This is a genomic window from Ottowia cancrivicina (assembly GCF_029813755.1).
In the GTDB taxonomy this organism is placed as follows: domain Bacteria; phylum Pseudomonadota; class Gammaproteobacteria; order Burkholderiales; family Burkholderiaceae_C; genus Ottowia; species Ottowia massiliensis.
In genome coordinates, this window is record NZ_JARVII010000002.1 from 1 (window position 1) to 56,900 (window position 56,900).

Annotated in this window: 45 protein-coding genes, 2 tRNA genes and 4 pseudogenes (1 of these 51 running past the window's edge); 18 read left to right on the plus strand and 33 right to left on the minus strand. The window is 64.3% G+C overall.

The window, feature by feature from the left end; genetic code table 11:
* Nucleotides 1–242: 242 nt before the first annotated feature.
* Complete coding sequence (locus QB898_RS01260; RefSeq protein ID WP_279523491.1) at nt 243–1,358, plus strand: NAD(P)/FAD-dependent oxidoreductase; 1,116 nt, start codon at nt 243–245, stop codon at nt 1,356–1,358.
* On the opposite strand, the gene QB898_RS01265 is transcribed toward QB898_RS01260, so the two are convergent.
* From QB898_RS01265 to QB898_RS01300, 9 genes and pseudogenes are all read right to left on the minus strand, one after another.
* The gene (locus QB898_RS01265) at nt 1,353–1,844 is read right to left on the minus strand and encodes a CinA family protein (protein ID WP_428982712.1); all 492 of its coding nucleotides are present in this window, start codon (nt 1,842–1,844) and stop codon (nt 1,353–1,355) included. The two genes, QB898_RS01260 and QB898_RS01265, sit on opposite strands and share 6 nt — an antisense overlap.
* A 253-nt stretch (nt 1,845–2,097) precedes the next feature.
* Nucleotides 2,098–3,243: an FMN-dependent L-lactate dehydrogenase LldD gene (lldD, locus tag QB898_RS01270; RefSeq protein WP_279523492.1), complete on the minus strand. Its 1,146-nt coding sequence runs from the start codon at nt 3,241–3,243 to the stop codon at nt 2,098–2,100.
* Between the two features lie 35 nt (nt 3,244–3,278).
* The gene (gene lldP, locus QB898_RS01275) at nt 3,279–4,946 is read right to left on the minus strand and encodes an L-lactate permease (protein ID WP_279523493.1); all 1,668 of its coding nucleotides are present in this window, start codon (nt 4,944–4,946) and stop codon (nt 3,279–3,281) included.
* Nucleotides 4,947–5,254: 308 nt separating this feature from the next.
* The gene (gene tatC / locus QB898_RS01280; RefSeq protein ID WP_102283323.1) at nt 5,255–6,082 is read right to left on the minus strand and encodes a twin-arginine translocase subunit TatC; all 828 of its coding nucleotides are present in this window, start codon (nt 6,080–6,082) and stop codon (nt 5,255–5,257) included.
* 78 nt (nt 6,083–6,160) lie between these two features.
* A pseudogene (tatB, locus tag QB898_RS13370) lies at nt 6,161–6,301 on the minus strand (Sec-independent protein translocase protein TatB); the annotation flags it as partial.
* A 119-nt stretch (nt 6,302–6,420) separates the two neighbouring features.
* Nucleotides 6,421–6,655: pseudogene (tatB, locus tag QB898_RS13375) on the minus strand (Sec-independent protein translocase protein TatB); the annotation flags it as partial.
* Between the two features lie 38 nt (nt 6,656–6,693).
* Nucleotides 6,694–6,933: a Sec-independent protein translocase subunit TatA gene (gene tatA / locus QB898_RS01290; protein WP_050715476.1), complete on the minus strand. Its 240-nt coding sequence runs from the start codon at nt 6,931–6,933 to the stop codon at nt 6,694–6,696.
* A gap of 361 nt (nt 6,934–7,294) precedes the next feature.
* Nucleotides 7,295–8,176 carry a 4-hydroxybenzoate octaprenyltransferase gene (gene ubiA, locus QB898_RS01295; RefSeq protein ID WP_102283325.1) on the minus strand — a complete coding sequence of 294 codons (882 nt, stop codon included), beginning with the start codon at nt 8,174–8,176 and terminating at the stop codon, nt 7,295–7,297.
* Between the two features lie 139 nt (nt 8,177–8,315).
* Nucleotides 8,316–8,669: a hypothetical protein gene (locus tag QB898_RS01300; protein WP_279523495.1), complete on the minus strand. Its 354-nt coding sequence runs from the start codon at nt 8,667–8,669 to the stop codon at nt 8,316–8,318.
* On the opposite strand from QB898_RS01300, the gene QB898_RS01305 reads away from it, so the two are divergent.
* The 3 genes from QB898_RS01305 (at nt 8,668) to QB898_RS01315 (ending at nt 11,794) form a co-directional block, all read left to right on the plus strand.
* A complete protein-coding gene (locus QB898_RS01305; RefSeq protein ID WP_279523496.1) occupies nt 8,668–9,153 on the plus strand; it encodes a hypothetical protein in 486 nt (161 codons plus the stop codon). The two genes, QB898_RS01300 and QB898_RS01305, sit on opposite strands and share 2 nt — an antisense overlap.
* A 100-nt stretch (nt 9,154–9,253) precedes the next feature.
* Nucleotides 9,254–11,230: a DNA topoisomerase IV subunit B gene (locus QB898_RS01310; RefSeq protein WP_279523497.1), complete on the plus strand. Its 1,977-nt coding sequence runs from the start codon at nt 9,254–9,256 to the stop codon at nt 11,228–11,230.
* 312 nt (nt 11,231–11,542) lie between these two features.
* Nucleotides 11,543–11,794: a hypothetical protein gene (locus tag QB898_RS01315; protein ID WP_050716497.1), complete on the plus strand. Its 252-nt coding sequence runs from the start codon at nt 11,543–11,545 to the stop codon at nt 11,792–11,794.
* A gap of 76 nt (nt 11,795–11,870) precedes the next feature.
* On the opposite strand, the gene QB898_RS01320 is transcribed toward QB898_RS01315, so the two are convergent.
* On the minus strand, nt 11,871–12,470 hold the full coding sequence (locus QB898_RS01320; protein WP_102283328.1) for an SIS domain-containing protein: 600 nt from the start codon (nt 12,468–12,470) through the stop codon (nt 11,871–11,873).
* A gap of 192 nt (nt 12,471–12,662) precedes the next feature.
* Nucleotides 12,663–13,067 (minus strand): YraN family protein, encoded by a 405-nt coding sequence (locus QB898_RS01325; protein WP_279523631.1) that lies wholly within the window; start codon nt 13,065–13,067, stop codon nt 12,663–12,665.
* A gap of 55 nt (nt 13,068–13,122) precedes the next feature.
* On the opposite strand from QB898_RS01325, the gene rsmI reads away from it, so the two are divergent.
* On the plus strand, nt 13,123–14,082 hold the full coding sequence (rsmI, locus tag QB898_RS01330) for a 16S rRNA (cytidine(1402)-2'-O)-methyltransferase (protein WP_279523498.1): 960 nt from the start codon (nt 13,123–13,125) through the stop codon (nt 14,080–14,082).
* Between the two features lie 19 nt (nt 14,083–14,101).
* Here the strand turns inward: rsmI and QB898_RS01335 are convergent.
* A tRNA-Thr gene (locus QB898_RS01335) sits at nt 14,102–14,177 on the minus strand.
* Nucleotides 14,178–14,388: 211 nt separating this feature from the next.
* On the opposite strand from QB898_RS01335, the gene QB898_RS01340 reads away from it, so the two are divergent.
* The 4 genes from QB898_RS01340 to QB898_RS01355 all read left to right on the plus strand — a co-directional run bounded on the left by QB898_RS01340 (nt 14,389) and on the right by QB898_RS01355 (nt 19,988).
* Nucleotides 14,389–15,228, plus strand: coding sequence for a lytic transglycosylase domain-containing protein (locus QB898_RS01340; protein ID WP_279523499.1), 840 nt, complete (start codon nt 14,389–14,391; stop codon nt 15,226–15,228).
* 172 nt (nt 15,229–15,400) lie between these two features.
* A complete protein-coding gene (gene parC, locus QB898_RS01345; RefSeq protein WP_102283330.1) occupies nt 15,401–17,785 on the plus strand; it encodes a DNA topoisomerase IV subunit A in 2,385 nt (794 codons plus the stop codon).
* Between the two features lie 292 nt (nt 17,786–18,077).
* Nucleotides 18,078–19,004: a tRNA dihydrouridine synthase gene (locus QB898_RS01350; protein WP_279523500.1), complete on the plus strand. Its 927-nt coding sequence runs from the start codon at nt 18,078–18,080 to the stop codon at nt 19,002–19,004.
* 39 nt (nt 19,005–19,043) lie between these two features.
* The gene (locus QB898_RS01355) at nt 19,044–19,988 is read left to right on the plus strand and encodes a DUF808 domain-containing protein (RefSeq protein WP_279523501.1); all 945 of its coding nucleotides are present in this window, start codon (nt 19,044–19,046) and stop codon (nt 19,986–19,988) included.
* A 176-nt stretch (nt 19,989–20,164) separates the two neighbouring features.
* Here QB898_RS01355 and QB898_RS01360 read toward each other — a convergent pair whose 3' ends face one another.
* The 5 genes from QB898_RS01360 to QB898_RS01380 all read right to left on the minus strand — a co-directional run bounded on the left by QB898_RS01360 (nt 20,165) and on the right by QB898_RS01380 (nt 26,778).
* A complete protein-coding gene (locus QB898_RS01360) occupies nt 20,165–21,046 on the minus strand; it encodes a hypothetical protein (protein WP_279523502.1) in 882 nt (293 codons plus the stop codon).
* Nucleotides 21,047–21,049: 3 nt separating this feature from the next.
* A complete protein-coding gene (locus tag QB898_RS01365; RefSeq protein ID WP_279523503.1) occupies nt 21,050–21,610 on the minus strand; it encodes a hypothetical protein in 561 nt (186 codons plus the stop codon).
* Between the two features lie 434 nt (nt 21,611–22,044).
* The gene (locus QB898_RS01370) at nt 22,045–22,839 is read right to left on the minus strand and encodes a tlde1 domain-containing protein (protein ID WP_279523504.1); all 795 of its coding nucleotides are present in this window, start codon (nt 22,837–22,839) and stop codon (nt 22,045–22,047) included.
* Nucleotides 22,840–23,041: 202 nt separating this feature from the next.
* Nucleotides 23,042–23,506, minus strand: a complete 465-nt coding sequence (locus QB898_RS01375; RefSeq protein ID WP_102283337.1) for a macro domain-containing protein — start codon at nt 23,504–23,506, stop codon at nt 23,042–23,044.
* A 338-nt stretch (nt 23,507–23,844) separates the two neighbouring features.
* Nucleotides 23,845–26,778, minus strand: a complete 2,934-nt coding sequence (locus QB898_RS01380; protein ID WP_279523505.1) for a valine--tRNA ligase — start codon at nt 26,776–26,778, stop codon at nt 23,845–23,847.
* A gap of 158 nt (nt 26,779–26,936) precedes the next feature.
* On the opposite strand from QB898_RS01380, the gene QB898_RS01385 reads away from it, so the two are divergent.
* Nucleotides 26,937–28,445 carry a DEAD/DEAH box helicase gene (locus QB898_RS01385; protein ID WP_279523632.1) on the plus strand — a complete coding sequence of 503 codons (1,509 nt, stop codon included), beginning with the start codon at nt 26,937–26,939 and terminating at the stop codon, nt 28,443–28,445.
* Nucleotides 28,446–28,699: 254 nt separating this feature from the next.
* Here the strand turns inward: QB898_RS01385 and QB898_RS01390 are convergent, their stop codons facing one another.
* The 6 genes from QB898_RS01390 to QB898_RS01415 all read right to left on the minus strand — a co-directional run bounded on the left by QB898_RS01390 (nt 28,700) and on the right by QB898_RS01415 (nt 37,040).
* Entirely contained in the window at nt 28,700–30,922 is a 2,223-nt protein-coding gene (locus QB898_RS01390; RefSeq protein ID WP_279523506.1) for an O-linked N-acetylglucosamine transferase, SPINDLY family protein, read from the minus strand.
* Nucleotides 30,915–31,997 carry an FHA domain-containing protein gene (locus QB898_RS01395; protein ID WP_279523507.1) on the minus strand — a complete coding sequence of 361 codons (1,083 nt, stop codon included), beginning with the start codon at nt 31,995–31,997 and terminating at the stop codon, nt 30,915–30,917. Before QB898_RS01395 ends, QB898_RS01390 begins: the two co-directional genes overlap by 8 nt.
* Nucleotides 31,994–33,559, minus strand: coding sequence for a S1 family peptidase (locus QB898_RS01400; RefSeq protein ID WP_279523508.1), 1,566 nt, complete (start codon nt 33,557–33,559; stop codon nt 31,994–31,996). Before QB898_RS01400 ends, QB898_RS01395 begins: the two co-directional genes overlap by 4 nt.
* Nucleotides 33,560–33,714: 155 nt before the next feature.
* Complete coding sequence (ahpF, locus tag QB898_RS01405) at nt 33,715–35,286, minus strand: alkyl hydroperoxide reductase subunit F (protein ID WP_279523509.1); 1,572 nt, start codon at nt 35,284–35,286, stop codon at nt 33,715–33,717.
* Between the two features lie 262 nt (nt 35,287–35,548).
* Nucleotides 35,549–36,112, minus strand: a complete 564-nt coding sequence (ahpC, locus tag QB898_RS01410; RefSeq protein WP_050715461.1) for an alkyl hydroperoxide reductase subunit C — start codon at nt 36,110–36,112, stop codon at nt 35,549–35,551.
* Nucleotides 36,113–36,548: 436 nt separating this feature from the next.
* The gene (locus tag QB898_RS01415) at nt 36,549–37,040 is read right to left on the minus strand and encodes a c-type cytochrome (protein WP_050715460.1); all 492 of its coding nucleotides are present in this window, start codon (nt 37,038–37,040) and stop codon (nt 36,549–36,551) included.
* A 152-nt stretch (nt 37,041–37,192) separates the two neighbouring features.
* Here QB898_RS01415 and QB898_RS01420 point away from each other — a divergent pair, with 152 nt between their 5' ends.
* The 6 genes from QB898_RS01420 (at nt 37,193) to QB898_RS01445 (ending at nt 40,536) form a co-directional block, all read left to right on the plus strand.
* Complete coding sequence (locus QB898_RS01420) at nt 37,193–37,318, plus strand: hypothetical protein (protein ID WP_279523510.1); 126 nt, start codon at nt 37,193–37,195, stop codon at nt 37,316–37,318.
* A gap of 49 nt (nt 37,319–37,367) precedes the next feature.
* Nucleotides 37,368–38,225, plus strand: coding sequence for a 4-(cytidine 5'-diphospho)-2-C-methyl-D-erythritol kinase (ispE, locus tag QB898_RS01425; protein ID WP_279523511.1), 858 nt, complete (start codon nt 37,368–37,370; stop codon nt 38,223–38,225).
* Between the two features lie 22 nt (nt 38,226–38,247).
* Nucleotides 38,248–38,324 (plus strand) — tRNA-Gln (locus tag QB898_RS01430).
* 66 nt (nt 38,325–38,390) lie between these two features.
* Nucleotides 38,391–39,368: a ribose-phosphate pyrophosphokinase gene (locus tag QB898_RS01435; protein ID WP_050715458.1), complete on the plus strand. Its 978-nt coding sequence runs from the start codon at nt 38,391–38,393 to the stop codon at nt 39,366–39,368.
* Between the two features lie 98 nt (nt 39,369–39,466).
* On the plus strand, nt 39,467–40,093 hold the full coding sequence (locus tag QB898_RS01440) for a 50S ribosomal protein L25/general stress protein Ctc (RefSeq protein ID WP_279523512.1): 627 nt from the start codon (nt 39,467–39,469) through the stop codon (nt 40,091–40,093).
* A 293-nt stretch (nt 40,094–40,386) separates the two neighbouring features.
* Nucleotides 40,387–40,536, plus strand: coding sequence for a hypothetical protein (locus tag QB898_RS01445; protein ID WP_279523513.1), 150 nt, complete (start codon nt 40,387–40,389; stop codon nt 40,534–40,536).
* Nucleotides 40,537–40,976: 440 nt separating this feature from the next.
* Here QB898_RS01445 and QB898_RS01450 read toward each other — a convergent pair whose 3' ends face one another.
* From QB898_RS01450 to QB898_RS01460, 3 genes are all read right to left on the minus strand, one after another.
* Nucleotides 40,977–46,550 (minus strand): DNA repair ATPase, encoded by a 5,574-nt coding sequence (locus tag QB898_RS01450; protein WP_279523514.1) that lies wholly within the window; start codon nt 46,548–46,550, stop codon nt 40,977–40,979.
* A gap of 330 nt (nt 46,551–46,880) precedes the next feature.
* Nucleotides 46,881–47,843, minus strand: a complete 963-nt coding sequence (locus QB898_RS01455; RefSeq protein WP_279523515.1) for a porin — start codon at nt 47,841–47,843, stop codon at nt 46,881–46,883.
* Between the two features lie 137 nt (nt 47,844–47,980).
* Complete coding sequence (locus QB898_RS01460; RefSeq protein ID WP_279523516.1) at nt 47,981–48,766, minus strand: 3-oxoacyl-ACP reductase; 786 nt, start codon at nt 48,764–48,766, stop codon at nt 47,981–47,983.
* An 88-nt stretch (nt 48,767–48,854) separates the two neighbouring features.
* Here QB898_RS01460 and QB898_RS01465 point away from each other — a divergent pair, with 88 nt between their 5' ends.
* Complete coding sequence (locus QB898_RS01465; RefSeq protein WP_158241626.1) at nt 48,855–49,511, plus strand: DUF2726 domain-containing protein; 657 nt, start codon at nt 48,855–48,857, stop codon at nt 49,509–49,511.
* 42 nt (nt 49,512–49,553) lie between these two features.
* On the opposite strand, the gene QB898_RS01470 is transcribed toward QB898_RS01465, so the two are convergent.
* Complete coding sequence (locus tag QB898_RS01470; protein ID WP_279523517.1) at nt 49,554–49,703, minus strand: hypothetical protein; 150 nt, start codon at nt 49,701–49,703, stop codon at nt 49,554–49,556.
* 194 nt (nt 49,704–49,897) lie between these two features.
* Nucleotides 49,898–50,029, minus strand: a pseudogene (locus QB898_RS01475) (IS5/IS1182 family transposase); the annotation flags it as partial.
* Nucleotides 50,030–50,489: 460 nt separating this feature from the next.
* On the opposite strand from QB898_RS01475, the gene ypfJ reads away from it, so the two are divergent.
* On the plus strand, nt 50,490–51,356 hold the full coding sequence (gene ypfJ, locus QB898_RS01480) for a KPN_02809 family neutral zinc metallopeptidase (RefSeq protein ID WP_050715453.1): 867 nt from the start codon (nt 50,490–50,492) through the stop codon (nt 51,354–51,356).
* Nucleotides 51,357–52,122: 766 nt separating this feature from the next.
* Here ypfJ and QB898_RS01485 read toward each other — a convergent pair.
* The 5 genes and pseudogenes from QB898_RS01485 to QB898_RS01500 form a co-directional block, all read right to left on the minus strand.
* Nucleotides 52,123–52,833 (minus strand): hypothetical protein, encoded by a 711-nt coding sequence (locus QB898_RS01485; RefSeq protein WP_279523518.1) that lies wholly within the window; start codon nt 52,831–52,833, stop codon nt 52,123–52,125.
* A 161-nt stretch (nt 52,834–52,994) separates the two neighbouring features.
* Nucleotides 52,995–54,530, minus strand: a complete 1,536-nt coding sequence (locus QB898_RS01490) for a hypothetical protein (RefSeq protein ID WP_279523519.1) — start codon at nt 54,528–54,530, stop codon at nt 52,995–52,997.
* A 383-nt stretch (nt 54,531–54,913) separates the two neighbouring features.
* On the minus strand, nt 54,914–55,540 hold the full coding sequence (gene ampD, locus QB898_RS01495) for a 1,6-anhydro-N-acetylmuramyl-L-alanine amidase AmpD (RefSeq protein WP_279523520.1): 627 nt from the start codon (nt 55,538–55,540) through the stop codon (nt 54,914–54,916).
* Nucleotides 55,521–56,048 (minus strand): helix-turn-helix domain-containing protein, encoded by a 528-nt coding sequence (locus QB898_RS13380; RefSeq protein ID WP_199171019.1) that lies wholly within the window; start codon nt 56,046–56,048, stop codon nt 55,521–55,523. Before QB898_RS13380 ends, ampD begins: the two co-directional genes overlap by 20 nt.
* A 21-nt stretch (nt 56,049–56,069) precedes the next feature.
* Nucleotides 56,070–56,900: pseudogene (locus QB898_RS01500) on the minus strand (sigma-54-dependent transcriptional regulator) (its annotated part continues 579 nt past the right edge of the window); the annotation flags it as partial.

Genomic DNA, 56,900 nt, shown 5'->3' on the forward strand with positions numbered 1-56,900 from the left:
CTGCTTCTTTTTAAAGACCATCAAACCCCGGCTTTGTTCAGTCCCCTCAGCCGGATTCGCTGCGATCAGCGAAGCTATTAAGTATAGCACAAGTTTGAAGTAGTGCAGAACTTTTTGCTACTTCATTTGTGCTTCGCAACCAGCAGAACGGTTGCGACGAAAAGGCGAACTATACACAAGTTTTTTCGAGTTCGCAAGCGCACGCCTTCTTTTTGCGTCTCTCCAGCCGCTACACTGCCTGAATGACTGACATTCCTTCACGCAAACACTTGGTTTTGCTGGGCACGGGGCGCGCCAACATGAGCGTGCTCAAGAAGCTGGTGGCGCAAGGCATTGGCGGCTTGGCCGTCACATTGGTAGCGCCTCAGCTGAACTATCTGGATGAAGCCATGTTGGCGGGTCATCTCCTGGGCGAGAAGGCGTTGGAAGACTTTGTGATTCCGCTGAAACATCTGCTGGATGGCAGCGGTATTGGTTATGTGCCTGATCTTGTGCAGGCGCTGGATCCGCAGGCGCAGTGTCTTCATTTGGCCAGTGGCGAGATCCTGCCTTACGACGCGCTGTCTTTGAATGCAGAGCCTGAGTTGGATCGTGCGCGGCTGGACAAGCTGATGCCAGGCGTGCGCGCCAATGCCATGTTCGCCTATCCGCGCTACGTCTTCCTGGAACTATGGCCTCAATTATTGGCGCTGGCGCAAAAGCGTCCCTTGCAGATTGCGGTGATTGGGCACAACAAATTCAGCGTGGAACTGGCATTGGCCGCCGCTGAAATGCTGGCCGCGCCACACGGAAGCCGCGTTACGCTGCTCACCAATGGCGCGCCGGTGATGCAAGACGCGCCTCCAGCCTTGCGCAAATGCGCTTTGGCTCGGCTCAAGGCGCTGAACATCACGGTGTTGCACGAAGTGTGTGTTTCTTTTTCCGCCAAGAGCTTGCAACTGGAAAGCGGCGCGGCACTGGTGTGCGACGCGCCTTTGCTTGCCTTGGAGTCCGATACGCCCGCATGGCTGCAAGACAGTGGCGTCAAGCTGCTGGAAGATGGACAAGTCGCTCTGAACCGGCGGCTGCAAAGCGAAAGCCACAGTCAGATCTTCGTGGTGCCGTACGACGCTCCCACTGAAGCTGGCCCTGCGCTAGAAGCCAATTTGCACGCCACGCTGTTTGGCGGATCACTGAAAAATGTGCCTTTCGCGCCCAAGATTCGCACGATGCAAAGCGGCGCGCGGCGCGCCATCGTCACACTGGGACCGTGGGCGCTGGAAGGCAATTGGGCCTGGCGCTGGAAAAACGCCCGCGATCGCCAGCAACTGGCCGCCGTGGTGCAGCGTCCTGTTCTTTTCAGTGCGCCCCAGTCATGAAGACGGCTCCTGGCGCAGCCGATCCAGCACGCCTTGCAGCGCGTGCGTCACAGTGGCAGCGCGCACGGCATGCCGGCCGCCGCTGAAGTGGCAGCGCTGCGCAAAGCCCGCATCCTTCACCTGCCAGCCCAGCCACACGGTGCCCACCGGCTTTTCAAGGCTGCCGCCGCCCGGCCCGGCGATGCCTGTCACCGCCACGCTCACTTGCGCATGTGAATGCGCCAGCGCTCCGGCAGCCATCGCGCGCGCCACGGGTTCACTGACAGCGCCGTGCCGGGCAATCAGGCTGGCAGGCACGCCCAGCAATTCGCTCTTGGCGGCGTTGCTATAGGTCACAAAGCCTCGCTCGAACCACTCGCTGGAGCCGGCCATTTCCGTGCAAGCGCCTGCGATCAGGCCGCCCGTGCAGCTTTCCGCCGTAGCCAGCATCCAGCGGCGGGCGCGCAGTGCGTCAGCCAGCGCCATCAAGAGAAATTCCAAGAGCATGTTCACTATGAAAAAGATAGCTGCTTGCGCTGATTCCACTAGGACTTGCGGCGTTTTTGGCCCTGAACCGCAGCTGCTGGCAGACCCGGCAAGGGCCAACCCCGCTTTTCCGCTTCCGCCTGAACGGGCTGCCCGGCCCCTCGCCTGGCTGACGATATCTATCTGGCGCGCCAGAGCCAAGATGAGCGCGGCGGCGCGCAAGCAGGCCGCATCTGCGACGTTCTTGCGGGTGCTGTAGATGCGAAGCCTGCCTTCAGTCGCTTTCCGGCACGAGTGAGCTGGGCGTGATGTCGGCAATGGTGCGTGCGCCGGTGAGCGTCATGGCCACGCGCATTTCTTTTTCCATCAGCGTCAGCAGGTTTTCCACGCCCGCTTCGCCTGCGGCGGCCAGGGCGTAGATGTAGGCGCGGCCAATCATGGTGCAGTCAGCGCCCAGGGCCAGCATGCGCACCACATCCAGCCCGGTGCGGATGCCGCTGTCAACCAGAATTTTGATTTGGCCTTTGACGGCATCGGCAATGACGGGCAAGGCGCGGGCGGTGGAGAGCACGCCGTCCAGCTGGCGGCCGCCGTGGTTGGAGACGATGATGCCGTCTGCGCCAAAGCGCACGGCTTCGCGCGCGTCTTCGGGGTCCAAAATGCCTTTGACCACCATCGGCCCCGTCCAGAACTCCCGAATCCATTCCAGGTCTTTCCAGCAAATGGACGGGTCGAAGTTGGCGGTGAGGTAGCCGATGTAGTCTTCCAGCGCCACGGCGTGGCCCTTGTAGGTGGAGATGTTGCCCAGATCGTGCGGGCGGCCTTGCACGCCCACATCCCACGCCCACTGCGGGTGCAGCACGGCTTGCAGGTAGCGGCGCAAGGCGGCGTAGGGGCCGCTCATGCCCGAGTGCGCGTCGCGGTAGCGCGCGCCGGGCGTGGGCATGTCCACGGTGAAAACCAGCGTGGAGCAGCCGGCCGCCTTGGCGCGCTCCAGCACGTTTTTCATGAAGCCGCGATCCTTGAGCACGTAAAGCTGAAACCACATGGGCCGCCTGATGGCGGGCACCACTTCCTCAATCGGGCACACCGACACGCTGGACATGGTGAAGGGCACGCCCCTTTTCTCGGCTGCGCGGGCAGCCTGCACTTCGCCCCGGCGGGCATACATGCCCGTCAGCCCCACGGGCGAGAGCGCCACGGGCATGGAGAGTTTTTCACCGAACAGCTCGATGCCCAGCTCCAGGTTGGACATGTCTTTTTGCAGCACGCGCTGGCGCAAGGCCACGTGCGCCAGCTCGGCCACATTGCGCCCCAGCGTGTGCTCGGCATACGCGCCGCCGTCGATGTAGTGAAACAAAAAAGGCGGCAGGCGGCGGCGGGCCGCTTCGCGGTAGTCGGTGGTGGATGAAATGATCATGGTGTTTTTCCTCTTTCGGTTTCCGGCTTTCAAATTCAGTTTCCCGGAAGGGTCCAGGTCAATACATGGGCTTGCAGCGTAGTGAGAACGCCGATTACCGCCGCGAACATCAGGCTGTGCCTGACGGTGAAGCGAAACAGATCCGACTCCCTGCCCGCCAGGCCCACGGCCGCCGTGGCAATGGCAATGGACTGCGGCGAAATCATCTTGCCCGTCACGCCGCCCGTGGTGTTGGCCGCCACGGTCAGCACTTCAGGCAGGCCCAGCTGCTGCGCGGTGGTGGCCTGCAAAGCGCCAAACAAGGCGTTGGCCGATGTGTCGGAGCCGGTCAGAAACACGCCCACCCAGCCCAGAAAGGGCGAGAAAAAGGAAAACGCCTTGCCCGTATGCGCCAGCGCCAGCGCCAGCGTGGCCGACAGGCCCGAATAGTTGGCCACGAAGGCAAAGGCCAGCACCATGCCGATGGAGTAAATGGGCAAGCGCAGCTCGCGCAAGGTTTCGCCCGCCGTCTGCCAGGCCGCCGCCGGCTTGAGGCGCAGGAAGATGATGCTGATGACTGCCGCCAGCACGATGGCCGTGCCCACGGCGGAAAACCAGTTGAAGACATACACCGCGCCGTAGGCCGTGGGCACGGCCGCCACGGGCGGCATCTTCTGCACCAGCTGATCCAGCATGGGCACGGGAATTTTGATGACCCAGCCTTGCAGCGCGCCGCCAGCGGCAAACAGCGCCTTGAACGGCTCCAGGCTCCAGAGGGTGACCATCACCGTCAGAAAAATGAAAGGCGACCACGCCTTGATGATGGCCCCCGTGGTCAGCGGCGCCTGCGCGGCGCTTGCGCCCTGCGCCTGCCCGCCGCCTGCCCCGTTTTCAAAGCGGAAGATATAAGCGGGCTGCCACTTTTTCAGAAACACCGTCAGCGCCACCAGCGACACGATGGACGAAGTGATATTGGGCAGCTCCGGCCCGATGAGCCAGGCCGTCAGAAACTGCGTCACGGCAAACGAGCTGCCCGCCACCAGCACGGCCGGCCAGGTCTGTCGCACGCCGCGCCAGCCGTCCATGATGAACATCACCCACAGCAGCACCGGAATGATGATGAGCGAAAGCTGCGTGCCCGCCACCCGGCCTATGGACAGGGCGCTCAGCCCCGACACCTCGGCCGCCACCGTGATGGGAATGCCCATCGCGCCAAATGCCACCGGCGCCGTATTCGCAATCAGGCACAGCCCCGCCGCATACACCGGCTGAAAGCCCAGCCCCACCAGCAGCGCCGCCGTAATGGCCACCGGCGCGCCAAAGCCCGCCGCTCCTTCCAGAAACGCGCCCAGGCAAAAGCCCACCAAAATGAGCTGAAGCCGCTGGTCTTGCGTGATGGAGAGGATGGAGGCGCGGATGATGTCGAACTGCCCCGTCTTGACCGACACCTTGTAGAGAAACACCGCGCCAAAAATCACCCAGGCAATCGGCCACAGCCCGTAGAAAAAGCCATACACCGCCGCCGCCAGCGCCGAGGCCAGCGGCATTTGATAGAAAAACAGCGCCACGCCCAGCGCCAGCAGCACCACCGCCGTGCCGGCCACATAGCCTTTCATGCGCAAGCGGGTCAGCGCCAGAAAGAAAAAAATGATGGGAATGAGCGCGGCCAGGGCTGAAAGCCAGATATTGCCCGCCGCGTCGTAGTTCTGCTGCCAGGGTTGCATGGGCTGGATTCCTTGGGTAGAGCCTGAAAGAGACGCTTCCCGCAGGCTGAAAGCCAGCGCCCTGCATCAGAGCTGCCTGCGAGGCTGGCGGATTGTATCGACGGGTTTCAGCTCAGCCCCTGAACGCAAGCAGCTTGCAAACACACGCGCTGCCAGCGGCGCAACCAAGGCCGCATTCATGCTCCCGTATTCATAGCATGATGTCCTAGTGGAATCTGCGCAAGCGCGGTTTTCACAACCCTTGAATTTGCTCCTGTTTTTGACGCACACCGCTCGCTCCGATCTGCCCGGGGCAAGACGGAAGAGCCTCATTCCGGGGTTTGCGCAGGCAAGCGCTCTGCAGATTCGCCCGCGTCGGCGTTTTCCTCGCTCTTGGGCGCAATCAGGCGGGCCACCCACAGGCCCAGCTCGTAGAGCAGGCACATGGGCACGGCCAGGGCCAGCTGCGACACCACATCGGGCGGCGTGGCAATGGCGGCGATGATGAAAGACAGCACGATGAAATAGCGCCGGAAGCTGCGAATCTGCGCCACCGACACCACGCCCAGGCGCACCAGCACCACCACGACGATGGGCACCTCAAATGTCAGCCCGAAAGCCATGAACATGGTGAGCACAAAACTCAGATAGGCCTCGATGTCGGGCGCGGCCGTGATGCTGGCCGGCGCGAGCTTCTGAATGGTGGCGAACACCGTGCCAAACACCACGTAGTAGCAAAACGCCACGCCCGCAAAAAACAGCAGCGTGCTGGAAACCACCAGCGGCAGCACCAGCCGCTTTTCATGCGAATAAAGCCCCGGCGCGACAAAGGCCCAAGCCTGATACAGCACCACGGGCAGCGCCGCCAGAAAAGCCGTCATCAGCAAAATTTTCAGCGGCACCATGAAGGGCGAAATGACAGAGGTGGCGATCATCGTCGCGCCCTGCGGCAAGTGCGCCACCAGCGGCGCGGCCAGCCAGTCATACAGCGCCTTGGCGCCGGGGAAAAAGCCCAGAACGATGGCCACCGCAATTACCGCCAGAGCCGACTTGACCAGCCGGCTGCGCAGCTCCATCAGGTGCGCCACGAAGGGCTGCTCAGTGCCCGCCAGCTCGTCTTCTGGCGCATCAGGATCGGGTTTGTTGGCCTGGTTCATGAAAGCGAAGGCGGCATCAGGGCCGCCTCTTGAATCGGTTTGGACTGGTCGGACCGTCCGGCTGAATCGCCCGGTGCGTCACCGCTTTTTCGGGCGGTAGCGCACCATGCGCGCCGCGCCCGATTGCACTTGCCGCCGCACGCCCGCGCGCGCCTTGAACCATTGCGGCGTGGCGCTGCGCCGGAGGCGCCATTTCTTGCCGGGGTGCCGATACTGCGGCGGCGGCCAGGCGTCTTCTTCGTCGCTGCCGCCTGCGGCATGCGCGTCTGGCGCGTGGCCTGCCCCTTGCAGCGCGGCCTTCGTGCTGCGCCACTGGGCATCCATTTCGGCTTGCGCCTTGTGGATGGACTGCTCAACCTCACGGCCCGCCTGCTCGACGGACTCTTTCATCTTCTTGAGTTCTTCCAGGTCCATCGCGCGATTGACTTCGCTTTTCACGTCAGCCACATAGCGCTGCGCCCGCCCGAGCAGCGCGCCTACGGTGCGGGCCACGCGTGGCAGCTTTTCGGGGCCGATGACAACCAGCGCCACCGCACCAATGAGCGCCATTTTGGAAATGCCGAGGTCAAGCATGCTTGCAAATCAACAAGGCAACAGGGCCAAAGCGGCGGTCAGCTTTTTTCCTTGGCCTGCACGTCAATCGCGTCGGCGGACGCCTTGCTGGCGGCGTTGGTCACTTGCCCGGCGGCAGGCTGCTGCGCCTCGTCTGCCGAGGCTTCTTTCATGCCTTCCTTGAAGCCCTTGACGGCGCTGCCCAGATCGGTGCCAATGTTCTTGAGCTTTTTGGTGCCGAACACCATCACCACGATGAGCAGCACGATCAGCCAGTGCCAAATTGAAAAGGTACCCATAGCAAGTTTCTCCTTGAACTCAAGCGCCGGATTTTAGGTGGCCAGGTGGCAGCCAGGCTGCGGGCAGTCCGTGTGTCTCAAGATCTTTCCATCGCCTGACCGTGAGAGCGTGCCGGGCGTCAATCCGCCAACCAAGGCAGGCGTTTTGGATGACACCGCCCGCCCAGGCAAAAGCAGCAAAATCAGGAGCAAATATAAGGGGTTCAAAACACCAGCCAGCGCACGTTCTTCTAGGACCTCATGCTATGAATAAAAGAGCAAATATCCCGTTCATGACGGCTTGCTGTCTCGTTGCGTTCGCGCAGCCTGCGGCTTTTGCTCGTTCGCTTTTTGGGCTTTATGGCCGGGAGCGCGCTCGCGCTCAGGACGCCGGCCGGACGGCCAGCCCGACCGCCAGGCCCGCGAACAGCGTCAGGCCCAGCCAGTGGTTGGCGCTGAAGGCGCGAAAGCATCCGCCGCGCTCGCGGGCGCGAATCAGCGTGTAGTGCCAGGCCACTTGCGCCAGGGCCGCCGCCAGCGTCAGCGCTGTCACGGCGGGCGGCGCCGCCAGCGCCAGCGCCGCGCCCCAGATGGCCAGGTAGAGCAAGTAGAAAACCATGATGGCCGCCACGTCCCGCTGCCCCAGGGTGATGGCGGAGGTCTTGATGCCTATCTTCAGGTCATCGTCGCGGTCCACCATGGCGTATTCGGTGTCATACGCCAGCACCCAGCACAGGTTGCCCGCCATCAGCGCCCAGGCCAGCGGCGGCACCTGCCCTTGCGTGGCGGCATAGGCCATGGGAATGCCAAAGCCGAAGGCCACGCCCAGCACGGCCTGCGGCATGGCCACGAAACGCTTGGCGTAGGGGTAGGCCAGCGTGATGGCCAGCGCGCCGAAAGACCATCTGACCACGGCGGCGTTCGTCGTCAGCGCCAGCGCGAACGCCGCCAGCGCCAGCGCCGCGCCCACGGCCAGCGCCTCGCGTGCGCGCATGCGCCCGCTGGTCACGGGGCGCTGCGCCGTGCGCTTGACGTGCCGGTCAAACTCGCGGTCGGCCACGTCATTGACGCAGCAGCCCGCGCTGCGCATGAGGATGGTGCCCAGCGTGAACACCGCCAGCAGGTGCCAGCCCGGAAAGCCTCCCGCCGCCAGCCACAGCGCCCCGAGCGTGGGCCACAGCAGCAGCAGCCAGCCCGCAGGCCGGTTCCAGCGGATCAAGTCCAGATAAAGAGGCAGGCGGCGCAGCGCGGCAGGGGCGTTCATGGCAAGGGCGGGCGGGCAAGGGCGGGCAAAAGCATAGCGGCAAACGGCGGCGGCCAGGCAGGCCCGCCAGAGTCATGAAGCAATGGGCTTCATGATGCAGATTGAATTGGATATTCACCAATATCAGGCGGCGTGAATTTCATTTGCGGCGCCATTGCGCCGCCATGAGGAATTCGGCCTTGCTTTGGAAAATACCGCCCGGGCTGGCATTCTTTCTTCCGCCTGCTTGTTTTCCGCATGATCCGGCCGTTTCTTCCCGGCTGTCTTTTGCAGACGGACGCTCTCGGAAGCCCGGGAAAGATTTGCCGGATACGCTGAATGCGCCGCTTTGTTCAATGAACGCGCCGTCGATTATCTGCTTCATGAAACAAATGGAAATTCCGGCTGCCTTGACTGCGGTTTTCGAGGCGTTTTCGAGGCGATTTTGGCGGCGCGCGCCGCACCTGCGCGCAGATAAAATCCGCCGCTTTCTTTTGAAAAGGAGCGTTCCCATGTCTCACAAACGCTTGATGGCGCTGGCTGCCGTGGCGGCCCTGCTGGCTGGCTGCGGCGCCACGGCCCCGAAGGCCGCCTCTTCAACTGGCTCCGGGGCCGAGGCCCAGGCCCAGGCCCAGGCCAATTCCCCAGCCGTGGCCAAGGCAGACCTGGCGCCAGCCGCGCCGCTGGCGGGCAGCGGGCGCGACCCAAGCGACTGTCTGCCTTCGGCCGGGCAAACGTGGTCCAAGCTGCGCAAGGCCTGCGTGCAGGTGTTTGACGTGGCCGACATCCGCCTGACTGACCCTGACAACCCCGCGCTGGCCGTGTATGTGCTGTTTTCGCCCGACAAAAAAGTGGCCGAAATGTTTTCCGCCAGCTTTCCCGATGGCAGCGTGATGATGGCCGCCACGCGCGGCGGCAACAGCTATTTCGCCAACATGGGCCGCGTGCTGCTGCTCAAGGACAGCCAGAGCAAGGAAGGCTGGCGCATCGCCAAATAAGCGGCCTGCCAAGCTGCCTGCATGCCGGCCCGCCCGTTCTTCATGCCCGCCCGCCGCCGTGGCGGGCTTTCTTTTTTCGCCACCGCAACACCTTCACGCCATGTCCACACCCGCCTATGCCGAAAGCTCCATCCGCGTGCTCAAGGGGCTGGAGCCTGTCCGGCAGCGCCCCGGCATGTACACGCGCACCGACACGCCGCTGCACATCATTCAGGAAGTGATTGACAACGCCGCCGACGAGGCCCTGGCCGGCTTTTGCAAGCGCATCAAGCTCACGCTGCACGCCGACGGCTCGGTCAGCGTGGAAGACGACGGGCGCGGCATTCCTTTCGGCCTGCACCCGGAAGAAAACGCGCCCGTGGCCGAACTCGTGTTCACGCGCCTGCACGCGGGCGGCAAGTTCGACAAGGGCGCGGGCGGCGCTTACAGCTTTTCCGGCGGCCTGCACGGCGTGGGCGTGAGCGTGACCAACGCGCTGTCCACCCGGCTGGAGGCCACGATCTGGCGCGACGGACAAGTGGCGCACCTGGCTTTTGCGGGCGGCGACGTGGCCGAGCCGCTCACCGTGCGCCCCGCCCATGACGGCGGCGCAGCGGCGGGCGACCGCAAGCAAGGCACCACCGTGCGCGTGTGGCCCGACGCCCGCTACTTTGAAAGCGCCGCGCTGCCCCTGGCCGAACTCACGCACCTGCTGCGCAGCAAGGCGGTGCTGATGCCCGGCGTGAGCGTCACTTTCATCGACGAAAAGCGCGGCACGCGGCAAAGCTGGCAATACAAGGGCGGCCTGCGCGACTACCTGATGCAAACGCTGCCCGCCGACGCCGTGATTCCCGTGTTTGAAGGCGCGGGCCACGCCGGCCGCGACGACGGCAGCTTTGCCGAAGGCGAAGGCGCCGAATGGGCCGTGGCCTTTACCGAAGAAGGCCAGCCCGTGCGCGAAAGCTATGTGAACCTGATCCCCACCCCCGCTGGCGGCACGCACGACAGCGGCCTGCGCGACGGGCTGTTTCACGCCGTCAAGAACTTCATCGAACTGCACGCGCTGCTGCCCAAAGGCGTCAAGCTCATGCCCGAAGACGTGTTCGCCCGCGCCAGCTACGTGCTCTCGGCCAAGGTGCTCGACCCGCAGTTTCAGGGGCAAATCAAGGAGCGCCTGAACAGCCGCGACGCGCTGCGCCTGGTGTCCGGCTACGTGCGCCCCGCGCTGGAGCTGTGGCTCAACGCCCATGTGGAGCACGGCAAGCGCCTGGCCGAGCTGGCCATCCGCGCCGCGCAAACGCGCCAGCGCGCCAGCCAGAAAGTGGAAAAGCGCAAAGGCAGCGGCGTGGCCGTGCTGCCCGGCAAGCTCACCGACTGCGAAAGCCGCGACACCGCCCGCAACGAAATCTTTCTGGTCGAAGGCGACAGCGCCGGCGGCAGCGCCAAGATGGGCCGCGACAAGGAAACCCAGGCCATCCTGCCCTTGCGCGGCAAAGTGCTCAACACCTGGGAAGTGGAGCGCGACCTGCTGTTCAAAAACACCGAAATCCACGATATCGCCGTGGCGCTGGGCGTGGACCCGCACGGCGCGGGCGGCACCCCCGACCTCTCGGGCCTGCGCTACGGCAAAGTCTGCATCCTCTCTGACGCCGACGTGGACGGCTCGCACATCCAGGTGCTGCTGCTCACCCTGTTTTTCAGGCACTTTCCCGCGCTCATCCACGCGGGCCATGTGTTCGTGGCCCGCCCGCCGCTTTTCCGCATCGACGCGCCCGCGCGCGGCAAAAAGCCCGCCGCCAAGCTCTACGCGCTGGATCAGGCCGAACTGGACGCCACCCTCGACAAGCTGCGCAAGGAAGGCGTGCCCGAAGGCAAATGGACCATCAGCCGCTTCAAGGGCCTGGGCGAAATGAACGCCGAACAGCTCTGGGAAACCACCCTCAACCCCGACACCCGGCGCCTGATGCCCGTGCGCCTCGGCCCCCTGGGCGAAGCCGCCACCGCCGAGCACATGAACCGCCTGATGGGCAAAGGCGAAGCCGCCGCCCGCCGCGAGCTGATGGAGCGCCACGGCGACGCGGTGGAAGTGGACGTTTGAGAACCCGCCCCGCAACAAACGCCGAGGCTGTGAACGCCAAGGCGGGCGCGGCGGCCCCGGACGCAGGCGCTGAATGCGGCTGATGGATGCCCGGCCTGGCCCTCCCGGCCAGAAGACATCAGAAACAGGAGCAAATACAGGGGCATGAAAACGCCATCCTGCGCAGTTTCCACTAGGACATCTTGCTATTGATAGCGGAGCGAAATATTGCCCTGCGCCTTGGCGCAGGCGCTGGCGCGCCGCACAATCCGCCGCTTTTTACTTACACGCAGCCCGCAAGGCGGGCAAACAGGCTCTGAAATGGAGTGCGCCATGAGCGCCAGGCAACTCTCACGCGAATGGCTTCAGGGGCCTTCGCAAGGCAATCCCAGGAAACGGCAACGCATGCGCCAGCCGCTGGCGCTTTCAGCGGCCGCACCGCCGCCGCGCAACCACGTGGCGATGGCGCTGGCTGCGCGCAGCGCCTCGAACGCGGCAGGCAAGCACATACGCCAAAGCGGCGCGCAGCGCCGCGCCGACAAAGTGGCGCTGCAAAAGCTGCTGCGGCGGCAAGAAGATGCGTGACATGCCAGCAGCAGGGCCGGGCCTGTCCGGGAACCCAGGCCCGCTCAAACCGCAGCTGCCCATCGCGGCCAGGCCCTTACTCGTCGCCCAGCAGCAGGGCATCCAGGCTTTCGCAAATGCAGTGCAGCGCCAGTTGCTGCGCATGCAGCACGCTGGCGGCGTGAGCATGGGCGATGGCGATATGGGTATCGGCAGCCAGCAGCAAGCTGCCCAGGGCATCGGCGGCTTCGCCCTCGCCCGTCATGGCGATCACGGGCATTTCACGCTCGTGCGCGGCCTGCACGGCCAGGGCGAGGCTGGCGTGATCAGAGCTGGCCGGGTGGGCGAAAACCATCAGCGCGTCGCCGGGCTGGCCCAGGGCATGCACCTGGGCGGCCAGCGCGCCGACGCCTTCGCTGCGCTGCGCCAGGGCGGCGAAAGTGGCGGCCTCGGCCCCCAGGGCCAGGGCAGGCAGGGCGGGCCGCTCGCGCGCAAGGCCGCCCATGAGCAAGGCGGCGGCGTACTGCGCCAAAGCGGCGGCGGCAGCGCTGCCGCAGGTGAGCACTTTGCCGCCATTGGTCACGCATTCCAGCGCCGTTTGCGCGGCGGCGGCAATGGGCGCGCTCAAGGAACCGGCCCATTGGACAAGCAGCGCGGCGCTGCCGGTGAAATACTGCTGGATGCGTTGTTCAGACATGGCGGAAAGCGGAGCAAAAAGCAAAAAAGCGAGTCTGCCTCAGAGCGCCGCGCAGGCATTCCAAGCCTGCAAGACACCGCCTGATTCAGCTCTTGAATCCATAGCATGAGGTCCTAGTTGAATTTGCGCTGAACGGCATTTTTGCCGGCCAGATTTGCTCCTCTTTTTGAGTTGCCGGGCTTGCCCCCACGCTCATGGCGCGTGGAAAGCGGCCTGCAACCATTCGATGCGGCCGCCTTCGATAGCCACCACATCAAAGCGGCAAGGCGGCGGCGCGGCGTAGCGCCGCAGAAAGTGGCGCGCGGCCAGCGCCACGCGGCGCTGCTTGAGGGCGCCGACGCTGGCGGCCGCCCCGCCGTGGGCGCTGCCGCTGCGCTGGCGCACTTCAACGAAAACCAGCGTGCCGTCCGGCGTTTGCATGATCAGGTCAATTTCGCCGCCGCCGCGCCCGGGCGTCTCATAATTTCGCGCCACCAGCCGCAGACCGGCCGCCTGCAAGTGGGCCAGCGCCGCGTCTTCCGCCGCTGCACCGGCCTTGCGGGGGCTTGCGCCAGCGCGCGGCCGCGCCCTTGTCCATTGCCGCACCCATTGCTGCATTTGCCGCTGCATCTTTTGCCATAGCGCCGCGCGCGCCTTTTCGCCTTTGCCTGCCATGACCGCTTTCACGCCTTCGCTTGCCGCCCGCGCCCTGCATGCCGCCTTGCCTGCCGCGCAGGCCGCCGCCGGGGCGCAGCATTATCCGAAAGGGGCGCTGTACATGGCGGCCACGCCCATCGGCAACCTGGCCGATATCAGCTTGCGCGCGCTGCACGTGCTGGCGCTGGCCGATGCCATTGCCTGCGAAGACACGCGCCACACCCGCCAGTTGCTGGGCGCTTACGGCGTGGAGCCGCGCGCGCTGCTGGCCGTGCACCAGCACAACGAGGCCGAAGGCGCGCAAGCCGTCATCGCCCGCCTGGCGCGCGGCGAGCGCGTGGCTTTTGTCAGCGACGCGGGCACGCCCGCCGTGAGTGATCCCGGCGCGCGCCTGGCCGCTGCCGTGCGCGCCGCAGGCCATGCCATCGTGCCCCTGCCGGGCGCCAGCAGCGTGACGGCGGCCTTGAGCGTTGCGGGCGCCGCTGGCGGCGCTCAAGGCGATGACCGGGGCTTTGTCTTCGCCGGTTTCATGCCGGGCAAGGCCGCCGCGCGGCGCGAAGCCATCGAGGCCCTGGCCGCCGAGCCGCGCGCCGTTGTGCTGCTGGAAGCGCCGCACCGCATACAGGCGCTGGCCGGCGACCTGGCCGTGCTGGGCGCGCGCGCCGTGACGGTGGCGCGCGAGCTGACCAAGCAGTTTGAGCAAATCGCCACCTTGCCCGCGCAAGAGCTGCCCGCCTGGCTGGCCGCTGACGCGCAGCGCCAGCGCGGCGAGTTCGCCCTCGTGCTGCACCCCGCGCCGCACGCCCGCGCGCCGCGCGCCATTGACGAAGAACGCCTGCTGTGCCTGCTGATGGACGAGCTGCCGCTGAAAACCGCCGCCCGCCTGGCCGCCGAGGCCACCGGCGGCAGCCGCAACGCGCTGTACGCGCGCGGGCTGGAAATCAGGCAGGCCAAAGAAAAAGCCGCATGGCGGTAAACCATGCGGCCTGAAGCTTTGGTGCCGACTGCCGGGATCGAACTGGCGACCTACGCGTTACGAGTGCGTTGCTCTACCAACTGAGCTAAGTCGGCGAAAGCGCGGATTATAGCCAGGGCAAATATCGTGCGCGGCCCGCAGCGGCTGTTGCCTGCGCGCAAAGAAAGCCGGGGAATGAACGATGGTTTTGACAATTCCATTCATTTTGTAACCTCTTTCTGATACAAAGACCGGATGCCCATGACCAGGGCGCAGAGCCTGGCCTTCACATCTTGGCCCCGCGCCTTTGAACCGAATCGCAGATTGATGAAACCGTCTTTTCCGCTGCCCTGCCTGCTTTGCCGCGTGGCGCTGCCTGCCCTGGCGCTGGCCTGGAGCGCGCAGGCGCGGGCTGATTTGTGGATGCACGTGGACGCGGCGGGGGCCATTTATTTTTCGGCGGAGCCGCTGGGCACGCCGGGGCAGTTTCTGGTCAAGGGCGCGAGCATGGAGCGGCTGGCGCAGATCAAGGATGCAACGACGCGGCTGAAGGAGATCAACCGCCATGCGCCGCTGCCGCAGGGCATGGCGCGGCTGGAGACATCGCCGCGCTACCACGCGGTGCAGCCGCACTTGCGCGATGCGGCGCGCAAGTACGCGCTGGACTACGGGCTGCTCAAGGCGGTGGCGGCGGCGGAGTCGAGCTTCAACCCCGGCGCGGTCTCGCACGCCGGGGCGGTGGGGCTGATGCAGCTGATGCCCGCCACGGCGCGCCAGTACGGCGTGCAGGCCGATGGGCTGGCGGATCCGCGCACCAACATCGAGGCGGGCGCGCGCCACCTCAATTACCTGCTGCAAAAGTTTGAAGGGCGGCCCGCCCTGGCCATTGCCGCCTACAACGCGGGCGAGGGCGCGGTGCGCCGCGCGGGCAACCGCGTGCCGGACTACCGCGAGACGCAAGGCTATGTGCAGAAGGTGATGCACCTGTATGGCGCCTTCCGCCCGCAGGCGCCGGGGCAGGTCAGTCCGGCGATTGCGGCGGCGGAGCTGGGCGCGCCTTCCTGGCTGCGCGTGGCGCTGCCAGCGGCCAGCGGCGCGGACGGGCCAGGCCCGGCCAGCGATTCAGACGCGGCAGGCCGGGCGCAGGCTGACGCGCCCGCGTCGTAGCCCGCCGCCGGGCGCATCAGGGCGCGCGGCGCTTCATACTCGCGCCTTTTTGCCGCAGGCCGCCGCCGGGCTGCGGCGGCTGTTTTCCGGCTCCGGTTTCAGGCCCCCGATTGGCCTGAAGTCCCCGTGGAATGGGCGCGGGCAGCTATCAAAAAACGAGCGATTGCACAGCATGAGTGACGAAAACCTTTTCAGCGCGCAGACCGGCGCCGGCTGCGACGATGACGCCCCGGCGCTGGCGGCCTACGCGCAGCAGGCGTATCTGGAATACGCGCTGAGCGTGGTCAAGGGCCGCGCCCTGCCGGATGTGTGCGACGGGCAAAAGCCCGTGCAGCGCCGCATTCTCTACGCCATGGGCCGCATGGGGCTGGGTTTTGCGGGCGCCAACGCGGCCAGCGGGGCCAAGCCCGTGAAAAGCGCGCGCGTGGTGGGCGACGTGCTGGGCAAGTTCCACCCGCACGGCGACAGCGCCGCGTATGACGCGCTGGTGCGCATGGCGCAAGACTTTTCGCTGCGCTACCCGCTCATTGACGGGCAGGGCAACTTCGGCAGCCGCGATGGCGACGGCGCAGCCGCCATGCGCTACACCGAAGCGCGCCTGTCGCGCATCACGCAGCTGCTGCTGCAAGAAATAGACGAAGGCACGGTGGACTTCGCGCCCAACTACGACGGCAGCGCCGAAGAGCCGCGCCAGCTGCCCGCGCGCCTGCCCTTTGCGCTGCTCAATGGCGCCAGCGGCATTGCCGTGGGCCTGGCCTGCGAAATTCCCAGCCACAACCTGCGCGAAGTGGCCGATGCCTGCGTGGCGCTCATTGGCAACGAGGCCTTGAGCGACGAAGCGCTTTTTGCCCTCCTGCCCGGGCCTGACTACCCCGGCGGCGGGCAAATCATCAGCCCCGCCAGCGACATCGAAAACGCCTACCGCACCGGGCGCGGCAGCCTGAAAGTGCGTGCGCGCTGGAAGGTGGAAGAGCTGGCGCGCGGCCAGTGGCAGATGGTGGTGACCGAGCTGCCCCCCGGCGTTTCCACGCAGAAAGTGCTGGAAGAAATTGAAGAAATCACCAACCCCAAGGTGCGCGCGGGCAAAAAGGCCCTGACGCAAGAGCAAACGCAGCTCAAGGCCGCACTGCTGGCCGTGCTGGACGAAGTGCGCGACGAATCGGGCAAGCAAGCGCCCGTGCGCATCGTGCTCGCGCCCAAAAGCCGCGCCATCAGCCAGCAAGAGCTGGCGCAAACGCTGCTGGCGCACACCAGCCTGGAAACCTCGGCCCCCGTGAACCTGACAGTGGTGGGGCTGGACGGCAAGCCCGTGCAAAAGCCGCTGCGGCACATGCTCACCGAATGGATCGCCTTCCGCCAGGGCGCCATCACGCGCCGCAGCCAGCACCGGCTGCGCAAGGTGAGCGAGCGCATCCACATTCTGGAAGGGCGGCAAATCGTGCTGCTCAATATCGACGAAGTGATCGCCATCATCCGCGAAAGCGACGAACCGAAGGCCGCGCTCATCGCCCGCTTTGCCCTCACGCCGGCGCAAGCCGACGACATTCTGGACATCCGCCTGCGGCAACTGGCGCGGCTGGAAGCCATCCGCATCGAGCAGGAGCTGGCCCAGCTGCGCCAGCAGCAAGCCGCCTTGCAGGAAATTCTGGACAGCCCCGCCGCCTTGCGCCGCCTGATGGTCAGCGAAATCGAGGCCGACGCCCAAGAATTCGGCGACGCGCGCCGCACGCTCATTCACGCCGAGAAAAAAGCCGTGGCCGAGGTGAAAGTGGCTGATGAACCCGTCACCGTCATCATCAGCGCCCAAGGCTGGGCGCGCGCGCGGCAAGGGCACGGGCACGACGCGGCAGCCTTTGCCTTCAAGGCGGGCGACGGGCTGTATGCCGCCTTCGAGTGCCGCAGCGTCGATCACCTGCTCATCTTCGGCAGCGACGGGCGCGTTTACAGCGCCCCCGTCGCCAGCCTGCCCGGCGCGCGCGGCGACGGCCAGCCCGTCACCACGCTCATCGAGCTGCAAGCGGGCAGCCAGCCCGTGCACTACTTTGCCGGCCCGGCCAGCGCCACGCTGCTGCTTTGCGCCAGCAGCGGCCACGGCTTTCTGGCGCAGGTGGAGCACATGCTCTCGCGCCACAAAGGCGGCAAAAGCTTTATCACCCTGGCCGAAGGCGCCCGCATCTGCCGCCCGGCCCTCGTGCACACAGGCGAAGCGCCAGCAGGCGGGCAGGCATCAAGCGGGCAGACAACCGGCGCGGCGGACACGCACGTGGCCTGCGTTTCCACCGGCGGGCGGCTGCTCACCTTCGCGCTCGAAGAAATCAGGCTGATGGAAAAAGGCGGGCGCGGCCTGACCCTCATCGCCCTGGAAAAAGGCGACGCCCTGGCCGGCGCAGCCAGCTACGCGCGCGGCATCCGCGTCACCGGCACAGGGCGCGGCGGCAAAGCGCGCGAGGAAGTGCTGGAAATCCGCAGCCTGAACAACGCCCTGGCCGCCCGCGCGCGCAAGGGGCGCGACGGCCACTTCGGCTTCAAGCCGCAGCAGGTGCAAAGGGTGGCCTGAGCCGGGGGGCTCATGGCATCAGAAACAGGAGCAAATTCAAGGGGGTCAAAATGCCGCCTTGCGCACTTTCTACTAGGACATACAGCTATGAATAAAGGAGCGAAATAATGCCTTCCATCCCGGTCTGCACGCAACTTTGCGCTGGCCGCAAAGGCAAGGGGCGGGTTCCGGGCGCGCTCCGGCGCTCTGGTGCATGCGCTCACGCCCGCCCAGCCCGCCTGCAAAAGCGCCAACCGGCGGGCGGCCTGCGCAGCGGCTTCTGACGGCGGGCCGCCACGACGATTGCAGCGCCATGACGATTCTTCTGGCCCCCATGGAAGGCTTGCTCGATTGCACCCTGCGCGACGCGCTCACGCAAGTGGGCGGCGTGCAGCGCTGCGTGTCGGAATTCATCCGTGTGACCGACCAGCTGCTGCCGCTGCGCAGCTTCACGCGCGTGGCGCCGGAGCTGCTCAACGGCGGCTTCACGCCAGCGGGCGTGCCCTTGCGGCCGCAGCTTTTGGGTTCAGACCCGGCCTGCCTGGCTGAAAACGCCGCGCGCCTGGCGGCCATTTCCCCGCACGGGGTGGACTTGAACTTTGGCTGCCCGGCCAAAACGGTGAACCGCCATCGCGGCGGGGCCGTGCTGCTGGACGAGCCGCAGCTGCTGCACGCCATCACCGCCGCCGTGCGCCGCGCCGTGCCCGCGCACCTGCCCGTATCGGCCAAGATGCGGCTGGGCTACATGGACGATGCCCGCGCCATTGAATGCGCGCAGGCGCTGGCCGCAGGCGGCGCTGGCGAAATCGTGGTGCACGCCCGCACGCGCGCGCAGGGCTACCGCCCGCCCGCACACTGGGAACGCGTGGCCGACATCCGCGCCAGCGTGGCCGTGCCGGTGGTGGCCAATGGCGACATCCTCACGCCCGAAGACGCCGCCCGCTGCCGCGCCGTCACGGGCTGCCAGGCGCTGATGATCGGGCGCGGCATGGTCGCCAACCCGGGCCTGGCGCTGCAAATTGCAGGCGGCGGCGCGCTGCCCTGGGCGGCGCTGCCGCCGCTGCTGCGGCGCTTCTGGCGCGATGTGTGCCAGCGCGTGCAGCCGCGCCACCGCGCCGGGCGGCTCAAGCAGTGGCTGCACGCCTTGCAGGCGCGCTATCCGCAAGCGGCCGCCGCCTTTGGCGACTTGCGCCGCATGACCGAAACCGCGCCCATCACCGCCTATCTCGAACAGCTTTGACGCCGCTTTTGATTCTTCACTTCAACCCAAGGACTTCTCATGGCCGCCAGCTTGCTTGCCCTGCTTGACGACATTGCCTCCGTGCTGGATGACGTGGCCCTCATGACCAAGGTGGCCGCCCGCAAAAGCGCCGCCGCCGCCGATGACGTGGCCGTGCTCACCAAACTTTCCGCGCAAAAAACAGCGGGCGTGCTGGGCGATGACCTGGCGCTCAACGCCCAGCAGGTGGCGGGCGTGCGGGCCGACCGCGAGCTGCCCGTGGTCTGGGGCGTGGCCAAAGGCTCGCTCGTGAACAAAGCCATTTTGGTGCCCGCCGCGCTGGCCATCAGCGCGCTGGCGCCGTGGCTGGTCACGCCGCTGCTCATGGCCGGCGGCGCTTTTTTGTGCTTTGAAGGCGCCGAAAAGCTCGCGCACCGCTTTCTGGGCGGGCATGAAAAAGAGCATGAAGCCGCGCCCGGTGCAGACGCGCGCGCTGAAACCGATCTGGCCGCGCTGGAAAAAGCCAAAGTCAAAGGCGCCGTGCGCACCGATTTCGTGCTCTCTGCCGAAATCATCGCCATCACCCTGGGCAATGTCACAGGCCAGCCGCTGCCCACGCAGCTGGCCGTGCTGGCGGGCGTCGCCCTCATCATGACGGCGGGCGTGTATGGCCTGGTGGCCGCCATCGTCAAGCTCGACGACGCGGGCCTGTTTCTCAGCCAGCGCGCCAGCCGCGCCGCGCAGGCGGCGGGCCGCGCCATCTTGCGCCTGGCCCCGTGGCTGATGAAGCTGCTCACGGTGGCCGGCACCGCCGCCATGTTTCTGGTCGGCGGCGGCATCCTCGTTCACGGCGTGCCCGCGCTGCACCACCTAGCCCACGGCTGGCAGGCAGCGGGCGGCCTGACCGGCGCGCTGCTGCCGCTGCTGCTGGACGCAGGCGCGGGCCTGGCTACCGGGGCCTTGCTGGTGGCAGCCATGCACCTGCTGCACAAGGCGCGGCAATAAAAAGGGGGCTGAAAAGCCCCTTTTTCCCTTGTCTCCTTGTCCGTTCACGCCCGCCCGGTCTGTGCGCCGAGAGCCTGTTCAAAGCCCGGGCGCGAAAAGCACAAACCCGGGTAGTGCTGGGCCTTGCCGCCCCTGATCCAGGTAAACAACGCTGTCAAGCGGCAGCAATTCTTGATTTATCCATTTTCCAACAACTCCTTGTGTTGCCTCAAAAAACGCCTGCCATACCAATCCTCCAGCGATTTTCCTTCTTGTTTCCGGTATTTTTCAGGGTATCTGAATTTGTAATACGCCAACAGAAAATAAGGAAATCCTACGAAGATAACGGCGGCAATGGATCCGGCATTGATGATGAGCCACGCCAATAAAAATCCAAAAGCTTGTATTGATGCTGACAGTTCCAGCGAAGAGCTTCCTAACATCAGTTTGATCATGATCCCCACACCTAGAATCCCCATTCCATACACAGCCATGAGGCCGGCAACTTTATCCTGCAGAGCGGGCGTTGCGGCTTCATGATACAAAAGCCTTCTCAGATACTTCAGTTTCACAACAAGCATCCAGGCAGCCAGAAATATCATGAAAGCATAAATAGCTCCAACCCAAAAGAATGACAGGGCAGGCAAAAGAAAATCAGTGAACAGCAGATCCAGCTCCAACAAGAACCAGATCATTGCCGTAAAAATATGAAAATGATAGCGATAAGGCAATATATAGTTTCGTTTTATTGCCTTCCCGGCCAGCACCAGCAACAGCCAAAGAAACAGACCAATCAGAAAGACTTCGGCCGTCAGGAAACTTTTCTCATATATAGGGACCCTCAATTCCTCGGCATCGTTATGGAGCATGACGGAAATAACGAACACCGCAAAATTGAGTCCTATGACAAAGACTGCCGCCAATATAAAACTATAGAGCTTGAACCTCAGAGAAGAGCTTCCCTTGTCAAAATGCTTGGCCGTTTTGAGATGCTGCGCGTCCTGCAATTTCCGGAATTCATCATTCTCCAGATTCAAACTCTCTTCAAAGCTGGCTTGAAATACCGATTTTTTTATCATTGCTTATGATATAAATCCCTGTGCCTTTCCAATGCCGCCAAAAACGCTGGAAACGGTATTTGTTACTCCTTGGATACCCCTGCCAATTTTGCTCATGATATTTTTTGTTCCTTGAACGGGATCATCAAAGAATTTAGGCTCCACAAACTTGATGCCTTGAACAATAAGGCCCACTCCTGCTCCAATACATGCCCCCGGAACACCTCCAATGGCGGATCCAATAGTAGCTCCTTCCAACGGACCTACGCTGGCTATTGCAGAAAGCGCTCCTTTACCAACAGCCTTACCGATATCACCTGTTTCGCAATATTCAGCGACACCGCTTGAAACAGCTGTGATACCAAGCTCGGCAAAGGTTAAGACCGTGGCAGCTTTTGCGGCAAATTTACCGACCGCTTTTCCTAATGACCCTACCAGCTCCCCGCCTTTGGTCACGAAGTCAGACAGTGGCTTGATACCAGCAACTTTTTCCAGAATGGCTTTGGCGCCCGCCTCGAAAGGACTGGCGAAATTCCCGATCCGTTTGAAACCATTAAAGACTTTCTCCCCGAACTTTCGTTGCAATAAAATGAAAGCAGAACATAACAGCAGGCGTGCGCCATCGCAGGAGATGCAATCCAGAGCGCGGGGATATTATATGCACTCCGACAGTTTATTAATCAAATAATATCTATCACTATTGGAAAGGCTGTAATGATTAATGGCTCCATTTATCAGGGCGCCCTGTTTTTTGCAGTCATATTTCTTAATATAGGAGAATGCTTTTTGCACATCATTCACCTTATATTTCCTGTCGGCGTGAATTTCAAATAGGTTTTCATCTGCCGCAGGGTATATCAAATACGGTATTTCCTCGTACTGAATGATCGCGCGATGAATATCGCCATTTTTCCACGAAACAGTGGCCTCGTCCATTTTGATGCTATAAAAGATTCTCGCGCATATGTATGAAGCCAGGCTGATTGCGATAAAGATACATATAATAAATAGTATTTTCTTCATTTTATGACCTTGAGTATGTTTCCATCTCCATATCTAGCTCCATCATTCAGAAGATTGATCATGTCATTAAACTGGTCTTGGCAACGCGGATGAACCGTGATGCATCCGTGGGATACATGTCCAATATGCAAGTTCGCTCCCCCTCTGATAAGGCCCATACGATAGCGAAAGGAATCGACCTTGCTCCATCCAACGGGCTGCAATGCATACCATCCCTCATGACCCGGCTTGGTATTCGGCTTCATCGTAAATAATCCCGGCCAAATTGGCCCGTGATCTTTTACATGAACGGAGTCAGGATTGTTTTTATGGTCGCCGCGACCAGAATGAATGCAGCCCGGATCAATGCTTTTTCTTAAATTTGGAGTATTGGGATTATTTGATGTGCAAGCGAACGTTTGCAGAGTAATCGAGTAATGGCAGTTCGCTGCTTTGCTTGCGCTGCCGGCTATCGATTCTGCGGCCTTCGCAGAAAAACCATAATAATCTCCAAACTGATCAGTATGATTATCGTTGGCCTTGGTTCGAGCATCTGTTGATTGGGCGCTGTTTTTTCCCTCACGCTTTCCTTCCTGCAAAAGGGAGTATGGATGTGCGCCAGGCAAGTCACGCAAATTCGTTACGGCGCCCGCCCGAGTCGTTTCCGGGCGATTTGCCTGGCTGTTGTTTGCCTGTGGCGTTTCGACGGCTTCAACTTCTGTGGCTGCGCCGGAAACGTTTGCCTTATCCGACGCAGTCTGTTGCGCATAGGCAGCGAAGGAAGGACCCACACGACTTGAGATGGATGCCATGATGCATCTCCTTAGGCAGAGGTGCAAAAAATGGAATGTAGCCCTGCACCCGACAAGCTGCATTGCGACTGTAGGACATTGTTTTCATCATGCACAGCTAGGATCGTTACTAGGCGCCTTTTCTAGATATAAGGGTATCTATCTATACAACGAAAGTCTACTTTCCCTGATCCGCCCGATTCTCTTGGGCTGCACGGCTGGCTCAGTCCGGGTAGCGCACTATCGTGACCTCTGCGGCAGACTCAATGTCTTTGAATGCCGACAGCATCACGCGCAGCGATCCTTCTGCGCCAAAACCGCCGGTGCTGGCGCCAATCAGCGGAAACGCCACGCTGGCAAATCCGTGCTCATTGACCAGCCGCATGGCCGAATGCACCGACTGGCCAATGGACGCCTCGCTCGCGCGCCACCACAGGCTGATGCCCGCCACATGAATCAGCGCCTTGCACGGCAGCCGCCCCGCGCCCGTGAGCACCGCCCCGCCCAAGGGAATCGGCCCCATGCGCCCCAGCTCGCGAAAAGGCGCGCAGCCCGCCCGCCGCCGAATGGCCCCGGAAACGCCCTGCGGCAGCAGCAGCCACCAGGGGATGATGTTGCGGTTCCAGGCATTGACCAGCACCTGCGCGGGCTGATCCAGCAAATCACCATGAACGATGCGGGGCGTCATGAACTGCGGGCGTGGCGGAGTTGAACGGGCTGGCAAGTATGTCGCGCGGGGCCGCCGCACTGCATGGCAGACAGCCTTCATGGCGGCCCGCCCGCTCCGCAGGCCGGAATGGATGCGGATGGCGCAGGCGGGTGAGATGGCTTGCTGGGCCGCTCCTTCCGCCAGGCATCATTTAAAAACAGGAGCAAATCAAGAGCGATAAAAATGCCCGTTGCGCTTTCTGCACTAGGACCTCACGCTATGGATAGAGGAGCGAATTCAGGGGCGCTCCATCCATCCTGAAAAGCGGTATGCAGCCCGCCTGCGGGCGAAAGCGCGGGCTTGGGCGGCGGGCGGGGTCACTTGGGCAGCCGCGCCAGTTGCTCTTGCAGGCGCGCCAGCGTGGCGCCAAAGGTGGCGGCGCGGTTTTTTTCCTGCTCGATGACGGCGGGCGGCGCTTTGGCGACAAAGGCTTCGTTGCCGAGCTTGGCCTGCGTTTTGGCGATTTCGCCTTCGATGCGGGCAATTTCCTTGCCCAGCCGGGCGCGTTCGGCGGCCGCGTCAATTTCAAGGTGCAGCGCCAGGCGCGCGCCGCCGGCCACGGCCACGGGGGCGGCCTGGGCGGCGGCCTGCCAGGCGGGCGTGTCGTCAAACACTTTCACTTCGCTGAGCTTGGCCAGGGCCTGAAGGGCGGGGGCGGCGGCGCGCAGGCTGGCGGCGGCTTCGGGCGTGTCCGCCACGGCATACAGGGGCAGGCGCTGGGCGGGGGAGACCTGCATTTCGCCGCGCAGGGCGCGGCAGGCGTCCACCCACTCCTTCAGGCGGGCCACTTCGGCTTCGGCGGCTTCGTCGATGTGTTCAGGCTGCGCTTGCGGGTAGGGCGCGCAGGCGATGCTCTGGCCTGGCTGAACGGCCTGGCCCGCCAGCGGGGCCACGGTTTGCCAGAGTTCTTCGGTGATGAAGGGAATGACGGGGTGCGCCAGGCGCAGCACGGCTTCAAGCACGCGCAGCAGCGTGCGGCGCGTGGCGCGCTGCTGTTCGGGCGCGCCGGTCTGGATTTGCACTTTGGCGATTTCCAGATACCAGTCGCAGAACTCGTTCCACACAAAGTCGTAAATGGCGGCGGCCACGTTGTCGAGCCGGTAGTCGGCAAAGCCTTGCGCGGCGGCGGCTTCGGCTTTTTGCAGGCGGCTGACGATCCAGCGGTCAGCGGCGCAGCGGTGGCGGGCGCTGCTTTCATCGCCGCAGTCGTGGCCTTCGCAGTTCATGAGCACAAAGCGCGTGGCGTTCCAGAGCTTGTTGCAGAAGTTGCGGTAGCCCTCGCAGCGCTTGCTGTCGAAGTTGATGCTGCGGCCAAGACTGGCCAGTGCGGCGAAGGTAAAGCGCAGCGCGTCGGCCCCGTAGGCTGGGATGCCGTCCGGAAACTCTTTGCGCGTGGCTTTTTCTACTTGCGGCGCGGTTTCGGGCTTGCGCAGGCCGGTGGTGCGCTTTTTGAGCAGGGGTTCGAGCGCAATGCCGTCGATCAAATCAACCGGATCAAGCACATTGCCTTCGCTCTTGCTCATTTTTTTGCCCTGCGCGTCGCGCACGAGGCCGTGGATGTAGACGTCGCGGAAGGGCACGCGGCCAGTGAAGTGGCAGCTCATCATGATCATGCGCGCCACCCAGAAGAAGATGATGTCGTAGCCCGTCACCAGCACGCTGCTGGGCAGATACAGGTTGTAGTCGCTGGTGGCCTCTTCACCCTGCCGGGGCCAGCCCAGCGTGCTGAAGGGCACCAGGGCGGAGGAATACCAGGTGTCAAGCACATCGGGGTCGCGCTCCAGCGCGCCTTCATAGCCTGCCGCGCTGGCCCGGGCGCGGGCCTCTTGCTCGCTGCGGGCCACGAACACGCGCCCGTCTTCGCCATACCAGGCCGGAATCTGGTGCCCCCACCAGAGCTGGCGGCTGATGCACCAGTCCTGAATGTTGCCCATCCACTGGTTGTAGGTGTTGACCCATTGCCCGGGCACAAAGCGCACCTGCCCGCTTTGCACGGCATCAATCGCTTTTTGCGCGATGGATTTCGTCTCGCCCTCGCCCACTTTGCTCATGGCGACGAACCATTGGTCGGTCAGCATCGGCTCCACCACCTGGCCCGTGCGGGCGCAAATGGGCAGCATGTATTTGTGTGGCTTGATGTCGATGACATAACCGCCCGCCTGCAAATCGGCCAGGAACTTCTTGCGCGCCTCGTAGCGGTCCAGCCCCTGGTAGGGCGCGGGGCCGTTTTCATTGATGCGCGCCTCAGGCGTGAAGATGGTGACGAGCGGCAAGTGATGCCGCTGGGCGCAGGCGTAGTCGTTGAAGTCGTGCGCGCCGGTGATCTTCACGCAGCCGGAGCCGAATTCGCGATCGACGAAGTCGTCGGCAATGATGGGAATGTTGCGGTTGTTCAGCGGCAGCTCCACCCACTTGCCCACCAGGTGGCGGTAGCGCTCGTCTTCGGGGTGCACGGCCAGCGCGCCGTCGGCCATCATGGTTTCGGGGCGCGTGGTGGCAATGGTCATGCCGCGCTCCAGCTTGCCGTCAATCATTTGCGGGCCGTCCACGAAGGGATAGCAGATGTAGTGCATCTTGCCGTCGGACTCCACGCTTTCCACTTCCAGATCGCTCACCGCGCTTTTGAGCGCCGGGTCCCAGTTCACCAGGCGCTTGCCCCGGTAAATCAGGCCCTGCTCATACAGGCGCACGAAGGTTTCGGTCACCACTTCCGACAGGCGCTCGTCCATCGTGAAGTACTCGCGGCTCCAGTCCACGCTGTCGCCCATGCGGCGCATTTGCTGCGCGATGGTGTTGCCCGATTGCTCTTTCCACTCCCACACCTTGGCGACGAAGTTCTTGCGTGCCTCGGGCGGCGTAGCGCCCATGTCGTAGCGGCTGATGCCCTGCGCCTGCAACTGACGCTCCACCACGATTTGCGTGGCAATGCCCGCGTGATCGGCGCCCGGAATCCAGACCGTGTTGAAGCCCCGCATGCGGTGATAGCGCGTGAGGCTGTCCATGATGGTCTGGTTGAAGGCATGGCCCATGTGCAGCGTGCCCGTCACATTGGGCGGCGGCAGCTGGATGGAAAAGTTCTCGCCCCGGGCCGCCGCCTCGGCGCTGGGCGCGCCCGTGCCGCGAAAGCCCGCGCGGCCCAGCCCCATCGCTTCCCACTGCGGCCCCCAGCGGGATTCGATGGCGGCAGGCTCAAATGACTTGGAAAGGCGGGCGAGGCCGGGCTGTTGGGATTGGTTCGGCGTGGCGGTCATGGCAAAGCGTTTTGAACGGAGCGTTCTGGAAAAGCAGGGCGGCGGAAAAAGCGCGGGATTCTAGAAGTTCGCCTCTTTGGCGCGCGGCCCGCAGCCGCTGGCGCAGCAGGCCGCGCTGCCGCATTGGCCCGGCACGCAGTGCGAGAATGCCGCCCCAAATGACCACCGCTTATTCAACACTGGCGCTTGCCGAGCCGCTCAAGCGCGCCGTGGCCGAGATGGGCTACGAAAACATGACCCCCATCCAGGCGCAAGCCATTCCCGTGGTGCTGGCCGGGCAAGACGTGATGGGCGCGGCTCAAACCGGCACGGGCAAAACGGCGGCCTTCTCGCTGCCGCTGCTGCAAAGGCTGCTCAAGCACGAAAACACCTCCGCCTCGCCCGCGCGCCACCCCGTGCGCGCGCTGGTGCTGCTGCCCACGCGCGAGCTGGCCGACCAGGTGGCGCAGCAAATTGCCCTGTATGCCAAATACACGCACTTGCGCAGCGCCGTCGTCTTTGGCGGCGTGGACATGAAGCCGCAAACCGCCGAGCTGAAAAAAGGCGTTGAAGTGCTGGTGGCCACGCCGGGCCGCCTGCTCGATCACATCGAAGCCAAAAACGCCGTGCTCGGCCAGGTGGAATACGTGGTGCTGGACGAGGCCGACCGCATGCTGGACATCGGCTTTCTGCCCGACTTGCAGCGCATCCTCAGCCACCTGCCCAAAAGCCGCACCACGCTGCTGTTTTCGGCCACCTTCTCGCCTGAAATCCGGCGGCTGGCCGAAAGCTACCTGCACCAGCCCGTCGCCATTGAAGCGGCCCGCCCCAACGAAACGGCGGCCACGGTCGAGCAGCTTTTTTTCAGCGTGGACGGCGACGACAAGCGCCGCGCCGTGCGCCACATTCTCAAAGAGCGCGATTTGCGCCAGGCCTTCATCTTCACCAACAGCAAGCTGGGCTGCGCGCGCCTGACGCGCGCGCTGGAGCGCGACGGCCTGCGCTGCGCTGCCCTGCACGGCGACAAAAGCCAGGACGAGCGCCTGAAGGCGCTGGAGGCCTTCAAGGCCGGAGAAGTCGATTTGCTGGTCTGCACCGACGTGGCCGCGCGCGGGCTGGACATCAAGGACGTGCCCGCCGTCTTCAATTACGACGTGCCTTTCAACGCCGAAGACTATGTGCACCGCATTGGCCGCACGGGCCGCGCGGGCGCTTCGGGGCTGGCCGTCACGCTGGTGGCCCCAGGCGACGCGCGGCTGGTGGCCGAGGTGGAAAAGCTCATCAAGAAAAAAGCGCAAGTGCAGCCGCTGGCACTGCCCGGCGGCGAGCGGCGGGAAGGGCGCGAAGACCGTGGGCGGCGCGATTTCCGCGACCGCAGGGACGGCCGTTCAGCCGGCCGCTCTGATGCCAGCGCGCGCGACAGCGTCTATGCCACGCGCCAGTTGCCAGGCCAGCCGCCAGACCCCTTTTTCGACCAGCCCTACGAGCCTGCCGCGCAGGGCGAAGCCGCCGAATTGCCCGCCTGGGAAAAAGCCGCCCGCAGCGCCCCGGCCATCGCCCGGCCCGGCCTGCTCTCGCCCAACATCAAGCCCCGGCGGCAGGTGGCGGCGCTGTTCAAGCCCCGCGCGCAGGAGCCGGGCGAGGCGGACGCTGCGCCAAGCCAGACGCCGGACGGGCAGCCCGGCTGAACCGCAGCCAGGCCGCTTGCGAAAAAAGCGGGCCGCGCGGCCCGCTTTTTGCTTGCGCCCGCAGCGCGCGGCAACGGGGAGCCGGTCTCCAGTCGCGCCTCTGCGCCTCTTTTTGAATTGAAGAAAGAGGAGCAAATACAAGGCGCGGAAAAAGGCATCTGCGCAGTTTCCACTAGGACATCGCGCTATCAAACAAGGAGCGAAATAAGGCAAAGGAATGAAAGCGGGCGAAATGGCGGCGCCCGCGCCCGCCGTCATGCCGCAGGCAGCGCAGGCACGTCAAAGCCCTGCGGCGGCAGCCCTTGCTGCTGGCGCTGGCACATGGTCAGCAGCGCCTGCTCCAGATGGCGCGTCAAGCGCGCGGTGTCAAACAGCGCGCTGGCGCGGCCCTGCTGGTTCAGGCGCTGGCGCAAGGCGGCCAGCTCCTGCGCATGCGTGGCCAGGCGCAAGGCCAGGGCCTCGTATTCATCGGCCGTTTGCGTGACGAGTTCGGGCAGGCCCACGGCGTGCAGCAGGCTGGCGGCCATGCGGCCTGCGAAGCTGCGGCCCGTTTGCGTGAGCACGGGCAAGCCAGCCCAGAGGGCATCGCTGGCAGTCGTGCCGGCATTGAAAGGCAGGGTGTCCAAAAACAGGTCGGCCAGGCGGTAGCGGGCCAGGTAGTCAGGGTAGTCGCAGCGCTCGGCAAAGACGAGCCGATCCGCAGCGATACCGCGCCGCGCGGCCTGCTCGCGCAAATTGGCGCGGGCATATTCGCCGTCATTGACAAGCCAGAGCACGCTGCCGGGCACGGCGTGCAGCAAGCGCATCCAGATGTCGAACATGCCCGGCAGAATTTTGTAGGTGTTGTTGTGGCAGCAAAAGACGAAGCCGCTCGCCGGCAAGCCCTGGCTGGCGCGCGTAGGCGTGACAGGGCTGATGACACGCTGGCTGTCATTGGGCTGGAAGGTGTCGGGCAAGCGCACGACGCATTCGCTGAATTCGCCTTCGCTGCCGGGCGGGGCCACGTGGCGGTCGGCCAGGATGTAGTCGATTTCATCCATGCCGCTGGTGCCGGGAAAGCCCAGCCAGGCCACTTGCAGCGGCGCAGGGCGCAGCAGCGGCACGCCCGCCTGGCCGTCGCCCGTGGCGCCCATGAGGTCGATCAGCACATCCAGCCGCAGCGCGCGAATGCGATTGGCGGCCTCCTCGGGCGTGCAGCGGCCCAGGGCGACGTATTCGTCAAAGGCGGCCAGCACGCGCTGGCGCATGGGCGTGTCAGATACGGCTTTGGCGCTGGCGTCGATGCCGATGACGCGAAAGGCGCTGCGATCGTGCGCCTCGAACACGCCCGCCAGCAGGTAGGAAACGGCGTGATCGCGCAAATCGCCCGAGAGATAACCCACCCGCAAAGGGCGCCCTGCGGCGGGAGCTTCTGGCGCGGGGCGCGCGGGCAGCGGACGGGGCAGCTTGGCGCGCTCGGCCGCCACGCAGGCGCGCGCGCTGCGCAGCAAATCGGCGCCCGTGGCGCCCGGATGCGCCAGCATGGGAAAAGCCATGCTGTAGGCGTTGTGCTCATCCAGCTGCGCCAGAACGCGCGCCCAGAGCGCGGGCAGATCGTCCCAGCGGGCCTGCTTTTGCCTGTAGCGCATTAGCTCCGCCAGAAAGGGCGGCTTGTCATCCAGCGCCACGCCTTTTTCCAGGCAGTCCAGCGCCTGTTCGTCTTCGCCCAGCTTGAACAGCGCGCGCGAGCGGCCCACCCACGCGTCCGCGTTGCCCGGATCGCACTGGCAAGCCTGTTCGTAGCTGGCGGCAGCGGGCTGCGGCTGATCCAGCGCCATTTCGGCATTGCCACGGCTGACCCACAGGCCGCTGTGCCGTGGCGCCACGGCCAGGCCGCGCCGGGCACAGGCCAGGGTGTTCTCGAACTGCCGCCCGTCTTCCAGCGCCGCCGCCAGCGCGTGCCAGTGAAGGGCGTCGGCAGGCGCCAGCCGCGCGGCCTGTTGCAGGCTTTGCACCGCCTCGGGCAGACGCCGCAGATCGCGCAGCGTATTGCCGCGCAGCAGCCAGGCGGCAGGCTGCGCCGGATTGAGCGAGAGGGCGCGGTCGGCGCTGGCCAGCGCTTCCTCCAGCCGCTGGGCGGCATGCAGCGCGCGGCCCCGGTCGCACCACAGGGCGGCATCCGCCGGAGCCAGCGCCACGGCGGCGTCAAAGTGGCTGATGGCCTGCTGCACGCGCCCCTGCTGGCTACAGGCCACGCCCAGCATGGCCCAAGTGCGAGCGTCTTTCCCGTTGAGCGCGGCCGATTGCTCCAGGGCGCTGACCGCGTCGGGCCATTGACTGGACATGAGGTGCATCAGGCCCAGCATCTGCCAGGCCAGCGCGTCGCCCGGTTGCGCTTGCAGGTGCTGGCGCAGCAGCTGCGCGGCCTGCGGCAGGCGGCCCTGGCTGGCCAGGCGCGAAGCTTCCTGCAGGGCGGCGGCGCTTGCGGGCTTATTCATCCAGCTCGCTGTCTTCGTGCTCGTCCTGCTCGGTCACGCGCCCGGCCAGGGCGGGCCTGAGCGCCTGCACGCCCGTCAGGAAGTCATCCAGCGGCTGCGCGGGAGCCAGCCGCCAGGAGGGCGGATACAGGTGCGACAGATAGAGCGTGCCCTGCCCCAGCCGCTTGTGCGACTGCCACTGCAAGCCCAGTTGCAGGCCCAGGGCCGCCAGCAGCAGGCAGGCCATGCCGCCCGCCAGCAGACGGCGCGACAGCGGCGTGGCCGCGCACAGGTGCCGCCACACGGTGGCCGCCAGCACGGCATAGGCCAGGCTGCGGTCAAAGCGCGCCAGCGCAGGCCACGAAAAGGCAAAGGCGCCTGCGTGCAGCGCAGCCCCGATGCCGCCAAAAGCCAGCAGCCCCAGAGCCGCAATGCGCAGATGGCGGCCAAACATGGCAAAGCCCGCGAAGAGCTTGCTGGCCATCATCCACAGCAGCACCCACGCCAGCAGCGGCAGAAAGACGCCCAGGCTTTCCGACAGGATGCGGCCCGCGACATTGCCCGCCGTGTTCATGCGCAGCAGCGTTTCAACCGCCACCCAGCCCAGCAGCGCGGCCACGGCCAGCACCGTGACGGCCAGGCCCCGCCGCGATGCGGGCCGCCAGGGCTGGGGCGGGGGCGGCTCGGCGCTGGCCAGCCGCAGCATGAGCTGGGTGCGGCCCACGGCCAGCGCCGCGCCCGGCTCCCAGATGAAGGACTGCCCGCCGCGCATGTGGCGGCGGCCCAGCCAGACGCCATTGACGCGGTCCAGCACCCGCACGTGCACGCGGCCCGCTTCGTCCACGCCCAGGCGCAGATGTTCGGCAGCCAGCGCCGGATCGGTCAGCACGGCATCGGCATGGACGGCGCGGCCCAGCGTGCAGGGCCAGCGCATGATGGGCACAGCCTGCGCCAGATGGCGGCCGCGCTCGCTGACTTCCAGCACGGCCAGCGCGCGGGCAGCCGGCGCAGCTTTGGGCAGCGGCGGCAGGCCGGGCGATGTGTCCTGCGGCAGATCGCGCGACAGAACGGGTTCCACAGGCGCGGCGGCGGTCATGGCGCGGCCCCCTCTTGCGCGCTGGCCTGGGCATCGGCCTGCCAGGCAAAGCCATCCAGAAAGTGGCGCGACAGCAGCAAGGCGTTGTCAAAGGACAGGCCGGCGGCATCCATGCGCCCCAGCACGCTGCTTTTGGGCTGATTGACGCTGGCAACCAGCACGGTGAGGTCATACAGCCCCGTCAGCTTGCGGTAGGCGCGCATGCACAGCACCACGCGGGCGGGCATGCCCTTGAGCTGAACGAAGTCCTGCCGGCATTCGGCCGCACTGCGGCGGGCGTCGCCGTTTTGCGGCAGCGGTTCATTGGCGAAGCTGGCCGAATACTGATAGGCGAAGGCCAGCTCGCGTATGCGCGGCGCGTCGTACGCCTCGTAGCGCAGCTGGATGCCGCCCACCTCTCCGGTATCGCCCGTGAACACGCTGCTGTCTATGCGGCATTCGCTGCGCTCGTACGTGAACAGGGCGCGCGGCTCGTGCTCCTGCCCATTGCCCCAGCAGCGCGACAGGCTTTCGGCGGGCAGCGGCACGGTGTAGCGGCCGTAGCGCTCGCTGCGCGCCGTGGAGGCCATGAGGCGCTCCATCAGCGTCTGCTGGTGCTCCAGCAGCTGGCGCGCCATTTCCTCATGGGCCGCGCCCTGCATGGGAGCGGCCTGGCGCGCCTTGTCCAGCAAGGCGCGCGCGAACTCGGCGGGCACGAGAAAGCTCACCTGCTCGGCGTCCAGCCGCTTGGCCACGTTCACGCCAATCACGCGGCCGCGCGCGTCCAGCGCCGGGCCGCCGCTCATGCCGGGGTTGAGCGCGCCGCCAAAGAAGATGCGCGGATAAAAGCTGCGCTGCACCAGCCCGTTGTAATTGCCCTCGGTGATGGCAAAACCCACATCCAGCGGGTTGCCCAGCGAATAGATGCGTTCGCCCTGCTCCAGCGGCTCGCCTTGCGGGCGCAGCTGCAAGGCAGGCACGGGGTCGGCGGGCGGCTGCACGGGGCGCAGCACGGCCAGATCATGCAGCACATCAAAAGCCAGCAAGGCCACTTCGGCTTCCTGGCCATTCACGTTCACGCTCACGCCCCGGTGGCTGTCCGGCTCCAGCGCCAGATCGCTGATGACGTGGAAATTGGTCAGGATCAGCCCCGACGCATCCACATACGAGCCGGAGCCAATGCTGCTTTGCGTGCGGGTGGCGCGCCGCAGCGAGCGGATTTGCACCAGCTTGTCGCGCGCGGCGCGGTAAATCTGCTGCGCGTCGGGCGAAGGCGGCTGCAAAACGCCTGGCGGCTGGCTGGCGCTCTCCTGCGCTTGCGGCGCGCCTGATTCGCCTGATTCGCCTGGCTGCGGCTGCGCGGCAATGGGCGCGAAGCGAACGGGCGCTTCTTCGCCCTCGTCCAGAGCCGCTGGCAAAGCCTGTTGCGGCTCCGGCGGCGCTTCTGCCTGAAAGGATTCCTGATGCGCCGCCTGCGGCTCAGGCACGGGCTGCGCCAGCGCCACGCCAGCCAGCAGCCCTGCCGCCGCGCCCGCGCACCAGCGGCGCAGACAGCGCGAGAAAGTGTGTATGAATGTGAACATGACAATGGCGCGCGATTGTGGCACGGCGCTTTCAGCGCTCAAGACCGTTCCAAGGCGCTTGCAGGCATTCAAAAGATTCAGCGTTGCCCTTCATGGACCCAATCACCATGAAAAAGCCCGCCGACGCGGGCTTTTGGCTTGCCTTTGGCAGGCTCTCACTGTGCCGCAGGGGTGCGGATGAGGTAGTCAAACGCGCCCAGGGCGGCTTTGGCGCCTTCGCCGGCAGAGACGACGATTTGCTTGTAGGGCACGGTGGTGCAGTCGCCCGCCGCGAAGATGCCGGGCGCGCTGGTGGCGCCTTTGGCGTCGATGACGATTTCGCCCATCGGGTTGCGCTGCACCACGCTGCCCAGCCATTCGGTGTTGGGCACCAGGCCGATTTGCACGAACACGCCTTGCAGCGCCACGTGTTCGCTGGCGCCGCTGTCGCGGTTTTTGAAGCTCAGGCCGCTGACTTTGCCCTGGCTGCCGGTGATTTCGGTGGTTTGCGCATGGGTACGGATGGTGACGTTGGGCAGGCTTTCGAGTTTGCTGACCAGCACGGCGTCGGCTTTCAGGTCCGGGTTGTATTCGAGCACGGTGACGTGCCGCACCACGCCGGCCAGGTCAATGGCCGCTTCCACGCCGGAATTGCCGCCGCCGATGACGGCCACGTCTTTGCCCTTGAACAGCGGGCCGTCGCAGTGCGGGCAGTAGGCCACGCCTTTGGTTTTGTATTCCTGCTCGCCGGGCACGTTCACGTTGCGCCAGCGCGCGCCGGTGGCCACGATGAGCGTGCGGCTTTGCAGCGTGCCGCCGTTTTCCAGCCGCACGGTGATCAGGCCGCCGGGCTGGGCGGCAGGAATGACTTCGGCCACGCGCTGGGCGCTGATGAGGTCTACCTCGTAATTGCGCACGTGCTGCTCCAGCTGCGCGGCCCAGGCGGGGCCGTTGGTTTCGGGCACGCCGGGGTAGTTGGCAATTTCCATCGTGTCGTTCACCTGGCCGCCAAAGCGTTCGGCCACCAGGCCGGTGCGGATGCCTTTGCGCGCGGCGTAAATGGCCGCCGTGGCGCCAGCGGGGCCGCCGCCAATCACCAGCACGTCAAACGGCGCTTTGGACGAGAGCTTTCCGGCGTCGCGCGCGGCGGCGCCCGTGTCCACTTTTTGCAGGATTTCTTCCAGCGTCATGCGGCCGCTGGCGAAGAACTGGCCGTTCAGATAGACGGCGGGCACGCCCATGATTTCGCGCGCTTCGATTTCCTGGGGAAACAGCGCGCCGTCAATCACCGTCACGCGAACGCGCGGGTTGAAGATGGCCATGAGCGAGAGCGCCTGCACCACGTCGGGGCAGTTGTGGCACGACAGGCTCATGTAAACCTCGAAATTCAGGTCTTGCGCCGGCTCCAGCGCCTTGATTTGCGCCAGCGTGTCTTCGGCCACTTTGGGCGGGTGCCCGCCCGTCCACAGCAGCGCCAGCACCAGGCTGGTGAATTCGTGGCCCAGCGGAATGGCGGCAAAGCGCAGATGCTGCTGGCCGTCGGGCCGCGTGAGGGCGAAGGAAGGCGCGCGCGCGTCGCTGCCATCGGTGCGCAGCGTGATGTGCGCGCTCATGCCCGCCACTTGCTCCAGCAGCTCGCGCAATTCGGCGGATTTGGCGTCGCTGCCCAGCGTGGCCGTAAGGGTGAAGGGGCGGCGCAGCATGCCCATGTATTGCTGCAACTGGGCGGAGATGTCTTTGTCAAGCATGAAGATTCCTTTCGTATCCGATGGGACTGATGGGCGATGGATATTCGCTCTTTATTTAATAGCTGCCTGCGCACGTTTCACGGAGACCACAGCCGTTTTCAGGCCCTCAAATTCGCTCCTGGAAAAGGAGCTTTGCGCCGACTGCCGGAGAACAGCCAGGCGAAAAAAAGCCGGACGGCCAGCGGGTCGCGCGCCCGCCTTGCCTGCCATCCGGCCCGGTTTGCATGAAGCGGCCCGAAGGCCGTGAGGCATCAGCAGCGGTTCAGATTTTTCCGACCAGCTCCAGCGAAGGCTTGAGCGTTTGCTCGCCTTCTTTCCACTTGGCGGGGCAGACTTCGCCGGGGTGCGCGGCCACGTATTGGGCAGCCTTGACTTTGCGCAGCAAATCGCCCGCATCGCGGCCGATGCCTTCGGCGGTGATTTCCACGGCCTGAATCACGCCTTGCGGATCGACGATGAAGGTGCCGCGATCGGCCAGGCCCTGGTCTTCGCGCATGTTTTCAAAGTTGCGCGTGATCGTGCCCGTGGGGTCGCCAATCATGGTGTATTTGATCTTGCCGATGGTCTCGGACGCATCGGCCCAGGCCTTGTGCACGAAGTGCGTGTCGGTAGAGACGGAGTAAATCTCCACGCCCAGCTTCTGGAATTCGGCGTAGTGGTCGGCCACGTCGCCCAGCTCGGTGGGGCACACGAAGGTGAAATCGGCCGGGTAGAAGAAGAACACGGCCCACTTGCCTTTGACATCGGCTTCGGTCAGCTCGATGAACTGGCCGTTTTTGTAGGCGCTGGCCTTGAAGGGTTTGATTTCGGTGTTGAGTACGGACATGAGACGCTCCTTGAATTGAGAGGTTGAGATGGACGCCTGCGAACAGGTTCTGAAAAACGCGCCTGGCTGGGCGACGGGCTGAATTATCAAGGCAAACTATCAACTATTCCAATTCATTTTGCCTAATCTATTGTTAGGCGGGAGCTATCTGCTGCGGTGAAGCGCGCCTTTGGGCTGATTGCTCCGCCGAACCACATCAAAAACAGGAGCAAATAAAAGGTGCCTGGAGTGCCTATCTGCGCAGATCCCACTGGGACATGGCGCTATTAATGTGGGAGCAAATACTCCAGTGCTTCGCCAACTTCGATCCGCCTTGAAGCGAAGGGATTCCAATTGAAGTAAACGCGAAGCGCGGGCGCGCTTGTTCCGGCGTTCTTGCCTTGGCAAGGCCCGTCCTGCGCTGTCTGCGTTTGCTGGCAGACCGGCGAGCAAGTCCTTATTCGCCCTGTTGGGCTGCGGGGGCGGCAGGCTCTTCAAACTGGGCGCCAGCGGCATTGGCCATATAGGCAACGGCGCGGGCCACCTCCAGCTCGGTCGCAGAACCGCCCGCCTGGGCAGGCATGGCACCTTTGCCGTGGACGGCCGCGCTGACCAGCGCGTCAAAGCCCTGCGAGATGCGCGGCGCCCACTCGCTGCCATTTTCAAATCTGGGTGCGCCAGAAACGCCTGCGGCATGACAGGCGGCGCACTGCGCCTTGAAAACAGCTTCGCCCGCGCGCGGCTCACGCGGGCCTTTGGCGGCCTGCGCAAACCGGATGCTGCCCACCTTTTGAATGCGCCGGGCCATATCCAGCTCTTGCGTAGCGCTGGGCAAAGACTTGCCATAGTCAGCGGGTGAAGGCAACAGCCAAGCCAAGGCAATGAGGGCCAGCAGGGCGGCCGCAGAGGCGGCAATGATGGGGGCGGAGGATTTGGATGTGTCGCTCATGGCGTGTGGGGTCCGGGCAGCGCATCGGAGGTGAACGGCCTGACGGCAATTGCTCCAGAAAGCGTGCGGCGCCGAGCCGCTCTTTCTTGTTGCGGTTCAAGCGGAGCCGCGAAATTTATAGGTCCGCCCGCACTCCATGTTCGCCATGCCGAATGCCCGAGCGCAGCGCTGGGGAAAAGAGCCGCGCGGACAACAATGCGGCGCCATCGAAGCCGCAAGGCTTATTGCCCGCCGATCAATACGCTTTTTTGCCATTGGCCGGGCCGGTGGAAATTTGATCGGTCTTTGCCCCTGCGGTATTTTTCATGCCAGAACTCCCTCGCTGCCATGCACTCGCTACACGACCTGCCCGCGCCGGCCAAGCTCAATTTGTTTTTGCACGTCACGGGCCGCCGCCCTGACGGCTATCACCTGCTGCAATCGGCCTTTGCGCTCATCGACTGGTGCGACACCCTACACATTGAAAGGCGCGCCGGTGGCTGCCTGAGCCGCGAAGACCTTGGCGCGCCGCTGCCTGCCGATGACCTGACGCTGCGCGCCGCCCGCGCCCTGCAAGCGGCCACCGGCTGCACGCAAGGCGCGCACATCGCCATTGAAAAACGCATTCCCGCGCAAGCGGGCATGGGCGGCGGCTCTTCAGACGCCGCCACGGCGCTGCTGGCGCTCAACCGCCTTTGGCAACTGGGGCTGGATGGCGCGGCGCTGGCGCACATCGGCCTGCAACTGGGTGCGGACGTGCCGTTCTTCCTCTTTGGCCGCCACGCCTGGGCCGAAGGCGTGGGCGAAAAACTGCAGGCCATTCACCTGCCGCCCACGCGCTTTGTGGTGCTCAAGCCGCCTGCCGGCCTGGATACCGCGCAAATTTTTCGCTCGCCTGAGCTGCGGCGCAATACGAAACCTGCTATAGTTCGCGCTTTCGCTGCAAGCCCGCTTGCCTTTGGCAAAAACGATTTGCAGCCAGTGGCCGAGCGGCTCAATCCGCAAGTCACCCAAGGCATTCAACTGCTGCAATCTGCGGGTCTGAATGCGCGGATGACAGGCTCTGGCAGCGCTGTTTTTGCGCCGCTTCATCAGGAGCGGCAAAGCGGCCTAATCACGCCGCCGCAAGGCTGGCTGATGAAGGAATGCAGCAGTCTTGCCGCCCACCCGCTGGCCGGATGGGCGGCAGGCAAGATTTCAGGGTGATTCATTGCGAATCATCCCGCGCAGGGGAGTCGCCAAGTTGGTTAAGGCATCGGATTTTGATTCCGACATGCGAGGGTTCGAGTCCTTCCTCCCCTGCCAAACATTCTGGGTAAGCGCCATGCTGCGCGGCGCGCCATACAAGTCCCACTGATCCTGCGCCAGCTTATGCAGCCTTCCACATCCAACGAATTTCTGGTTTTCGCCGGAAACGCAAACCCCGCGCTGGCGCAGGAAATCGCCAGCAACCTCCGCATCAACCTGGGCGCAGCCGCCGTTGGCCGCTTCTCCGACGGGGAAGTCACGGTTGAAATCAAGCAAAACATTCGCGGGCGCCACGTCTTTGTCGTGCAGCCCACTTGCGCGCCCACCAATGAAAACCTGGTGGAGCTTTTGATCATGGTGGACGCGCTCAAGCGCGCGTCAGCCGAAAGCATCACCGCCGTCATCCCCTACTTCGGCTACGCGCGGCAAGACCGCCGCCCGCGCTCCACGCGCGTGCCCATTTCCGCCAAGGTGGTGGCCAATCTGCTGCAAACCGTCGGCGTGGCCAGCGTGCTCACGATGGACCTGCACGCGGACCAGATCCAGGGTTTTTTCGACATTCCGGTGGACAACATCTACGCCTCGCCCGTGCTGCTGGGCGACTTGCGCCAGAAAAACTACACCGATTTGCTGGTCGTCAGCCCTGACGTGGGCGGCGTGGTGCGCGCCCGTGCGCTGGCCAAGCAGCTGGGCTGCGATCTGGCCATCATCGACAAGCGCCGCCCAAAAGCCAATGTGAGCGAAGTCATGCACATCATCGGCGACATCGACGGACGCAACTGCGTCATCATGGACGACATGATCGACACCGCCGGCACGCTCGTCAAAGCCGCCGAAGTGCTCAAAGAGCGCGGCGCGAAAAAGGTTTACGCCTACTGCACGCACCCCATTTTTTCCGGCCCCGCCATTGACCGCATCGCCAACGGCACGGCGCTGGATGAAGTGGTCGTCACCAACACCATCCCCCTTTCCGGCGCTGCCACGCAGTGCCACAAGATTCGCCAGCTCTCGGTCGCGCCGCTGTTTGCGCAGACCATGCAGCGCATTGCGCGCGGCGAATCGGTCATGAGTCTGTTTCTGGAGCAGGACGGCCTGTTCTGATTCTGGAGACGGCCAGGCGGGCCTGCACGGCATCAGCGTGCGGGCCTTTTTTCATCGGAACCGGGCTGGTCGCGGCACGGTTCAAACAGGAGTTACACATGAAATTTGTCGCTTTTGAGCGATCCACGCAAGGCACGGGTGCGAGCCGCCGCCTGCGCAACGCCGGCAAGGTGCCGGGCATTGTTTACGGCGGCGAAGCCCAGCCGCAAATGATCGAGCTGGACCACAACGCGCTGTGGCAAGCCGTCAAAAAGGAAGCCTTCCACGCCTCCGTGCTGGAAATGGAGCTGAACGGCCAGACCAGCAAAGTGCTGCTGCGCGATCTGCAAATGCACCCCGTGCGCCAGCAAATCCTGCACGTTGATTTCCAGCGCGTGTCGGCCAAGACGCGCCTGCACACCAAAGTGCCGCTGCACTACAAGGGCGAAGAAGAATCGCCCGCCGTCAAGCTGGGCAAGGCGCTGATCAGCCCCGTGCTGACCGAAATCGAAATCTCGTGCCTGCCCGCTGATCTGCCTGAAGCCATCGAGGTCGATCTGTCCAAGCTGGAAATCGGCGCCACCTTGCACCTGAGCGATGTGGCTCTGCCCAAGGGCGTCAAGCCTGTTCTGCATGGCAAGAATGATCCCGTGCTGGTCACGGTGGTCATGCCTGCGGCAAGCAGTGAAAGCGAAGACGAGGCGCCAGCGCCAGCACCGGCGGCTGATCAACCCACCGCCGAATAAGGCCACCTGTCTGGAGTCAGGGCGCGGGGGAGCGTGGCCGATCAGCACCACGCCAGGCGCAAGCCACGGCAACCCGCCACAAGCCGCTATTTGAGTGGCGGCCCCTCCAGACTCCGCTGCTTTTCCTCTTCGGCTTTGCCCGGGGCCACAAAAGCCTGCCAAGAACACTTGGCAGGCTTTTTTTGTGCCTTGGCCAGCTAAAAAACTGTTCACTATCTGCAAGTGGTCAGCAAGGTCCGCCTGCGGGCTTTTGTCCCATGCAGCCAGAGCATGGACAGGCTTTCAAAGGCCAGATGGATGCACCGCACCGCTTGCTGCTGGATGAAATGGCCCGCTGCCAGCTGGCCGCGTCCATGGTCACGCACGACGTGACGGAAGCTGTCGCCTGTCCGTGCACCGCCATCAGCATGGTCAGCCAGCCTCGCGTCCGCCTTGCCTGCTGATGGCGGTGCGCCTCCGCCCCGTCTTCCGCCAGCGCGCGCTGCCGAAGGCAAGCTGAAAAAGGGCTGCCGCGCCACTTCGCCTGCCAGCGCGGCTTCATGGCGCATTCACGGGCCGATGCGCGTGAGCCAATGACGCCCGGCGTCTGATTGCAGCCGGCCCGCGCCGGGGCGGGGCGGGCAAGCCTGCACCGTCAAGATGAATCAAAACAGGAGCAAATTCAAAGGGGCATAAATATCATTCTGCGCAATATCCACCAGGACACCGCGCTATGGATAAAGGAGCTAAAAAACCATTCTCCGCCGCACATGATCTCGCCTGAAATGCAGCCCGCTCCGCAAAGCGGGGGCTGCCCGCGCAGGCGGCGGTGGCATCCATGCGCTTGCGGCATGCCGCTTGGCCCATGAGCCATTTCACGCGCAGGGATTTTTCGTTTCGCCGTTCATGAGCTTCGTGGCTCGTGTTCCTTTTGCTCCAGCTTGCGCAGCTCTTTTTCCACTTGTTCGATTTGCGCGTGTGTCTGCGCCCGTGTTGGCGCGTCGTGGCCCAGGCGCGCTTCGATGCCGCGCACCAGCGGCATGATGAGCTGGCGGTAGGTGACGGAAAGCGACAGCAGCGCTTCGACCATGCGCTTTTCCTGGGCGCGGTCGCTGTGCTGGGCCAGATCGGCGGCGGCGCCCTGCAAGGCCTTGAGGGCGGCTGCCGTGGCGGACAGGGTGTCTTGCAGCTGGCGCTGGGTGGCCGCGTCGCCTTCCTTGATGCTGCGGGCCAGCGCGGTCAGGGGCCGCGCCAGGAGCATGTGGCCTTGCGTGAGCTGGCGGGCCAGTTTTTCGGCGGTTTTTTCGGGGTTGAGGGCTTCGAGGCTGCGTGAAATATCGAGCAGGCCGCGCGTGATGCGGATGGCGGGGTCGTCATCGGCGCCGCCCATCTGGCGCTGGCGGCGGAATTCGGCCTGCACTTGCTGCCAGCGGGCGGTTTCTGCTTCAGTGGCCTGGCCGGTGAGCTGGGCGAGCTGGAGCAGGTTTTCTTCCGCGCCGCTGGTGAGGGTCTGGGCTTCGGCGCGGTAGTGGTCGCGCAGCAGATCGCCGATTTCCTGCGGTGTCATCAGCGGGGTGACTTGCGGGGCCAGGCGCGCCATGTTGCGGTAGCTGCCTTGCAGCCGGAAGGGGGGCGACTGGCGGTAGCGGTCGTCTTGCGCGGCGGACTGGATGTAGGCCTGATTGACCTTGAGCAGCACGTCGCGCACGCTCATCAGGCGCACCAGCAGGTTGCGGATTTCTTCCAGCTCGGCGGCGCTGTAGGGGTGGGCCAGGCGGGCGGCGTCCACGGTCTCGCCCTGGGCCATGCGCACGAGCAGCTGCACGTCTTGCGGCTCGCGGCTGGCCAGCGGCTGGGTGACGGGGTGGCTGGTGAGGCTGTTTTCGATGTAGGAAAGGGCAAACGCTTCTTCGCGGCCCGTGAGCACGTCGCCCAGGTTGTAGATGTCGGCGCGGTTGGCGAGCATGTCGGGGATGCGGAAAACTTCGCCCGATTCGGTGTAGGGGTTGCCGGCCATGACGATGGCAAAGCGCTTGCCGCGCATGTCCCAGGTGCGGCTTTGGCCCTGCCATACGCCTTCGATGCGGCGGGTGCTGTCGGCCAGGGCGATGAACTTTTGCAGGAATTCGGGGTGGGTGTGCTGGATGTCGTCCAGATACAGCATGACGTTGCTGCCCATCGCCAGGCCGAGGTTGAGCTTTTCCAGCTCCTGGCGCGCGGCGCTGTTGGGGGCGGCGGCGGGGTCGATGCTGGTCACGCCGTGGCCCAGCGCCGGGCAGTTGATGCGCACGAACACCAGCCCCAGCCGCTGGGCCACGTATTCCATGAGCGTGGTTTTGCCGTAGCCGGGCGGGGAGATGAGCAGCAGCAGCCCGCTGCGGTCGCTGCGGCTGGCTTCGCCCGCCGCGCCGATTTGCCGCGCAAGGTTGGCGCCGATGAGCGGCAGATACACCTCGTCAATGAGCCGGTTGCGCACGAAGGTGGTGAGGGGCTGGGCCTGAAACTGCGCCAGGTGCAGGCGGGCGCGCTCTTGCTCCAGCAGCTCGTGCCGCAGGGTCTGGAAGGCGTGAAAGCCGGGCAGCACGCGCTCGCGGTGGCGGCGCACGCGCTGCCAGAAGTCATTGAGATCCAGCGCCAGCGTGCCGTTCGTGATGCGCGGGTGCTCGCTGCGCAGGCCGGTGACGGTGGCCGTGAGAGCGGCATTGACGCGGCGGCGCGCGGCGGCGCACGCCAGGCAGGTGGCGGCGTCTTCCACGCTGCCCGGGCGTGCGGCGCTGTCTTTGCCCTGGGCTTGCGCGAAGGCACTGGCCCACTGGCGGGCGATGCGCCACTTCTCTAGCGGAGCGGCGGCGGCCAGGTCGCGCTGCCAGGCCGCCAGCTGGCCGCCGCTGTCCAGCGAGCGCTCCAGCGCGGCAGCCAGGTCCTGCCCGCTGCCGCTGGCGGCCCAGGTCAGGCCCCCTTCGGCTTCGCCTTGCGCCAGCTCGCGCGCAAGGTAGGCGGCGGCTTCGCGGCACAGGCTGGCGCGCTCTTGCGCGTCGTCGGCGGCGGGCAGCAGCTCTTGCAGAACGTCGGGGTGTTCGGCCGCGAAGGCTTGCAGCATCAAATCCGCCTCTGCCGCAAGCGCATCAACGCTTTGGCGCTCTGAAAACAGTAGCGCAATGCCTTGTGCGGCGCGCGCGCGCCGGGCCAGCGATTCGCGCGCTTCGTCGCGCAGGCCGTTTTCCCACATCAGCAGGGCCAGCGCGCGGGCCGCGCCGCTGTAGACGAGCAGCCCGGCGGCGGCCTGCATGGGGGCAAGGGCGCGCACGATGGCCAGCGCGTCATCGTCATGAATGCCGCGCTGGTAGCCCTCCTGGTAGCGGGCGGCGGCAAAGCGGCGCAGCGGCTCCAGCAGGGCAGCGGGGGCGGCCGCTTCGCCGTTTTCAGCGGATTCAGCAGGGTCGGCAGGGTCGGCAAGGTCGGATTCGGTGAGCGCGGCCAGCAGCGCGTCCCAGCCGGGTTCGGCCTGGCCGGCCTGCACGGCGTCCAGCCACTGGGCGGCCAGCCATTCGGCGCGGGCCAGTTGCGGCGTTTCAGACGCCAGCGGCTGGTTCCAGAAAGGGCGCAGCGCCAGCAGGCGCTCGTCTCGCGCGGGGGCCAGGTAGTCGGTGCCGGTAATCTGCCAGGCCAGCGCGGGCTGGCCGCCTTCTTCATGCGCCACCAGCGTCAGGTCGATGGGCTGGCGATTGACGGTAAAGACGTGCTGGCCCAGGCGGATGCCGCCCGCGCCCCCTGCGGCGTCTTCAGCGGCCAGGTCGCGCTGGTCGCGCACGGCGCGCATGGCCTGCTCTTGCGCGGCCTTCAGGCGTGTGGCCAGGTCATCGGCCGCCACGGCCGCGCCCAGGCGGCGCAACTCGGCCACCTGCTCGCGCAGCTTGGCCAGCAGGGGGTCGGCGGCAAAGTAGCTGTGCACTTGCGCCACGTCGGCAAAGCTGGCCACGCGGCGCGGCACGCCGTCCAGAATGCGGCCCGCCGCGTCGGCCAGGGCCTTGGCGCGGCGCTGGCGCGCGTCCAGCAGGCTCTGGCGGCGCGCGCCCAAGGCTTCGTAAACGGCTTCGCGCTGGGCGGCAATGTCGGCCAGAAAGTCTTCCTGCTCGGCAAAACGCGCCTCGATGTCTTCCAGCTGCGCCAGCAAGCGGGTGAGCGCCTCGTCGCATTTTTCGGGCGTGTCGGCCAGCTCCAGCGCGTTTTCCACGGCCTGGCCGAACAGCTTGAACTGCGCGCCAAATTCGGCCCGCTGCTCGGCCGCGCCCAGCGTGCGGCGGCGCTGGCGGGCCTCGGCGCGCAGACGGTTGATGTCGGCATACAGCCGCGCGATGCGGTCCAGGATGGCGGTGCGCTGCACGGCGTCGCCGCCCGGCAGCAGGCCGATTTGCTCGCTGAGCAAGTCCAGCCCGGCCGCTTGCGCGTCCAGCCCGGCCAGCATGTCGCCCACTTGCGTGGCGCTGCCCGCCTGCGGCAGCTGCTGGGTCAGTTGCGCCAGCGCCTGCTCTTGCGCGGCAAAGGCTTTTTCGCCGCTCAGAAATTGCAGGGCGCGCTCGCCCACGCGCTGCTGCTCGGCGGCCAGCTGCTGCGCCATGCCGTCGATGCGCGGCACATCGGCATAGCGCAATTCGCGCAGCGCATGCATCTCGCCCTGGCGCTGGCGCAGCTGCTCCAGCGCGTGCACGAAGTCGGCGGGCTGGCGCCACATCTGCGCGGCCAGCTCGCCCAGCAGCTCGCGCGTTTTCGATTCGGCGGCGTCCAGTGCGCGCGCCGTGCTGGCGCGGATGGCCTCCACTTTTTCGAACTCGGCCAGCGTGGCCTGCGCCGTTTGCTCGATGGCGTGCAGGTCTTGCGCGGCCTGGCCGGCCTCTGGCGCGTCCAGCCAGAAGTAGGCATCGCGCGCGCGCTGGCACTGGCGGATGAGGTCTTCATACGCCGTGCGCGTGGGCGCTTGCTCGCGCACCGCGCGGGCAATGCCGTTCAGGTCGGAAATGCCGCGCACCAAATCGGCATTGCCCACGCGGCCATAAAAGCCCGTGCCGTGCCGCCCCGGCTGGCGGCTGGCGTATTCCTCCGTGGCAAAAGGCGTTTGCCACAGCTGCATGGGGTGTATGCGCGTGGCCTCGCCTTGCGTGGCCTGAAAAACCAGCACCCGCCCGTCATAAAACCGGGCAAAACCGTTGGCCATAATCGGCGCGGCCAGCCGCTTTTCAATCAGGTTGTATGTAAACAGGGCGTAATGCGGAATATCCAGATGCGAAATATCGGAATGGCCCTGGCCTGATTTTCCGTTATGGGGTGTGCTGCCGTAAAAAATATACGCCACATCTTCGCCATTGGGCGAGCGCAACATGCGGGCAAAACGCAAATTGGCCGCCGTTTCGGCCGGCAAATCAAACTGCTTGTATTCGCCTGATTGCAAATAATAGCCGCCCGGAAAGATAATGCCGTGGTCTTCGGGCAATTGCACGCAGGAAGCGCCGATGGCATCAATGCGCACCACCTGCTGCGTGCGCTGGTTGTAAACCAGATAGCGCACCGTGCTTTCACGGTACGGGCGTATGCGCAGCAAAATCAGCCGGCCCAGTTTCGCGTAGGCAATTTCGGCATCGCCCAGCGCCTGGCTGGCGTCTTCCACCGGCTCGCTGTAAATGCCCAGGCCCGATTCGGTATTGTTTTCCACCTTCACGGTCAAATCGCCGCCCGTGGTTTCAACAAAAACCGTGTCCAGAATATTGATGTGCGGATGCCGCCCGCTCACGTGCTGCTCGCGCGTGACGGCCGTCCATTCAAAATCATGGCTGGCGGGCAGGGCAATATCGCGCTCGCCGCGGTTGTCCACATAAGTCAGGCTGCCGTCGGATTCATGGCGCCAGCGGAATACGCGAATATCCTGGTTTTGTTGCCCGATTTGAAATGAAGCCAGCACATATTCTTGCGTGTGCGTGAGCTGCCGCAGCGTGGCATGTTTGTAATAGGTATACAGCTCGCGGAAATCGGCCACAAAGCGCGCGTCTTGCAAAAAGCTGCCCTCAATGGGCAGGGCGATCAGCTCGTCGCTTTCCGCCTCGCCCTCGGTGTGCGCCAGCTCGTAGAGCGCGAACACGTCGCCCACGCCCGTTTCCTGCCGCAAGCCCATGAACACGTTGAAGCCAAACAGCAGCTTGCCGGGGCCGATGCGCACCATGTCGCGCGCCACGCAGTTGTGCTCGGTGCGCGCGCGCGTGCGCAGCACCAGGCGCTGCTCGGTCTGCCCGAATTGCGCCTGCCGCCCGGCGTTGAGCGCCAGCGCCTTGTCCAGCAGCGCACCGCCTTGCGCTTGCAGGCGCTTTTTCAGCAGCTCATAGCTGCTGCTGGCGGCCACGGCGGCATCCACGGCATCTACGGCATCTACGGCGGCGGCTTCGGGGTTTTCGGCGGCGCGTTCGGCGTTGCGTTCTTCGGGGGCATTCATGAGGGCGGTCCTTGGCGGATCAGGCAGGCGGGATGGAATGGAAAATGGGAGCGCGCCGCCAGCTCCATGCGGCCAGCAGCCTGGCGGATGCTATCGGAATGAACAGACGGAAACAGCGATGAACAGCAGGAAACAGACCGTGTCCGCGATGCGCCGCTTCACGCCCCCAGAGCCTGTTTGCAATCTGACCGTCAGGGGCAGAAGATCAGCGCGAACGGCAAGGCGCAAACGGATCTCGTGCTTCGGCGAGGATTTGCAACGCCCCAGATCACCCGAAGCTGCACTTTCCGCACCCAAGGCGAACTTTGAGCGGGCCTTCAGAACCCATGCTCAAAAAGAATGCCGCAGTCCCAGCTCAATGCCTTTGCGGCCTGGCTGACTGCGGGCCTGGTCATGCGCCACCGTGGCGTAGAGCAGGGTGCGCCGGGAGAGCTTGTGGCGGTAGCTCAAGGCCAGCAGCTTGCGGTCGGCCTGCGGCGCAGGGCCACGGTCATCGAGCCGCGAAAAAGCGGCGCGCCATTCGCCCGCGCCGCTGGGCAGCGCCAGACCGATCTGCCAGGCAGCGCGGCGGCGCCCCTCGCGGGCGCCTGCATGGAACTGGGCCATTGGTTTGATAAAGCCGAAATCCCATGCCAGACCCGCTGATGCCACATGCCCGCCTTCGCCTGGCTGGCCGTAGGCCACGGAGAGATCTGCCGCGCCACGCCGGTAGTGCAAGCGAAGTGAACGCGCCCGGCGCCGGGGCTTTGCGCCGCCTGCGGCATGGAGCGAGACGGCAGCAGACAAGGCCAAACCCGCCAGCCGGGGGGTTTCGTAATACACGCCGTTTTCAAAACGCACGAAGGTGGCTGAGGCGTGGCCCAGCAGCAAGGCGCGCGTGCCTGGCGTGCCGATGCCGCCGTCCATTGCGTCATAGCTGGAAGCGACGTGGCGCGAAGGCGAGTAAGAGCGCCCCATGCGCAGCGCGCCCCAAGGGCCGCGCAGGCCCAGCCAGGCCTGGCGGCCCCAGGGGCGGGCGGCGTCCACAGCGCCGTCTTTCAGGCTGATGCGGCTTTCAAGCTGGAACTGGGCGCGCAGGCCGCCGCCCAGATCTTCGCTGCCGCGCAGGCCGATGCGGCTGTGCGAGGCGCGGTCCATGTGCCATTTCTGACCTCGGGCGCGGGTGAGATTGACGTCCAGGCGTCCATACAGCGTGACGCCGTCCTGTCCTTGCGCCACGGCGGGCGCGAAAAGGCTGGCGGCCAGCAGGGCCAAGGCCAAGCGGTCCGGGCGCGAATAGAAGATTTTTTGCATCAATAAGAGGAGCAAATTCAGGAGCCGAAAATGGGCACCCACGCACTTTCTACTAGGACCTAATGCTATGGAATAAGGAGCTGAATTGCTGCCTGCTTTCGCCCGCACGGCAGCTGCGGGCGGACTGCCAGCGCCGATCAGTCCTTGACCAGGCCGCCATCCACAATCAGGTTCTGCCCCGTCACGGCGCGCGCCCAGGGCGAGGCGAAGAACAGCACGGCATCGGCCAGCTCGGCAGGCGTGGTCACGCGGCGCAGGGGCGTGCTGGCGGCAATCAGATCGAACACCGCTGCGGGCGTGGCGGCAGAAGCGTCGGTGGTGCGCAGCAGGCCGCCAGAGACCATGTTCACCGTGATGCCCTCCGGCCCCAGCTCCTGCGCCAGCGTGCGCGTGAGCGCCAGCAGCGCCGCCTTGGCTGCGGTGTAGTCGTGGTAAGGCACCACGGGGTTTTGCACGAGATTGGTGCCGATATTGACGATGCGGCCAAAGCCCTGCGCCCGCATACCCGCCAGCGCCGCCTGCGTGGTGTTGAGCGCGGCGCGCACGCCTTCGAGCTGGCCGGATACGGCCTGCCAGCTCAGCGCATCGGCATGCGGACGGGCGTCGCCGTTGAAGCTGAAGGCGGGCAGCGCGTTGTTCACCACGGTGCAAATGGGTGCGCCAAAGTGCGCGCGCGCTTGCTCAAGCATGGCCTGCACGGCCTGCGTGTCACGCACATCCGCTTGCACGGCCAGCGCCTGGCCGGGATGCTGCGCCGCCAGCGCGCGGGCCGCCTCCAGGCTATGCAGACAGTTGATGAGCACGCGTGCGCCTTGCGCCAAAAAGGCCTCCGAAATGGCGCGGCCCAGACCGCGCGCGCCGCCCGTCACCAGAACGGTCTGCGCCGCCAGCGGCGGGCAGGCTGCGCTCGCAATTGCGTTCATGATGGTGTTTCCTTGCAAGAAAAATCGTTCAAATGTTGAAAAAAGTCGCTTATCATGCCGTCATTTTTCACTAGGGAGAACACGCATCATGTCTTTGGGATTGGGGCTTTTGCTCATCGTCGCCGTGCTGGCAGGCGTTGGCGCGTGGCTGTACATGAAGCAGCAAAACAAGTCATCCACCGCCTCCATTGACGACAACCGCTACGCGACGGAAGAAGCCATCTCGCCCGCGCACATCAGCTTGCTGATGTACCTGCGCGAGGCTTTCCCGGGCCGCGCCGTGCTGTTCCGCCCCCGCATGGATCAGATCATTTCCGTGCGCCACTCCGAAAACCGCGCGCTGGCCACCGCGCAACTGGCCGCGCATGTGGTGGATTTCGTCGTCTGCACGCCTGACGGCAAGGCCGAGCATGTGTTCGATGTGCGCATGCGCAGCGCCAACATCGACGAGAACCAGCAACGCCGCGAAACCGCCTTCAAAACCCTGGTGCTCAAGAGCGTGGATTTGCGGCTGCTGCGCATCCAGCGCTCGGTCAGCAAGCTGCCGCCGCCTGAAGAATTCGCCGCCAAGCTGGCCGAATCACTGGGCCGCGCGCGCGACCCCATCGCCTCCTACTACATCAAGCAAGACAAAGGCGGCAGCCAGGCTGGAGGCAAACCAGCGGCGACCACCACCAGCCCGGCCAATCTCACCGACCTCATGGGCCTGCCTCCTGACAGCGAGCCGGGCAAGCTGAACAAATAAGACCCTGTCAGCAGTCCGTGGGCGCGAATGAGGCGCTTCGCCTCAAGAGGAAACGGCGTCTGCCAAGCTGTGCATCAAGGCTTGCGGAAAATAGCAAGAAACGCGGATGCGAGGCAGGCTGCGCAACAGGCAGCTGGTATCGGCTTGTTGCGCTTTTTTATCAATAGCACCGAGTTCTGGCAAAACGGGCATGAATGCCTTTTTTCTCCTTGAACTCGCTCTTGCTTTAAAACGTCACAGACTGCCTGTGGTGCTATTTACCACCCGGTTTTCCAACGTGGCAGGGCATGCTGCCTGCTGGCACAAATGCAGCGAGCCTGAAACGAGCGGCATAAGCACATTGAAGCAGGCCCCAGGCGCCTGTTAAAGAAAGAGCGCGCACAAGAAAACAGCGCGGCACAAAACACATCGTAAGGGGCCACCTTACGCGGATGGGTGCTCTTGCGTGCGCCCTGCCTCTCCAATAGGGGGCAGATGCGCTCAAGCTGTTTTCGGTTAATGTCGCTTGGATATTTCAGTTGGGTATTTTGGGTTGCTTTTCATCCCTCTTCATCAGGCCATGCGCAGAGCTTTTTTGGTTTGGTTTCTGGGCGGAGGATGCTGTAAATGTACAGCATATTACTGAGTGAACAACTTGAATTGGAAATTTCGCATGAGTATGTTTTCTGGCGCGTGTTTTCAATACGCTAACATAATACCCGCACGACAGGTTGGCTGTAATATCGTCAAACGATGGTGCGGTATTGAGGATGATTTTTAGAACAGCCTCCAGATGGGCAGAAATAAAAGACCATCCGGATCAGGCTGGCACAAAAGTATCTATGACCGGCCTGCTGTTTAATGAAATGCCACAAGGCCTGCGCGCGGAAAGAGGCGTGCTTCGTCCGGAGCAGAAGACCGGCGCGCCAGCCAGAAGGCGGCCTCTGTCCGGGGCTACCATCTTTTCATTTGCAGGTTTGGAACGCGGGAGCATTTGCGATGAAATGGGAAGGCAATCGACAGTCTGACAATGTGGAAGACCGGCGTGGTTCTGGCGGCAGCTTCGGCGTGGGCGGGCGCGGCATTGGCGTGGGCAGCGTCGTCATTGCGCTGGTGGCCTGGGGCGTGTTTGGCATCAATCCGCTGACCACGCTGGGTTTGCTGGCGGGCAGCGGACAAACGCAGGTGGCGCATCAGGCGCCTGCAAGGCAGCCGCCCGCCAATGACCGGGATGCCGCTTTTGTATCTACCGTGCTGGCTTCAACCGAAGATGCCTGGCAGCAGGTGTTCGCTGCGGCAGGGGCGCGGTACCAGCCGCCGCGTCTGGTGCTGTACCGGGGCGCAACGCCTACGGCTTGCGGCACGGGGCAGGCGGCGATGGGGCCGTTTTATTGCCCTGGTGACCGCAAGGTGTATCTGGACATGGATTTTTTTGACACTCTAAGCCGGCAACTGGGCGCGCCGGGCGAATTCGCGCGGGCCTATGTCATTGCGCATGAGGTGGGGCACCACGTGCAGACGCTGCTGGGCACCACGCAGAAGGTAGATGCCTTGCGCGGGCGCATCAGCCAGCGCGAGCAAAACGCCTTGTCGGTGCGCGTGGAGCTGCAAGCCGATTGCTACGCGGGCATCTGGGCGCACCAGTCGCAACGGGCCAAACAGTGGCTGGAGCAAGGCGATCTGGAATCAGCCATCAATGCCGCCGCCCAGATCGGCGATGACCATCTCCAGCGCGAGCAGTCTGGCGTGGCCCGGCCCGACACCTTCACCCACGGCACCAGCGCCCAGCGCCAGCGCTGGTTTTTGACGGGATACAAAAGCGGCAGCGTGGCGGCTTGCGACACTTTCGGCGCGCAGTCGCTTTAAAACAGATCTACAACACCTTTGCCCGCTGACGTCAGCGCAGCGTGTGGGACGTGCTGCTGACGCTGCTGTACCAGAAGGTGCGCGCCAAGGCATGCGGGCCAAACCCAGCGCGGTCGTCATCGACTCCCAATCGGTCAAGACCGTCTCAAAAGGGGCAGCGCGGATATGACGCAAGCAAAAAAATCTTGGGCGCAAGCGCCACATAGCCGTAGACCCGATGGGACTGCTGTCGGCCGTGGTGATGCACTCGGCTGGCATTCAAGACCGGGCAGGAGCCAGGGCTTTGCTGATCAGGCTGTTCATGCTTGCCTGGCTAATAAGTCAATCGAGACGATTGAGTAAGGACGACGAAGTCAGCGTGGCCTCAGCTGAAGCATTCATCAGGATCGCTTGCGTCCGGCGCATGGCCAGACTTTTGGGATCGTTTTGAGGACGGAATCTCAATTAAAAAGGAGCAAATTTATAGGGTCAAAAAACCCGTTTTGCGCTGATTTCACCAAGACTTCATGCTATGAAATCAGGGGCAAATTCGCCTCCCTCTTTCTCTTTCCGGCATGGCCGACATGCATGCCGCAGCGCGGGCTGCTGTGCAGCATGCGTGAAGCCTTGTAGCAATAGCGGTGTGGTTTGCTGTGTGGCGGCAGGCAGCCGCGAACAAAACGTGGGCCGCACCCATGGTCGGATTTCGTACAGGCTCTGAGGGCTTTGCCCTTGCCTGCCAGCCGCTGATGGACAGTTGAAGTGAGCCGTTGAAGTCCGCAGCTCTCTATCTGGCATTGCGCTCCAGACCTTCACGCACACGCCTGGCAGCGCCCATGAACGCGGAAAACGGCCCGCTCTCGTCTGCCGTTTCGACGTCCGGCTCGCCATTGGCCCGAATGCCCTTGACAGCCAGTGGGCGCATGGCGCTTGCCAGACGGGTGTCCGGGGGCATCTCGCGGGCCGCATCCGCATCCAGATTCAGCATGCGCCACTGGCGACCGGCAGGCGTGGTGTCAGCCAGACTGGCCGCATCGGCCAACAGGCGTGCAATCAGCTTGCCGCGTGCGCCTTCGTCGGATGCTGCCGATACCAGGGCAGCCTGCAAAACACCGGCCCAATAGCCCAGCGTTGCCGCAGGGGTGTACGGCGAGTAGGGAGCCGCCGGGACATGGGAAGCTGATGGCGCAGTGGCCGTGTTGAAGCGCTGTGGCGCTGGCTGCTGCAATTGCCCCCCTAACACCAGCCTTGCCAGCACATCGGCCGGGGGCCGGGTGTCGCCCGCGCGCAGCAGCGCCCGCGCCCAGCCGTGAAGCGCACGCCCGTCGCGCTCTTGTGCGTGTAGCGCCAAGGCCTGCACCACTTCGGGGGCCTGCGTGCCGGTCACCAGCGCCGTCACTTGCGTTACGGCCTGCGCATTGCCTGCGCGCAAAGCATCACGCAAGCTGGCGATGGCCTGCGCAGCTTGCTGGGGATTGGATTCGCGGCGTGCAGTCATGGAAGTGTTCTCTGGTTCGAGGGTGGCTTCGGTGTCGTGCCGGACAGATTGTGACTGCGTATCTTCGCACGCCGTCAACAGCGCAATCAGGCTGGCAACCAGCCATGCATGCTTCAGTCCAACCTTGCGCCTGTGCGTCAAACGGACGAACGTCCCTAGTTTCATGGCTTCGCGTGCTCTTTGGTCCAGCTCCATGTGTCTTCGAATTGGGAAAACGCGGGCGACTTAGCTGCTAGCTCCAGATCGTGCTCTTCGTTCTGAAGCACGCGTTTGCTGGCAAAAGGCAGAGAGGCCTCCTGCAATTTGGTCACGGCATCGCTCTTGTTACTGACGACTTGGTCGTAGACGGCCTTGACCACCAAACCACTCGCCGTCGCGCCTACACCCGCAACGGCACTGCCCACCGGCGGCAGTACTGCACCCACCGCTGTGGCCGCGCTGCTGATCAGCGCATTGACGATTTCTGCCTGTTTGTTGACATCGCTGGAAATGGAAGTCACGGCAGCGCCTATGGCCCCGGCAAAATAGCCGGAATTGCGCGCGTGCATATAGTCCTGATCAGGACTATTGAACAACTTCACGTGATCTCCCTTCAAGTCATTGCCTAACGCCAAACGAACCTGAATATCACCCAGCCGCTCATACTCTTTGGCATTTATGGCCGATTTGGCATAAATAGCCATGGCTGTTCCGCTAAGCGTTTTTTTGTTTCGAGCCAATTCGGTTATGACACCATTAACATCGCTCATCAAAATATCGTACATGCCTTTGCGCATGGCTGCCGCGTCAACACGCCTAGAAACAAGAAAATTTTTCGACTCCGCGTCTTTCAGCACACTGGCAGCCGAATCGAAAATTCGCGCTTTCAGGTCTGCATTCTTCGTCTTGGCAACGGTTTGCATCAGTTTTTGGAAAGAAACTGCTTCGTATTTTTTAATAGGAAGAAGAATGGTATCAGTGCTGAACGTTGGATCGGCCGATCCTTTAATGACGGCATCCAGGTTTTTTGACCTCAGCAGGCCCAGCGTTTGCTCGGCCATGGCATCACCCATGCTGGCAATGACTTGCGCTGCAACCTGAGCTTGCGGATCGGACATTTTTTTCGTAACGCTTACGCTTAAGAAAAAGCCAAAGTCAAAGCCTATCACCGAGGACTGATCCGACAGTTCGTTGCGGCCTTGAAGTGCCTTGATGCACTCCAGTTTGACATCGTCGCTCGCATGCTTGGCAATGGAGCGCCCCAGCGCATTTACGTCTTCCGTGGAGGCAAGCGAGTTGCGCTCAAAGGCATTGGTCATGCGCGCCAGCTGCTCGCCGTCGAGTTTTTGCGCCAGGGTATCGAAAAAAGCCTGTTTTTCCTCACCACCAAGACCACCAAACAGAAAGGAATCGTTGACCTGATCGGCCATACGGCGCAATTCACTTTCCGAAAGCTCGCACACCACCGCACTGGCATCTTCATTCGGCAAACCAGCTATCGTGCTTTGCACATCGCGCAAATCCTGATTGGTGACAGGATTGAAAAAACTGGAATGCATCTTGTCGCGTATTTTTTCAACGGCTCCATCCACTTTTGCCGAGCGGTCTGCATCACCCTCCATTGGTTTTATTGACTGCGACTCTCGTTCCGTCGCCTCCCCCCACTTGGAAGCAGGCATATAGGCCATGCAGCTGTAAGAAGGAACAGAAACTCCCATATAAATCCTTTCATGAAAAATAGGAAACAACCAGTTTGGCTTGACTAAAAACCACCAGAAGCCCTTCGAAATGTTGACAGCCTCATGTCAATTTGCCAACTGGGATCATTCCTATCTAGTAACGTTACTAGGTAGGCAACCGTTGCGCGCGCGGCTGCCGCTGCCGCCCGATACAGACCCCGTACAAGCGGTTTTTCGCCGCCCGCAGACGGGCTATGTGCATGCACTGCAAGCCTGAATGAATAAAAAACAGGAGCAAAAAACAGGGCATCAAAATATCAAGTGGCGCAGTATTTACTAGGACATTGCGCTACAAATAAAGTAGCTAAAATAGCGTCTATCCGTCTGCTGTTGATACCCGTCCCGCGCCCTGGTGCGGACCACTACGGCTTCGGCGGCGCATCAGTGCATGGGAAACGCCAATGAAGATCTTGCAAGGCGCGGCGCAGGCGCGGCCAGTCAAAGCCGCTGCCGGGGTCGTGCTTGCGGCCTGGGGCAATGTGCTCGTGACCTGCCACGGCGCGGATGGGGCAGGCAGTAGCCAGCGCGCGGCACAGGGCGGCCAGCGTGGCGTACTGGGCGTCTTCAAACAGGCCGCCTTCCAGCCCTTCCAGCTCGATGCCGATGGAGTAGTCGTTGCAGTTGGTGCGGCCCTCGTAGCTGGAAGCGCCTGCATGCCAGGCGCGCGCCTGCACAGGGGCGAACTGCCAGAGTTCGCCCGTGCGGCGGATGTAGAAGTGGGCCGACACTTGCAGGCCGCGTATCTGGCTGAACCAGGGGTGGGCGTCCCAGTCCAGCGTATTGGTGAACAGGCGCTGCACTTCGTCGCCGCCGTACTGGCCGGGCGGCAGGCTGATGGAGTGGATGACGACGAGGTTGATCGCCACGCCCGCAGGACGCGCGCCAATGTTGGGCGAGGGGCAGCGGCGCGCGCCAGCTAACCAGCCGGCTTGCCAGACGGAGACGGCGGGAGTAGCGGGAAAAGCGGGGTCAGGCTGCTTCGCCGTCATCGCCGTCGTTACCGCTTTCTTCGGCGTGGCTGCCGGGCGGAACGATGCCCAGGCGCGCCATGCGGTAGCGGATTTGGCGCAGGTTCAGCCCCAGGCGGGCGGCGGCGGCCGTGCGGTTGAAGCCCGTTTCATTGAGCGCGCGGATGAGCACCTGGCGCTCCTGCTCGTTGAGCCAGGCTTCCAGATCAGACGGCAGGGGCGTCTGGCCGCTGGCAACGGCCTCGCCCGGTGGCAGGCCCGCATCTGAAACGGGCGCGGCGGGCGGCGCGGCAGGCGCAGGCTCCAGCGAAAAAGGAGCGCCATACGCCTGGGCCGCGCGGGCCGTCTGCTCGGCGAAGGTGGGCGCGGGCGGCTGGAACGCGGCAGGCGCGGGAGGCGGCACGAAAGGCTGCGCCGCCACGGCGGATGGCAGCGGGTAAGGCTGCGGCGGCTGCGCGGACGCGGCAGGCTGGCCGTAAAACGGCGCTTGCGGGAGCGGCGCCTGAAGAGACGGCGTTTGAGGCGGCATTTGAGGCAGCGTTTGAGGCGTCTGAAACGCTTGTGGAGGCTGGGCATGCGGCGGCGCAGCCGGGTATGCCGCCGCGAGCGCTGGCGCAGGCATGGCGGCGGCAGGCGGCGGCCAGGCGGGCGTGGCGGCGGCGGCAATGCGCGCGGCATCGGCCCAGTCCAGCGCGCCGGGACTGCCAGCCAAGGCCACTTCGCCCAGCGCCACGGCACGGTGCAGCAGGTTTTCAAGTTCGCGCACGTTGCCTTCCAGTGGCTGGGAGGCAATGTCGCGCATGAGCTGCGGCGTCAGGGCCAGCGGCGGGCTGCCCGCCTCGCTGGCGATGCGCGCGAGCAGCGCCTGGCAAAGCAGGGGCAGGTCTTCGCGGCGCTCGCGCAGGGGCGGCACGATGAGTTCAATGACGTTCAGGCGGTAATACAAGTCTTGCCGGAAGTGGCCGGCCTGCACTTGGGCGGCCAAGTCTTTGTGGGTGGCGCTGACGATGCGCACGTCTACAGGCTCTTCCTGGGTGGCGCCCAGCGGGCGCACGCGCCGCTCCTGTATGGCGCGCAGCAGCTTGGCCTGCATGGCCAGGGGCAGGTCGCCGATTTCGTCCAGAAACAGCGTGCCGCCCGCAGCGGCCTGAAAAAAGCCGGCGCGGTCTTGCGTGGCGCCGGTGTAGGAGCCTTTGCGTGCGCCGAAAAACTCGGCTTCGAGCAGGTTCTCAGGAATGGCGCCGCAATTGACGGGCACGAACGGCCCGCTGGCGCGGTGGCTGCATGCATGCACGGCACTTGCCACCAGCTCTTTGCCCGTGCCCGATTCGCCGTGCACCAGCACGGGGGCCATGCTGCGGGCCACTTTGGCTATGCGCTG

Coding starts and splice junctions, on each gene's coding strand:
- QB898_RS01260 (WP_279523491.1), top strand. CDS start 243: ATGACTGACATTCCTTCACGCAAACACTTGGTTTTGCTGGGCACGGGG.
- QB898_RS01265 (WP_428982712.1), bottom strand. CDS start 1,844: ATGCTCTTGGAATTTCTCTTGATGGCGCTGGCTGACGCACTGCGCGCC.
- lldD (WP_279523492.1), bottom strand. CDS start 3,243: ATGATCATTTCATCCACCACCGACTACCGCGAAGCGGCCCGCCGCCGC.
- lldP (WP_279523493.1), bottom strand. CDS start 4,946: ATGCAACCCTGGCAGCAGAACTACGACGCGGCGGGCAATATCTGGCTT.
- tatC (WP_102283323.1), bottom strand. CDS start 6,082: ATGAACCAGGCCAACAAACCCGATCCTGATGCGCCAGAAGACGAGCTG.
- tatA (WP_050715476.1), bottom strand. CDS start 6,933: ATGGGTACCTTTTCAATTTGGCACTGGCTGATCGTGCTGCTCATCGTG.
- ubiA (WP_102283325.1), bottom strand. CDS start 8,176: ATGAACGCCCCTGCCGCGCTGCGCCGCCTGCCTCTTTATCTGGACTTG.
- QB898_RS01305 (WP_279523496.1), top strand. CDS start 8,668: ATGTCTCACAAACGCTTGATGGCGCTGGCTGCCGTGGCGGCCCTGCTG.
- QB898_RS01300 (WP_279523495.1), bottom strand. CDS start 8,669: ATGGGAACGCTCCTTTTCAAAAGAAAGCGGCGGATTTTATCTGCGCGC.
- QB898_RS01310 (WP_279523497.1), top strand. CDS start 9,254: ATGTCCACACCCGCCTATGCCGAAAGCTCCATCCGCGTGCTCAAGGGG.
- QB898_RS01315 (WP_050716497.1), top strand. CDS start 11,543: ATGAGCGCCAGGCAACTCTCACGCGAATGGCTTCAGGGGCCTTCGCAA.
- QB898_RS01320 (WP_102283328.1), bottom strand. CDS start 12,470: ATGTCTGAACAACGCATCCAGCAGTATTTCACCGGCAGCGCCGCGCTG.
- QB898_RS01325 (WP_279523631.1), bottom strand. CDS start 13,067: ATGCAGCAATGGGTGCGGCAATGGACAAGGGCGCGGCCGCGCGCTGGC.
- rsmI (WP_279523498.1), top strand. CDS start 13,123: ATGACCGCTTTCACGCCTTCGCTTGCCGCCCGCGCCCTGCATGCCGCC.
- QB898_RS01340 (WP_279523499.1), top strand. CDS start 14,389: ATGAAACCGTCTTTTCCGCTGCCCTGCCTGCTTTGCCGCGTGGCGCTG.
- parC (WP_102283330.1), top strand. CDS start 15,401: ATGAGTGACGAAAACCTTTTCAGCGCGCAGACCGGCGCCGGCTGCGAC.
- QB898_RS01350 (WP_279523500.1), top strand. CDS start 18,078: ATGACGATTCTTCTGGCCCCCATGGAAGGCTTGCTCGATTGCACCCTG.
- QB898_RS01355 (WP_279523501.1), top strand. CDS start 19,044: ATGGCCGCCAGCTTGCTTGCCCTGCTTGACGACATTGCCTCCGTGCTG.
- QB898_RS01360 (WP_279523502.1), bottom strand. CDS start 21,046: ATGATAAAAAAATCGGTATTTCAAGCCAGCTTTGAAGAGAGTTTGAAT.
- QB898_RS01370 (WP_279523504.1), bottom strand. CDS start 22,839: ATGGCATCCATCTCAAGTCGTGTGGGTCCTTCCTTCGCTGCCTATGCG.
- QB898_RS01375 (WP_102283337.1), bottom strand. CDS start 23,506: ATGACGCCCCGCATCGTTCATGGTGATTTGCTGGATCAGCCCGCGCAG.
- QB898_RS01380 (WP_279523505.1), bottom strand. CDS start 26,778: ATGACCGCCACGCCGAACCAATCCCAACAGCCCGGCCTCGCCCGCCTT.
- QB898_RS01385 (WP_279523632.1), top strand. CDS start 26,937: ATGACCACCGCTTATTCAACACTGGCGCTTGCCGAGCCGCTCAAGCGC.
- QB898_RS01390 (WP_279523506.1), bottom strand. CDS start 30,922: ATGAATAAGCCCGCAAGCGCCGCCGCCCTGCAGGAAGCTTCGCGCCTG.
- QB898_RS01395 (WP_279523507.1), bottom strand. CDS start 31,997: ATGACCGCCGCCGCGCCTGTGGAACCCGTTCTGTCGCGCGATCTGCCG.
- QB898_RS01400 (WP_279523508.1), bottom strand. CDS start 33,559: ATGTTCACATTCATACACACTTTCTCGCGCTGTCTGCGCCGCTGGTGC.
- ahpF (WP_279523509.1), bottom strand. CDS start 35,286: ATGCTTGACAAAGACATCTCCGCCCAGTTGCAGCAATACATGGGCATG.
- ahpC (WP_050715461.1), bottom strand. CDS start 36,112: ATGTCCGTACTCAACACCGAAATCAAACCCTTCAAGGCCAGCGCCTAC.
- QB898_RS01415 (WP_050715460.1), bottom strand. CDS start 37,040: ATGAGCGACACATCCAAATCCTCCGCCCCCATCATTGCCGCCTCTGCG.
- QB898_RS01420 (WP_279523510.1), top strand. CDS start 37,193: ATGCCCGAGCGCAGCGCTGGGGAAAAGAGCCGCGCGGACAACAATGCG.
- ispE (WP_279523511.1), top strand. CDS start 37,368: ATGCACTCGCTACACGACCTGCCCGCGCCGGCCAAGCTCAATTTGTTT.
- QB898_RS01435 (WP_050715458.1), top strand. CDS start 38,391: ATGCAGCCTTCCACATCCAACGAATTTCTGGTTTTCGCCGGAAACGCA.
- QB898_RS01440 (WP_279523512.1), top strand. CDS start 39,467: ATGAAATTTGTCGCTTTTGAGCGATCCACGCAAGGCACGGGTGCGAGC.
- QB898_RS01445 (WP_279523513.1), top strand. CDS start 40,387: ATGGATGCACCGCACCGCTTGCTGCTGGATGAAATGGCCCGCTGCCAG.
- QB898_RS01450 (WP_279523514.1), bottom strand. CDS start 46,550: ATGAATGCCCCCGAAGAACGCAACGCCGAACGCGCCGCCGAAAACCCC.
- QB898_RS01455 (WP_279523515.1), bottom strand. CDS start 47,843: ATGCAAAAAATCTTCTATTCGCGCCCGGACCGCTTGGCCTTGGCCCTG.
- QB898_RS01460 (WP_279523516.1), bottom strand. CDS start 48,766: ATGAACGCAATTGCGAGCGCAGCCTGCCCGCCGCTGGCGGCGCAGACC.
- QB898_RS01465 (WP_158241626.1), top strand. CDS start 48,855: ATGTCTTTGGGATTGGGGCTTTTGCTCATCGTCGCCGTGCTGGCAGGC.
- QB898_RS01470 (WP_279523517.1), bottom strand. CDS start 49,703: ATGCCCGTTTTGCCAGAACTCGGTGCTATTGATAAAAAAGCGCAACAA.
- ypfJ (WP_050715453.1), top strand. CDS start 50,490: ATGAAATGGGAAGGCAATCGACAGTCTGACAATGTGGAAGACCGGCGT.
- QB898_RS01485 (WP_279523518.1), bottom strand. CDS start 52,833: ATGACTGCACGCCGCGAATCCAATCCCCAGCAAGCTGCGCAGGCCATC.
- QB898_RS01490 (WP_279523519.1), bottom strand. CDS start 54,530: ATGGGAGTTTCTGTTCCTTCTTACAGCTGCATGGCCTATATGCCTGCT.
- ampD (WP_279523520.1), bottom strand. CDS start 55,540: ATGACGGCGAAGCAGCCTGACCCCGCTTTTCCCGCTACTCCCGCCGTC.
- QB898_RS13380 (WP_199171019.1), bottom strand. CDS start 56,048: ATGCCGCCTCAAACGCCGTCTCTTCAGGCGCCGCTCCCGCAAGCGCCG.